Raw genomic sequence first — 55,274 nt, forward strand, 5'->3', positions numbered from 1 at the left:
ACCACGGCGGTGACGGCGCGGGGGACGCGCCGGCGGGCGGTGGGCATGCGGCCAGGATAGGCGGCCGCGGCGCCCCTCCCCGAACCGGGGCGGGCGCGTCGTCAGAGCTCGAGCGTGCCCCGCACGAGGCTCGCCCCGGAGTGCGTGGGGACGCCGTCCGGCGGCTCGCTCGACACGTCGACGAGGCTGAAGCGGCCGACGTCGAGCCCCGGCGGCACGAACAGGTCGGCGGTCGCGGACCCGGCCGTCGCCAGCGGCACCGGCCCGAGCGACACCATGGCGCCGGAGTCGGCGTCGATGAGCCACGCCTCGAGGAAGTCCTGGCCCGTGTCGGGCAGCCCGTCCAGCTGCACCTGCAGGAGCGTCCGCTCGCCCAGGCCCGCGCCGTCGTCGACCGCGGGCGCCGCCGCGGCGACGAGGACGGCGGAGCCGTTCGCCCCCGTGCCCTCGCCCGACCCGAACTCGACGAGGTCGGCGGCCGCGAGCTGGGCGGTCTCGGGCTCGGGGTCGCCCCCCGGCAGGCCGGTGACGAGCAGGGTGCCCGCCGCGCCCACGACGAGCCCGGCCGCCGCGACGGCGAGCAGGCCCCACCCGGGCCGCCGCGACCGGGCGGCCGCGAGGTCCGCCACGTCGGCGGGGCCCTCGAGCAGGCCGGCGGGCGCGGGTACGCGCGCCGACGCGGGACGCACGTCGGGGGACAGGCCCAGCCCGGCCGCGACCCCGTCCCAGACCCGGTCCGGCACCTCGACCGCGTCGAGGTCGCGCGCGCGGGGCCCGCGGACCACGTCGACCGTCCGGGAGAGCTCCTCGACGGTGCGCGTGCACTCGGCGCAGCCGCGGACGTGCTCGACATCCTCGCCGGTGAGGGCCGGCTCCCCGAGGGCGTGCAGCGCGAGGGTGCCCTCGTCAGGATGTGGCCGCACGGGCCACCTCCAGGCTGTCGCGCAGCCGCAGCAGACTCCGGCGGATGTGGCTCTTGACGGTCCCGAGCGGCATACCGAGCCGCTCGGCGATCTGCTTGTGGGTGAGGTCGTGGAAGAACGCGAGCTCGACGACGCCCCGCGCGGGCTGCTCGACCTCGGCGAGGGCGTCGAGCACGGCGAGGCGCTCGACCGCCTGCTCCGGCAGGGCGGCGGCCGGCACGGTCGCGGGTCCGACGACGGCGCGGGCGGCCTCGGCCTGGCGGGCGAGCCGGGCGCGCTGGTGCCACACGTCGGCGGTGACGTGGCGGGAGATGCCGATCAGCCAGCCCGCGAGGGTGCCGCGGCGCGGGTCGTAGGTGTCGCGGCCGCGCCACGCGCGCACGAAGACCTGCTGGGTCGCGTCCTCGGCGTCCTGGCGGTCCGCGAGCGCACGCAGGCTGATGCCGTGCACGAGGCCCGCCCAGCGCGTGTACGCCTCGGCGAGCGCCTGCTCGTGGCCGGCCGCGAAGGCGTTCCCGAGCTCGTCGTCGCCCATGGCGGCGACGTCGTCGGCGCGCAGCCGGGTGCCGTTCGGGGCGGCGGGGTCGCGGTGCGGGTCGCCCCCGTCCCCGACGTCGGGCCGGCCGTGCCGTGGTGTCGCAGGCTCCACGAGGACGAGGCTAGGGCGGGTCGGGCGCGGCGACATCTCGGCCGGACCGGCGTGGTGCCCCGGGGCGGGCCCGGCCGGCCCGCGTCCCGCGTGGCGCAGCGCCCTCACGCGCCGGCCCCGACCGGGACGGCCGTCACGACGACGTTGTCGCGGTAGCGGCGGGTGTCGGGCAGGTACGGGCCACCGCACGTCACGACGACGAGGGCGTGCTCGCCGTCGCGCGCGAAGATCTCGTCGACCGGCAGGACGTCCTTCGTGATGGTCTCGCGTCCCACGACCTCGTAGTCGTGGGCGGTGCCGGAGGCGTCGGTGACGGTGACCCGCGCGCCGACGGCCACCTCGCGCAGCGGGAACAGCGCCCCCTCGCCCTGCGCGATGGTGTCGACGTGACCGGCGAGGACGGCGTGCCCGGCCTCGGCGCCCGGGGCAGGGCCGTACCGGTACCAGCCCACCGAGGCGACCTCGGCGGGGACGACCATCGCCCCGTCGTCCTGCACGCCCACCGGCTCGACGGCGGCGTCGATGCCGAGGTCCGGCACCTGCAGGCGGACCGGCGCGGGCGGCGCGTCGACCGTGAGCGACCCGACGGCGGCGTCGCGGACCGCGACCGGGCCGTACCGGGGGACCGCGCCGGGCCGGGGGTCCTCCGCCGCGCCGTCGGGCCGTCCGGGCGCTGGCACCGTCGGGTCGGCGGGCTCCTCGGCGGGCTCCTCGGCGGGCTCCTCGGCGGGGCCGGCGGTCGCGGGCCGGGTCGGCGCGGGCGCGTCGGCGCCCTGGGCTCCGGCCGCGCGCAGCTCGGCGAGGGAGGTCCCCGCGTCGGGGGCAGGGCGGGTGACCCACCAGGCCACCGGGCCGGCCAGGCCGACCGCGAGCGCCGCCGCCACGACCACGAGCCAGCCGCGCAGGGCGCGGCGGCGGGAGGTGGGGGCAGGGGTGGTCACGGGGCGCTCCGGGGGCATCACGGTTCGGCCGGGGGACCCGCTCGGGGCAGCGGGCGTGGAGAAGGGTAGGTGCCGGCGGGGGCCGCGGGTCGACGGCCCCCACCGGCGGGACGGTCAGTCGCGCGAGGCGCGCACCGCGCGACCACCGAGGACGAGCACGGTCCCGGCGCCGAGGACGCCGACGAGCGCGAGCTGCCACGGCAGGGCGTCGGACACGAGACCGCCGGTCCCGGACGGGACGCCGGACGGGCTGCTCTCCAGGCCGTCGATGGTCTGGACGGCGAGCGCGAGGTTCTCGTCCTCGGCCGAGCCCCACGCGTACACGATCGTGCTCACGCCCTCGGCCAGGTCGAGGTCCGCGGGGCCGATCGCCACCGTGTCGGTGCCCGCGAGCACGACGTCGGCGCTCACCGAGCCGGCGGGCAGCTCGAGGGTCTCCTCGTTCGGGTTGGTCAGCCCCTCGATGACGGGGTCGCCGCCGGCGCGCACGTCGACGGCGGGCGCCGCGGCCGTGTGCCGGACCGTGAGGCGCGCGTCGCCGGCGTCGAGGCCCGAGACGTCGTTGACGAACGGCGTGAGCGTCGGCGTGCCGCCCTCGTCGAGGTGCGCGGCGACCGTGATGTTCGCGCCCGCGGGCACGTCGGCGGTCGCGGAGATGGCCGGGTCCTCCGCCTCCGCGTCGGCGCCGGCCGGGAACACCTCCAGCTCGTAGGAGCCGGCGGGCAGCTCGACGGGGTCGGTGATGGTGCCGGGCTCGAAGTCCTCGAGCAGCACGTCGCCGTTGGCGTACACGTCGACGGTGAGGCCCGGCACGCCGTGGAAGACGGCGACCTGGGCGTCGTCGGAGCCCGACGCGGCCGCCGGGGCGGCGAAGGCGAGGGGCAGGAGCGCTGCACCGGAGGCAGCGAGGACAGTCCGCATGGGTGGTCCCTTCGGTCGGTGTCGGCCGGCCACGGCGCCCCCGAGGGCGTCGACCGGTGACCTCGTGGTCACTGACACCCCTGCTACCGCGGCGGCACGCGCTCCGGATGCACCCGCCCGGCCCCGACGTGGCGCGGTCAGTCCCAGCGCAGCGAGCGGCGGGCGAGCCACCCGAGCAGCACCGCCCACCCGAGCAGCGCGAGGACCGGGTACGCGGCCACGGTCCCGTCGGTCGCCGCCGTCCGCAGCGCCGTGCCGAGCGCGCCCGTCGGCGACCAGGCGACCGCCGCCCCGGCCGTCGCCCCGAGCACCCGCTCGGCGGGCAGCACGAGCCCGCCCGCGACGAGGACCGCCACCCACAGCAGGTTCGCGAGGGCGAGGACCCCCTCGGGCCGGACGAGGGAGGCGAGCAGCAGCCCCGCGGCGAGCGCCGCGGCGGTGCCGGCCACGAGGGCCGGCAGGGCGGCCGCGACCGACGCGGGCGGCAGCGGCACCCCGACCGCCACCGCGGTGAGGGACAGCAGGACGACCTGCAGCGCGACGACCGCCAGCACGGCGAGCGCACGCCCCGCCAGCAGGCCGCCCCGCCCGAGCGGGCTCGCCGCGAGGAGGCGGAGCACCCCGCCCCGGCGGTCGAAGCCGTAGGCGATGGCCTGGCCGGTGAAGGCGGACGACACCACCGCGACGCCGAGGGCGCCGGCCCACGCGGCCTGCGCCTGGGGCAGCGGCGACAGGTCCGGCACCCCCGAGCGGGCCACGCCGAGGAGCACCCCGAGCGGGAGGACGAAGGTGACGAGCAGCTGCTCGCCGTTGCGCAGCACCGCCCGCAGCTCCCACGCCGCCTGGGCGAGGACGCGACGGTGCAGCGGGGCCGGGCCGGCGCCCCGGTGCCCGGCGGCGCCACCCGTCGCGTCCTGGTGGTGCGCGACGGTCACGACGCGCGCCTCACGGCGGCGGGCCCGCCCGCGCGGCGCCGCTCGTCGCCGAGGCGCAGCACGAGCTCCTCCAGAGACGGCCGGCCGACGGCGATCCCGCCGCGGGCGCCGTGACCGGCCTGCCAGGAGGCGATGCTCACGAGGTCGGCGGGGTCGACCGCGCCGCGCAGCTCGAAGCAGCCCGGCCGGGGCTCCGCCAGGACCGCCCCGGGCCCGAGGGCTGCGAGCAGCGCGTCGGTCGCGGCGCCCGGGGGCGCCTCGAAGCGGACGACCTCCTCGCCCGTCACCTCCCCGGGGGCGCCGTCGGCGAGCACCCGCCCCTCGTGGAGGACCACGACCCGGTCGGCGGCGCGCTCGACGTCGGCGAGGGTGTGCGACGACCACAGGACGGCCGTGCCGCCCGCCGCGGCCGCCGCGACGAGGTCGAGAACCGCACGCCGGCCCTCGGGGTCCAGCGCCGCGGTCGGCTCGTCCATGACGAGGACGTCGGGTCGTCCCACGAGCGCGCACGCCACGGCGAGACGCTGGCGCTCCCCGCTGGACAGCCGACGCAGGCCGCGCCCGGCGAGGCCGCCGAGGCCGAGCGCGTCCAGCAGCGCGCCGGTCGGGCGCGGGTCGCGGTGCAGCGCGGCGTGGTGGCGCAGCACCTCGCCCGCCCGGGCCGCGAGCGGAAGCCCGAGGTCCGCGAGCACGACGCCCGTGCGCGCCCGCACGTCGGGACCGGCGCGGTGGGGGTCGGCCCCGAGCACCCGCACGGTGCCCCCGTCCGGCCGGCGTGCGCCGGTCACGCAGTCCAGCAGCGACGTCTTGCCCGCGCCGTTCGGGCCGCACAGGGCGACGACCTCGCCCGCGCGCACCGTGACGTCGACCCCGTCCAGGGCGACGACGGGGCCGGTCGCGCGGGGGCGCCGCAGCCCGCCGCGGCGGACGGGGTGGACCCGTCGGAGCGCCTGCACGACGACGGCGGCCGGGGAGCCAGGGGTCGTCGGCTCGGCGCGCACGGCCCCGATCGTACGGTGGCGTGCCCGGGCCGCGGACGATTGGAGATCGGGCCCGAATTACGTCATGCTGGGTGTGTGCAAATCACGGACGAGGTCGCGCCGCGCGCGGCCGGCGAGACGCCGCGGGAGGGGACCGACGCCCCTCGCGACCGGGTGTTCGCCGCCGTCCTCGAGCACGGTCCCGTCTCCGCGGCCGCGCTGGCCGCCCGGCTCGGCGTGACGCCGGCCGCCGTGCGGCGCCACCTCGAGGCGCTGAGCGACGACGGCCTCATCGAGGCGCGCTCCGCGCGTGCCACGGGTCGGCGCGGCCGGCCGGCTCGCGTGTACGTCGCCACCGAGCGGGGGCAGGCGCAGGCGCCCGGGCTGTACGACGAGCTCGCGGTGGCCGCGCTGGAGTACCTCGCCGACGAGCTCGGCGAGCCCGCGGTCCGCGCCTTCGCCGAGCGCCGCTTCGGCGAGCTCGCCGAGCGCTACCGCCCGGTGATCGAGGCCGCGGGTCCCGACCCGCGGGAGCGGGCCCGCGCCCTGGCGCGCCAGCTGTCCGCGGACGGGTTCGCGGCCAGCGCCCGGACCGTCGCCGTGTCGCCGCTGGCCCGTCCCGACGGGGCGAGCCCGGTCGGCGGGGTGCAGCTGTGTCAGGGACACTGTCCCGTGCACGCGGTCGCCGCCCGCTTCCCGCAGCTGTGCGAGGCCGAGACCCGCACCTTCTCCGAGCTCCTCGGGGTCCACGTCCAGCGCCTGGCGACCATCGCCCACGGCGAGCACGTCTGCACGACCTTCGTCCCCACGCCTGCTGTCAGGAAGGACACCCCATGACCACGCACCCCGAGACCACACAGCCCGTGCAGCCCACCACGGGCTCGCCGGTCCCGGAGGCCACCCAGGCCGAGCTCGAGTCCATCGGGCGCTACCAGTTCGGCTGGTCGGACTCCGACGTCGCCGGCTCCAGCGCGCGCCGCGGCCTGTCCGAGGACGTCGTCCGCGACATCTCCGCGCGCAAGGGCGAGCCGGAGTGGATGCTCAGGCTGCGGCTCAAGGGCCTGGCGATGTTCGGCCGCAAGCCGATGCCCGCGTGGGGCTCCGACCTCACCGGCATCGACTTCGACAACATCAAGTACTTCGTGAAGTCGACGGAGCAGCAGGCGCAGACCTGGGACGACCTGCCCGAGGACATCCGCGCGACCTACGACCGGCTCGGCATCCCCGAGGCGGAGAAGCAGCGCCTCGTCGCCGGCGTCGCCGCGCAGTACGAGTCCGAGGTCGTCTACCACAAGATCAACGAGGAGCTCGAGAAGCAGGGTGTCGTCTTCCTCGACACCGACACCGCGCTCAAGGAGCACCCGGAGCTGTTCAAGGAGTACTTCGGCTCCGTGATCCCGGTCGGCGACAACAAGTTCGCCGCGCTGAACTCCGCCGTGTGGTCGGGCGGGTCGTTCATCTACGTGCCGCCCGGGGTGCACGTCGAGATCCCGCTCCAGGCGTACTTCCGCATCAACACCGAGAACATGGGCCAGTTCGAGCGGACGCTGATCATCGCGGACGAGGGCTCGTACGTGCACTACGTCGAGGGCTGCACCGCCCCGATCTACCAGTCCGACTCGCTGCACTCCGCGGTCGTCGAGATCGTCGTGAAGAAGGGCGCCCGCGTCCGCTACACGACGATCCAGAACTGGTCGAACAACGTGTACAACCTCGTGACCAAGCGCGCGGTGGCCGAGGCCGGCGCGACCATGGAGTGGATCGACGGCAACATCGGCTCCAAGGTCACGATGAAGTACCCGGCGGTCTTCCTCATGGGCGAGCACGCCCGCGGCGAGACGCTGTCGATCGCGATGGCCGGCGAGGGCCAGCACCAGGACGCGGGCGCCAAGATGGTGCACGCGGCGCCGCACACGTCGAGCTCGATCGTGTCGAAGTCGATCGCGCGCGGCGGCGGGCGCACGTCCTACCGCGGTCTCGTGCAGGTGCTCGAGGGCGCCCACCACAGCGCGAGCACCGTGCTGTGCGACGCGCTGCTGGTCGACCAGATCAGCCGCTCCGACACCTACCCCTACGTCGACGTCCGTGAGGACGACGTGCGGATGGGCCACGAGGCGACCGTCTCGAAGGTCTCCGAGGACCAGCTCTTCTACCTCATGTCGCGCGGCATGCCGGAGAGCGAGGCCATGGCGATGATCGTCCGTGGCTTCATCGAGCCCGTCGCGCGCGAGCTGCCCATGGAGTACGCCCTCGAGCTGAACAAGCTCATCGAGCTGCAGATGGAAGGGGCCGTCGGGTGACGACGGAGGTCATGTCAGGAGCGCCCGAGGTCGTCGCCGGCACGCCGGCGCCCGGCGCGAAGGGGGACGCGGGCGCCGACAGCGTGCGCTCCGTCCTCGACACCACGGTGCCGGAGGTCAGCCGCGCCGACCGCGTCCGCTCGCGCGACGTCGAGGACTTCGCGGTCCCGACCGGTCGCGAGGAGGAGTGGCGCTTCACGCCGCTGCACCGCGTGCGCGCGCTGTTCGACGTCGTGCCCGCCGCCGAGGCGGGCGGGGTCGGCGTCGAGGTCCGCACCGACGACGAGGCCGTGTCCGTGCGCGAGCACGGGCCCGAGGAGACCGTCGCCCGGCCGGGCGACCGGGCGGCCGTCGTGGCCGCGGCCTCGGCCGCGGTGCGGCGCACGGTCTCCGTGCCGGCCGAGACGTCGCTCGCCGAGCCCGTGCACGTCGACCTGCGCGGCACGGGCGGTCGCGGCGCCGTCGACCTCGTGGTCGACGTCGGCGCGTTCTCGAAGGCGACCGTCGTGCTCGACCACACCGGCGACGCGGCCTTCGCCGGGACCGTCGGCATCCGGGTCGGCGACTCCGCCGACGTCATCCTCGTGTCCCTGCAGTCGTGGGACGACACGGCCGTGCACGTGGGCCAGCACGACGCCGTCCTCGGCCGCGACGCCACGTTCCGCCACATCGCGGTCTCCCTGGGCGGCGACCTCGTGCGCCTCGACGTGAACGTCGACTTCACCGGCCCTGGGGCCACCTCGCAGTGCCTCGGCCTGTACTTCGCCGACGCCGGCCAGCACCTCGAGCACCGGCTGTTCGTCGACCACAGCCAGCCCTCGTGCACCTCCGACGTCCGGTACAAGGGCGCCCTGCAGGGCGAGGGCGCGCACACCGTGTGGGTGGGCGACGTGCTCATCCGCAAGGAGGCCGAGGGCATCGACACCTACGAGCTCAACCGCAACCTCGTCCTCACCGACGGGGCGCGCGCGGACTCGGTGCCGAACCTCGAGATCGAGACCGGGCAGATCGAGGGCGCCGGGCACGCCTCGGCCACGGGACGCTTCGACGACGAGCAGCTGTTCTACCTGCAGGCGCGCGGCATCACGCCCGTGCAGGCGCGCCGCCTCGTCGTGCGCGGCTTCTTCGCCGAGATCCTCCAGAAGATCGGCATCGAGGAGGTCGAGACGCGGCTGCTCGAGGTCGTCGAGCGCCGGCTGTCCGACGAGGCCCTCGCCGAGGTGCCCGAGCCCACCCCCGCCCCCGCCAGCTGAGAACGAGGAACCCCACACGATGACCACTCTCGAGATCCGCGACCTGCACGTCAGCATCACCGCCGACGGCGAGGCCAAGGAGATCCTCAAGGGCGTCGACCTCACGGTCCGCTCGGGGGAGACCCACGCGATCATGGGCCCCAACGGCTCCGGCAAGTCGACGCTCGCGTACTCCATCGCCGGGCACCCGAAGTACGAGGTGACGAGCGGGTCCGTCCTGCTCGACGGCGAGGACGTCCTGGGGATGTCCGTCGACGAGCGCGCCCGCGCCGGCCTCTTCCTCGCCATGCAGTACCCCGTCGAGGTCCCCGGGGTGTCGGTGTCGAACTTCCTCCGCACCGCCAAGACCGAGGTCTCCGGCGAGGCGCCGGTGCTGCGGCACTGGGTCAAGGAGGTCCGCGAGGCGATGGAGGGGCTCAAGATCGACCCGGCCTTCGCCTCCCGCAACGTCAACGAGGGCTTCTCCGGCGGCGAGAAGAAGCGTCACGAGATCCTCCAGATGAAGCTGCTCAAGCCGCAGATCGCCGTGCTCGACGAGACCGACTCCGGCCTCGACGTCGACGCGCTGCGCATCGTGAGCGAGGGCGTCAACGACGTCCGCTCCGAGCTCGGTCTCGGCGTGCTGCTCATCACGCACTACACGCGGATCCTCCGCTACATCAAGCCCGACTTCGTTCACGTGTTCGTCGACGGCCGGATCGCCGAGCAGGGCGGTCCGGAGCTCGCCGAGCGCCTGGAGAACGAGGGCTACGACCGCTTCGTCACCGCGAACGCCTGAGGAGCCAGCCATGACCGAGACCCCGCAGACGCCCGTCGACGTCGCCGACATCGAGGAGGCCATGCGCGACGTGGTCGACCCCGAGCTCGGCATCAACGTCGTCGACCTCGGGCTCGTCTACGGCATCCACGTGGACCCGCAGCGCAACGTCGTGCTCGACATGACGCTCACGAGCGCGGCCTGCCCGCTCACCGACGTCATCGAGGACCAGACCCGCAACGCCCTCGCCCCGCTGGCCGCCTCGGCGACCATCAACTGGGTGTGGATGCCGCCGTGGGGCCCGGAGAAGATCACCGACGACGGTCGCGAGCAGCTGCGCGCGCTGTCGTTCAACGTCTGAGCCCTTCCTGACGCCCACCGAGCGCCCGGCCCCGGCCCGGTGCCGCCCGTGACCGCCTCGCCCGCCGCGAGCCGGTTCCTCGAGGTGGCACCGGGCCGAGTCGTCGGCTGGGTCGGGCGCTACGTCGCCGCGCGCGACGGCGCCGTGACGGCGCGGGCGGTCGAGGACGGCCTGCTGCTCACGCCCGCCGAGGGCGGCTCGGCGCTCCTGCGGCTGCTCCGGCCCGACGGCTGGGCGTCGTCGTCCGGTGCCGTCGACGCCTCCGCCGTCGCCGCGCACCTGGCCTCGGCCGCCTCGGTGTCCGTCCCGCTGCTCGTGGTCGCCGCCCGCCGCGGCGGCTACGGCGTGGCGGTGGTGCGGGACGGCCGGGTGCTCGCGGCCAAGGTCGGCCGCCGCTACGTGCAGGGCTCCACCGCCGCGGGCGGGTGGTCGCAGCAGCGCTTCGCCCGCCGCCGCGGCAACCAGGCCGACAAGCTCGCGCGCGACGCCGGCGACGTGCTGCGCGGCGTCCTCGCCGCGGCGCTGCCCGTCGCACCCGTCGGGGTGGCGGTCGCCGGCGACCGCGGTCTCGTCGACGGCGTCCTCGACGCCTCGCCCGCCGCGGACCTGCCCCGCCTCGGCCCGCTCGAGGTCGGCGAGCCGCGCCGCGCCGACCTCGACGAGCTGGCCCTGCGGGTCCTCGCCGTCCGGGTCACCGTCCACGACGCCTGAGCCGCGCGCGACCGGGACCCCTCCCGCGCGGCTGGGACCTTCTCGGCACGCCTGGGACCTCTCCCGCCCGACTGGGACGTCATCGGGCTCGCAGCGGCCAAGCCACCCCGAGGACGTCCTACTCGCTGCGCGGACGTCCCACACCGGCGGCCACCTGCTGACGCATGAGTGCCGTGAGGGCGTCGACGACACGTTCCGGCCGCCGCATCATCGTCCGGTCCACCTGGAGCACGAGCCAGCCGGCCAGTCGGATGTCGTTGTGCCGGGCGCGGTCCACCACGTACTGACGCGGGTCGTCGTGCACGGCGCCGTCGTACTCGCAGCCGACCCGGAGCTCCTCCCACCCGAGGTCCAGGCGGGCGACGCGCCTGCCGTGCAGGTGCACCGGGCACTGGGTACGCGGGCGGGGCAGCCCCGCGCGCACGACGAGCAGGCGCAGACGCGTCTCGCGGAACGAGTCGACGCCGTCCTCGACCTCGGCGAGCACCTCCCGGGCGGAGCGCACGTCGCGGAGCCCGCGCCAGCGGTGCTGGTCGGCGCGAGCCGTCTCGGCGGGCAGCCCGGTGGCGCGCAGGAGGGCGTCGACGCGCGCGACCCTCGTGTCCGCCGGCAGGGCGCGCGTGCCGGTCCCGCGGGCGAGGTCGAACGCCGTCCGCGACGGAGCGGTGGCGCGACCGAGCGGCGTGTCGACCACCTCGTCGGGACGCAGGGTCGCGAGATGGGGGACGACCTCGGCCCGACGTCGGATGCGGTGGGGGCGGTCGATGCCCACCACGACTGCCTCCGCCGGTTCCGCGAAGCGTGCGCCGAGCGCCCAGGCCGCGCTCGGCCCCAGCAGCACGTGGTCGTCGCCGTCGACGGCGCGGAACGCCCTGATGCGGCTGCCGTGCGTCATCGGCAGGGCGGCCGACTGCACGGCGCCGTGGAGCACGCGGCGGTAGCGAGGGCCGCGCAGCGCGTCCGGTGTCTCGAGCCCGAGTGCCTCGCTGGTGCGGAAAGGCGTGGAGAAGAGGTCGCGGCGGTCCATCCTTCGAGCCTCGTCCGCCTGCCCGCGCATCCCTGGCCGCGGCCGCGCAGGCTGTGCACGACGCGCCCGTCAGGCGCCTGTGCGCACGGCGCGAGTGCCTCCCGCCCCCGCCCTGTCGCCGTGCAACGTCCCAGCCACAGCCCCGGCCCCTCGACGAGTGGGACGTCTTCTGGGTCGCAGGCGCTGCTGGACCCCGACGGCGTCCCAGCCGGTAGGAGAAGGCCCCAGGCGCGGGGAGAAGGTCCCAGTCGGGGCCGATGTGGGTGCGGGGGGGTCCCACAACCCGGATGGGGTCAGTCGACGAGGCCGCGGGCGGCGAGGGCGTCGCCGGTGGCGCGGGCGTGGCCGACCGCGCGGACGACGGTCGGGGTGACGAGCGCGCGCACGTCGCGGCCGCGACCGCGTGCGCGGGCGGCGTCGCGGGCCTGGACCGCGACGTCCCACAGCACGTCGACGCTGCGGACCGCGAGGGCGAGGGTCAGCGCGACCCGGTCCGGGTGCAGGTGCGCGCGCAGGCCGGGCACGCGTCGCAGTGGCGCGACGAGCGAGGCCACGCTGTCGAGCAGCCGGTCCGTCGGGGTGGTCACCGACACCAGCCCGGCGAGCAGCACGAGCCCGAGCAGGTCGAGGACCACCTCGAGCCCGCGCGCGGGCGCCCCGACGAGCACCTGGTAGACCCCGAGCACCACGAGGACGGGCGCGAGACGCAGCACGAGCCCGCGCCACACCCGCGGCGGCGTCCGCACCCACGCGTGGCCGGCGACCGCGAGCGCGAGCACCGCGGCCCCGAGCGGCAGGGCGGCCGCGGGCAGCAGGCCGTCGACCCGCACCGCCACCACCACGACGGCGGCGACCGCGAGCGCTCCGAGCGCCACCGCCGCCGGCAGCCGGTGCAGCGGCGTGCCCCCGGGCCGGTACGCCGGGACGAGCGCCGGGCGCCGCATGCTCACGCGCCCTCGGGCGGGTCGGCGTCCATGAGCGCCCGGTAGCGCTCGAGGGTCGGGCCGGGCGGCCCGTCCGCCACGACGCGGCCGCCGTCGACGACCACCACGCGCTCGGCCGTCGCCGCGAGCTCGAGGTCGTGGGTCGCCATGACGACGGGGACGTCGAGGGCGTCGACGGTCCGCCGCACGAGACGCGTGTTGCGCCGGTCGAGCAGCGTCGTCGGCTCGTCGAGCACGAGCAGCCGGGGGCCCGTCGCGAGGACGGCGGCGACGGCGAGCAGCTGCCGCTGCCCGCTCGACAGCTCACCGACGGCGACGTCGGCGCGCCCACCGAGCCCGACGGCGTCGAGCGCGGCCCGGACCCGGGCGTCGCGCTGGGCGCGGGGCAGCCGCAGCCGGCGCAGCGACAGCGCGACGTCCTCCGCGGGGGTCGGCATCACGACCTGGGCGTCGGGGTCGGTGAAGACGAACCCCACGGCGGTGCGGGCGGCGGCGGGGGAGCGGGCCGGGTCCAGCCCCGCGACCCCGGGAAGGTCGAGCACCACCCGGCCGGACGACGGTACGACGAGGGCGTTGAGGCAGCGCAGCAGCGTCGACTTGCCCGAGCCGTTCGCCCCGACGAGCGCGACCCGCTGCTCGCGGAGGTCGAGGTCGACGCCGTCGAGCACCACGTGGCCGTCCACGACGAGGCGGACCGCCTCGAAGCGGGCGAAGGCCCTCGCGGTCGCCTCAGGAGGAGCCGAGTGCCCCTGGGGCGACCCCACCGACGGCTGCGCCAGGTCGCCCGCCCGGTCGCCCGTGAGAGTCAGGACGCCTCCGCCCCGAGGGTCCCCGGCGTCCGGCGGGCGAGCACGTCGGGGAACGCCCGGTGCACGCTCGCGGCGACGAAGGCCGCGACGACGAGCTTGAGCCCGTCGCCCGGCAGGTACGGCAGGACGCCACCCACGAAGGCAGCACCCGGACCGAGGCCGAGGTTCACCTGCAGCCCGATCCACCCGCCGAGGTACGTGATGGCCACCCCACCGACGGCGCCGGCGGCGATGAGACCGGGCAGGCGGCCGCGGCTGCGGCGCAGTACGAGCGCGGCGCCGAGGCCCGTCACGAACGTCGCGGGCAGCCACGCGAGGACGTAGCCCGCCGTCGGGCCGACGAGGACGCCGAGCCCGGCCACGCCGCCCGCGAAGACCGGCAGCCCGGAGAGGCCGAGGGCGACGTAGACGGCGACCGCGGCAACGCCCCGCCACGGCCCGAGCACGAGGCCGGCGAGCAGCACCCCGAGGCTCTGCAGGGTGATGGGCACCCCGGCGGAGCCGACCGGTACCGCGGGCACGAGGGCGAGCACGGTGAGCAGCGCCGCGAACACCGCGACGAGCGCGACGTCGCGGCCCGCGGTCCTCGACGACGGAGGGGCGTGCGGGTCGGCCGGGGCGGGGGAGGTCACGGCGGCGAAGGTACCCGCCGCCCGCCGCTACGATGAAGCAGCCGTGGCCACGCTGACTCCTTCCTCGCCGGGCGCCCCCTCGTGATCTCCGTCGACGACGTCGAGCTCAGGGCGGGCGCGCGCCTGCTCGTGTCCGGCGCCAGCTTCCGTGTGGGCGCCGGCGACCGGGTCGGGCTGGTCGGGCGCAACGGCGCCGGCAAGACGACCCTCACGAAGGTCATCGCGGGGGAGGCCGCACCCGCCGCCGGCAGCGTCACCCGCAGCGGGAGCATCGGCTACCTGCCGCAGGACCCCCGCACCGGCGATCTCGAGCAGACCGGGCGTGCCCGCATCCTGTCCGCGCGCGGCCTCGACGCCCTCGTCGGCCGGCTCCGCAAGGCGGAGCGGGAGATGGCCGAGGGCGACGACGCGACCCGCCAGCGCGCGATGGACCGCTACGCGCGCGCCGACGCCGAGTTCGAGGCGGCGGGCGGCTGGGCGGCGGAGAGCGAGGCCGAGCGCATCGCGAGCAACCTCGGGCTGCAGCCGCGCCAGCTCGACCAGGCGATCGGCACGCTGTCCGGCGGGCAGCGGCGCCGCGTCGAGCTCGCCCGCATCCTGTTCTCCGGCGCCGACACGCTCCTGCTCGACGAGCCGACCAACCACCTCGACGCCGACAGCATCGTGTGGCTGCGGGACCGGCTGTCGACGTGGCCCGGCGGCTTCGTCGTCATCAGCCACGACACCGGCCTGCTCGAGCAGACCGTCACCCAGGTCGTGCACCTCGACGCGCAGCGCTCGGTCCTCGACGTGTACTCGATGGGCTGGACGGCCTACCTCAAGCAGCGCGAGCTCGACGAGCGCCGCCGCCGGCGTGAGCGCGCGAACGCCGAGAAGAAGGCGTCGGCGCTGCAGCTGCAGGCGGCGAAGATGGGGGCGAAGGCGACCAAGGCCGTGGCCGCGCAGAACATGGTGCGCCGGGCCGAGCGGCTGCTGGAGGGGCTGGAGGAGACCCGCCGGGCCGACAAGGTCGCGGCGCTCCGCTTCCCCGACCCCGTGCCGTGCGGGCGCGTGCCGCTGACGGCGGAGGGCCTCAGCCGCTCCTACGGCTCCCTCGAGGTCTTCACCGACGTCTCCCTCGCGATCGACCGGGGCAGCCGCGTCGTGGTCCTCGGCCTCAACGGCGCCGGCAAGACGACGCTGCTGCGACTGCTGTCGGGCACCGAGACCCCCGACACCGGCGAGGTCGTGCCCGGGCACGGCCTGCGGCTCGGCTACTACGCGCAGGAGCACGACACCCTCGACCCGTCGCGCACGGTGCTGGAGAACATGCGGTCCGCGGCACCCGACCTCGACGACACCCGTGTGCGGACCGTCCTCGGCTCGTTCCTCTTCAGCGGGGACGACGTCGACAAGCCCGCGTCGGTGCTGTCCGGCGGGGAGAAGACACGCCTCGCCCTCGCCACGCTCGTCGTGTCCGGGGCCAACGTGCTGCTGCTCGACGAGCCCACGAACAACCTCGACCCCGCCAGCCGCGAGGAGGTCCTCGGGGCGCTGCGCGGGTACGCGGGGGCCGTCGTGCTCGTCACCCACGACGAGGGCGCCGTCGACGCGCTGGAGCCCGAGCGCGTCCTGCTCCTGCCGGACGGCGACGAGGACCTGTGGAGCACCGACTACCGCGAGCTGGTCGCGCTGGCCTAGCAGCCCGCGGGCGCGGGCTCCTCTCGGGTGGCGGGTGAGCAGGCCGGACACCACGATGAGGACGGACCCGAGCCTGGGAGGGGACGTGGCCGACATCAAGAAGGGCGCCCGTGTCACGGGAGCCGATCGCGAGAAGCTGGCCCGGCGGCTGGTCGAGGAGTACGAGCAGGGCGCCAGCATCCGCGCGCTCGCCGAGAGCACGGGCCGGTCGTACGGCTTCGTGCACCGTGTCCTCAGCGAGTCCGACGTCCGGCTGCGCGGCCGGGGCGGGGCCACCCGGGGGGCCGCCCGCTCGTGACCCCCGGCCCGTGACGGGCCGCGCGTGAGCGGCGTCGTCCTCGAGCGCCCGCGCCCGGAGGTGCTGCGGGTCGTGCTCGACCGCCCCCAGCGGCGCAACGCCCAGACCCCCTCGACGTGGTCGGCGCTGGCCGAGGCGGCGCACACCCTGCCGCCGGAGGTGCGGGTGGTCGTGGTCGCCGGCCGCGGCGAGTCGTTCAGCAGCGGGCTGGACCGGGCGGTGTGGCCGGAGCTCACGGCCCTCGCGGCCCTGCCCGACGCCGAGCTCGACGCGCGGATCGAGGGCTACCAGCGCGGCTTCACCGGCTGGCGGCGCCCGGGCGTGCTGAGCGTGGCGGCCGTGCAGGGTCACGCGGTCGGGGCGGGCTTCCAGCTGGCGCTCGCGTGCGACGTGAGGGTCGCGGCCGACGACGCCCGCTTCCGCATGGCCGAGACCTCGCTCGGGCTCGTCCCCGACCTCGCCGGCACCGCCCCGCTCGTGCGGGCGGTCGGCGAGGCGGCCGCGCTCGAGCTGTGCCTGACCGGGCGCGAGGTGGGGGCGGCCGAGGCGCGCGCCCTCGGCCTCGTCCAGCTCGTCGTGCCGCGCGACGACCTCGACGCCGCCGTCGACGACCTCGTCGAGGCGGTCCTCGCCGCCCCCGCGGGCGCCTCGCGTGAGACGCTCGACCTGCTTCGCGGGGCCGCGGACCGTGCCGCGCCGGAGCAGCTCCGGCTCGAGCGCGCCGCGCAGGCCCGGCGGCTGCGTTCGCTCGTGGCGAGACCCGAGGCCGCCGGGGAAGCGGGCGCCGGGCGCGACGGTTGACGCCGAAGATGTCAGGCCTGGGCGCGCACAGCGCCATCCGCAGCTTCAGCCGCGACCCGTCGGTCGCCGGCCGCCGCGTCGGCGCGGGCACGTGGCGGCGCATCGCCGGCTACGCGGACCGCTACCGCTGGCGGATCGTCGTCTTCGTCGCCCTCACCGTGGCCTCCGCGGTCCTCGTCGTCGTCACGCCGCTGCTGCTGCAGCGCCTCGTCGACGACGGGGTCACCGAGGGCGACCGCCGGGTCGTTCTCGTCCTCGCGGGGCTCACGGTCGTCGTCGCGCTCGTGGAGGCGCTCGTCACCCTCGTGACGCGGTGGCTGTCGGCCCGCATCGGCGAGGGGCTCATCTACGACCTGCGCACCGAGGTCTTCGACCACGTCCAGCGGCAGCCCGTCGCGTTCTTCACACGCACGCAGACCGGCTCGCTCGTCACGCGGCTGAACAACGACGTCATCGGCGCGCAGCGGGCCTTCACGACGGTGCTGTCCGGCGTCCTCAGCAACGTCGTGAGCGTCGTGGTGGTCGTGGTCGCGATGTTCGCGCTGTCGTGGCAGATCACGCTCGCCTCGCTCGCGCTCGTGCCGGTGTTCCTCGTGCCCGCCCGGTACGTGGGTCGCCGCCTGCAGCTGCTGACGCGCGAGTCCTTCCAGCTCAACGCCGACCTCGGCAACCGCATGACGGAGCGCTTCAACGTCGGCGGCGCCCTGCTCGTGCGCCTGCTCGGCGACCCCCGCACGGAGAGCCGCCAGTACGGCGAGCGCGCCGGCCGGGTCCGCGACATCGGCATCCGCATCGCCATGGCGAACCGCTTCTTCGTCGCGGCCCTCGCGCTCGTCGCCGCGCTCGCCACCGCCCTCACCTACGGCATCGGCGGCCTGCTCGCGATCTCCGGCGGCCTGACGATCGGGACGCTGCTCGCGCTCGCCGCGCTCCTGGGGCGGCTGTACGGCCCGCTGACCGGCCTGTCGAACGTCCGCATCGACGTCATGACGACGGTCGTGTCGTTCGAGCGCGTCTTCGAGGTCCTCGACCTGCCGCCGCTCGTGCGGGAGACCGACGACGCCCGGGACCTGCCGACCGGACCGCTCGAGGTCACCTTCGACGACGTCACCTTCGCCTACCCCGGCGCCGACACGGTGTCGCTCGCGAGCCTCGAGCAGGCCGGCGCGCCGCAGACCGCGGCCGGGCGGCCGGTGCTGAGCGGCGTCTCCTTCACCGCGCGCCCGGGTGACAAGGTCGCCCTCGTCGGGCCGTCCGGTGCGGGCAAGACGACGATGACGGCGCTGGCGTCCAGGCTGTACGACGTCGACTCCGGGGCCGTCCGGCTCGGCGGGGTGGACGTCCGCGACGCGACGTTCGCCTCGCTGCGGTCCTCGGTCGGGGTCGTGACCCAGGACGCGCACCTGTTCCACGACACGATCCGCGAGAACCTCCTGTACGCCGCGCCCGGTGCCGGCGAGGAGGACCTGTGGCGCGCGCTCGGCGACGCGCAGGTCGCGCCGCTCGTGCGCGGCCTGCCCGAGGGGCTGGACACCGTGGTCGGCGACCGCGGCCACCGGCTGTCCGGTGGGGAGAAGCAGCGCCTCGCCATCGCCCGGCTGCTGCTGCGCGACCCCGGCGTCGTCGTGCTCGACGAGGCGACCGCCCACCTGGACTCCGGCTCGGAGGCGGCGGTGCAGACCGCGCTGGACCGGACGCTGGCCGGGCGGACCGCGCTCGTCGTCGCCCACCGGCTGTCGACGGTCCGCGACGCCGACCTCGTCCTCGTGGTGGAGGACGGCCGGATCGTCGAGCGGGGGACGCACAGCGCGCTCGCCGCCGCGGACGGGCTGTACGCGCGCCTGTACCGGACCCAGCTGCTGGCCGACCTCGAGGGCGAGGCCGCGGCCGAGGAGGAGCTGACCGCCGGTCAGGCCTGAGGGCCGTCCTCCTGCGCGGCGTACCACTGCGCGTAGGGACCGGTGCGCGCGAGGTGGCGCGTGAGGTCGGGTGCGCCGTCGTCCCACCACACCGGCCCGCGCTCGCCGAGGGCGTGCTTGGCGGCGTCGACACGTCGTCGCGCGGCCTCACGGGCGGCGTCGTCCCCCGCACGTACGGCGGCGCCCTTGTCGCGGCGTGCCGCCATGAGCTCGCGGGTGAGCCGGTCGCGCTCACCGGCCGGCAGCCGGGGGTCGGCGGCCCGCCACAGCCGTCCCCGCACGACGAGGTAGCGCCCGTCCGGCGTGCGGAGCGGACCCCCGGCCGCGGCGGTCACGGGGAGCGGGTGAGCCCGCCGTCGACCGCGACCGCGGTGCCCGTCACGTACGACGCCGCGGGTGACAGCAGGAAGGTCGCGACGCGGGCGAACTCCTCGGGCTGCCCGACCCGCCGCAGCGGCACCGACTCCTCGTAGGCCTCGCGGGCGGCGGCGGCGTCGCCGCTGGTCTCCTCGATCTCCCGCACGCGGGCGGTGTCGAAGCGGCCGGGCAGCAGCGCGTTGACGCGGACGCCGCTCGGGCCGAGCTCGTCGGACAGCTCCTTGGCGACCATGGCGAGCCCGGGCCGCAGCCCGTTGCTTATGCCGAGGCCGGAGATGGGCTGGCGGGCGGACGTCGACAGCACGAGCACGACCGACGCGCCCTCGAAGCCCGCGCCGCGCGCCACCGCCGTCGTGAGACGCAGCGCGCCGAGGAACACCGACTCGAAGGCAGAGCGCCACTGCTCGTCGCTCGCCTCGTAGGAGCGGCCGGGCGGCGGTCCGCCGACGCTGACCAGCGCCCCGTCGAGGCGGCCGAAGCGCGCGTGGGCACTCGCGACGAGGCGCCCGGACGTCGAGGCGTCGGCGAGGTCGCCCGGCATGGCGAGCACGCGGTCCCCGCCGCCGAGCTCGGCGACCGCCGAGTCCAGGCGCGCCTCGTCCCGCGCGCACAGCACGACCTTGGCGCCCTCGGCGAGCAGCGCGTGCGCCGTCGCCAGGCCCAGGCCGGAGGACCCTCCGGTCACCAGGTAGACCCGTCCGTCCAGTCCCACGTCCATCCGGCCATGGTGGCGCACCGGCCCGCACCGGGGCACGTGGGCGCGACGGGAACCACCCGGTGGCCGGAGCCCGTCACCGGCCCGGTTCGTACACCCAGTCCCCGGCGGGGGCGCCGGCCGTCTCCTGCTCCTCGTCCCGGCCGGCCCGGCGCGCGAGCACGACCCAGATGGCGAGGCCCGCCACCGCGAACAGGTACCACTGGACCCCGTAGGCGAGGTGCGGGCCGGGGTCGACGTCGGGACGCGGCACGGTGCGCAGCCCCGCCGGTGGCGCCCCGTCCTCGGTGGCGAGGACCCCGTACCCCTCGGTGAGCGAGCCGCGTCCCGGCAGCAGGGCAGGCACGTCGAGGCGGTACGTCTGCCCGGGCGGCGCGCCGCGGGTCGCGGGCGACTCGGTGGCCCGCAGCCGCACGACGAGCCCGACCTCGCCCGGCGGCGGCGCCGGTACGGACTCCGGACGCGCCGCGTCGGAGCCGGAGGGGACCCAGCCACGCACGACGAGCAGGCCTCGAGGCAGCCCGTCGTCCGGGGCCGACACGTCGAAGGGGACCGCGACGAGGTAGCCGTTGGCCCGCTCCTGCGGCCGGTTCCGGACCAGGACGGTGTCCTCGGGCCGGTAGCGGCCGGACACGCGGGCGGGCACCCACTCCTCCTCCGGCTCCACGCCGGCCGCGGCGACGTCCGCGAGCCCGCGGAGGTCGGTCGGTGCGGCGTCGTAGTTCGCGAGCACGGCGGCGTTGCGCTCGGCGCGCTGCACCCGGCGGTCCAGCTGCCACTGCGCGAGCCACACGCACACGAGGGCGAACACGACGGCGACGGCGAGCCCGGCGAGCCAGCGCGGCTGGCGCAGGGCGCGCCTCACCGCGCTCCCGGGACCCCGGTGAGCGGCTCGACGTCGCGCAGGAACCCGCGCGCGCCGAGGAAGTCGGACAGGTGGGCGCGGTGCCCGTCGCAGGCCGCCCACGTCTTGCGCCGCTCGGGGGTGTGCAGGCGCGGGTTGTTCCAGCGCAGCGCCCACACCGCGGTCGCCCGGCACCCCTTCGCGCTGCAGACGGGCGCGTCCTCGGCGCCCGCGGGGACCTCAGGCGGCGTCGTCACGGCGTGGCCCCAGCGCGGGCCGCGGCTGCTGCACCGGGCCGAGCCCCGTCGGGCGCACCGGCGTCTTCTCGCGGCCGGCGTTGGCCATGAGCACGGCGAGGTAGGGCAGCACGACCGCGCCGGGCACGAACAGCCACGCCGCCCAGTGGTGGGTCAGCGGGAACACGATGGCGAAACCCGCGACGCACGCGGTGCGGATCGCCATCGAGATCGCGTACCGGCGCATGCGACGGGTCATGTCCTCGGTGTGCGAGGCGCGGGCCGTCGTGATGCGCACGACGGGGTCCACGGCCACGACACGCGGGTCGGGGCGCACGGGTCCACGGTCGCTGTCGCTCACCGCACCACGGTACGTCAGCGTCCCCGAGCGTTCCCGACGAGGCCCCCGCAGGGCCACGGGTCAGGACGCCTCCGACACCGACGACATGTGCAGGTCGGCGACGCGGAGGGCGGGCGCGGCGGCGCGCGGCAGCCAGTCGCCGAGCTCGCGGGGCAGGCACACCCCGGTGCCCCCGGCCCCGAGCACCCGCGAGAGGAGGGAGTGGGGGGAGTCGTTGAAGCGGAAGTTCGTCGTCGAGCCGACGACCTCGCCGCCCTCGACGACGTACACCCCGTCCCGGGTGAGGCCCGTCACGAGGAGCGTCTGCTCGTCGACGACGCGCACGTACCACAGGCACGTGACGAGCAGCCCCCGGTCGACGCCGGCCACGACGTCGGCGGTGGCGCCCGTCGCGCCGTCGACCTCGACGACGACGTTGTCCGCGAACGGCGTGTGCGCGAGGCCGGCCAGGCCCGCGGTGTGCCGGCTGGAGGGCAGCGCCGCGAGCAGGCCCGCGTCGAGGTAGCGCGTGCCGGGCACGGCGAGGCCGGTGTCGAAGACCGAGGTGAAGGCGTCGCTGCTCGTGGCCGACACGACGTCGGAGGTGCCGAGGACGGGGTGGTGCGGGTCGTCCCGGACCGTCAGGGGCACGTCGGTGAGCCGCTCGCCGACGCGCGTGCCGCCGCCGGGCCGCGAGAAGGCCGTGCGGCCCTCGGCCGCGCTGCGGGCGTCGCCGGACAGCAGCCAGTACGCGAGGAGGTCCGCGGCCGCCGACGGCGACAGCACGGTCTCGTGCCGGCCGGGCAGCACCTCGACCCGGCGCGCCTGCCACTCGAGGCCCTGGGCCACCTCGGCGGCCAGCGCCCGCAGGTCCACGTCGCGGCCGAGGTCCCGCGCGCCCGTGCCGGCCCACGCCGAGCGGGAGCGGGCGTGGCTCTTGCCGTTGAGCTCGACCGTGCCGTACGGCTCGACGGAGCGGTGCCGGGTGCCGGCGCTCGTCGCCGTCCACGTCGTCGTCACCGTGTGCTCGGCGAAGCCGAAGAGCTCCCGGCCCTCGCCGTCGGCCTCGGCGAACAGCTCGCCGAGGACGGCCGCGGTTCCGGTGAGCGCCTCGGGCGGCACCGGCGTCGCCGGCTCCGCGAAGCCGCTGCCCGCCGGCCCGGGCACGAGCGCCGCGCCGTCCTCGGCCGGGCGGGCGCCGGCGGTCTCCGCGAGCGCGTCCGCGACGAGCCGCTCGACGTCGGCGGCGTCGGTGACGGCCCGGGTGAGGCTGCCGAGCGCCCGGCCGCCCGGGACGTCCCGGACGACCGCGACGGACAGGCTGCTCTCGGCGGTCGTGCCGCCCGTCGTCAGCTGGTTGGCGGCCCAGCGCAGGTTCGTGGAGCCCTCGTGCTCCACGACGGCGACGGCGTCGTCGCTGCCGAGGCGGCGGGCGGCGGCCAGGGCGACCTCGACGGCCTGCTCGGGGGTGAGGCTCACGCGCCCTCCTCCTCGGTGTTGAGGACCGCGACGTCGGTGACGACCACCGCCGGGCAGCCGTGGCTGACGGGCGCGGCCTGGCCGGGCTGGCCCTTGCCGCAGTTGAGCGCACCCTGCAGCGACCAGGTGCCGGGGCCGCCGACCGCGGCCAGCCGCGCCCAGAACTCCGGCGTGCTCGCCTGGTAGGCGACGTCGCGGAGCATGCCGTCGAGGCGCCCGGAGCGGATCCGGTAGAACCGCTGGCCCGTGAACTGGAAGTTGTACCGCTGCATGTCGATCGACCACGACCGGTCGCCGACGACGAGCACGCCGTCCTCGACGCCCGCGACGAGGCCGTCGAGGTCCGCACCGGCCGGGTCGGCGGCCAGGCTCACGTTGGGCATGCGCTGCAGCGGGGCGTGCAGGGGCCCGTCGGCGTACGCGCAGCCGTTGGACGCGGTGCCGCGCTCGGCGGCCATGGCCCGGTCGAGCTGGTAGCCGACGTGCACCCCGTCACGCACGACGTCCCAGCGCGTCGCGGGCACGCCCTCGTCGTCCCAGCCGAGGCTCGAGAGCCCGTGCGGCTCGGTGCGGTCGCCGGTCACGTTCATGAGGGGGCTGCCGTAGCGGCGCGAGCCGAGCCCGTCCGGGGTCGCGAAGGACGTCCCGGCGTACGCGGCCTCGTAGCCGAGGGCCCGGTCGAGCTCGGTCGCGTGCGCGACGGACTCGTGGATCGTCAGCCACAGCTGGGTGGGGTCGATGACGAGGTCGTAGCGCCCCGGGTCGACCGACGGGGCGGCGAGCTTCTCGGCCGCCAGCGGCGCGAGGGTGGCCGCCTCGGCCCCGCAGCCGGCGGGGTCCAGCGCGTGCTCCCAGCCGCGGGCCGCGGGCGGCACGAGGCTGCGCATGGTGTCGGCACGGCCGTCGTCGGCGACGACGAGCGCCGTGAGCTCCGGCTGCAGCCGGACCCGCTGCTGCACGGTCCGGGTGCCGGCGAGGTCGGCGTACAGCTTCTGCTCCTTGACGCAGTGCAGCCACGCGTCGGCGTGGGTGCCCCCCGTCGCGAGGACCTCCCCGCACCAGGACAGCAGGAGCTCGGCCTGCTCGGCCGCCGGCACCGCGAAGGGGTCGACGTCGTAGCCGGAGACCCACGTGCCCTGCTGGACGGGTGCGTCGGCGAGCTCGACGGGCCGGCGGACGAGGGGGCGCGCGACCCGCGCGCCCCGCAGCGCGAGGCGGGCCGCGTCCCGCGCGGCCGCGCCGGTGAGGTCCCCCGTGGCCGCGAAGCCCCACGCGCCGTCGAGCACGACCCGCACCGACACCCCCGCGCGGACGACGTCGGAGACGCCCTCGACGGCCCGGTCGCGGACCCGGACGACGCGGTCGCGGACCCGGTGCACCCGCACGGCGCCGTAGGAGGCGCCGGCCGCGCGGACCTCGTCGAGCGCCGCCCCCACGACGTCGTCGAGCGGGAGGGCGAGGAAGTCGGCGTCGACGCCGCGGCTGGCCGGCACGGGGGCGAGGCTAGGGGACGCGGTCAGGGGACCAGGACGACCTTCCCCGTCGTGCGTCGCGCCCGCATGTCCGCGTGCGCCTGCGCGGCCTCCGCCAGGGGGTAGGAGCCGCCGACGACGGCCCGCAGCAGGCCGGCCGACGTCATCGACAGCAGCTCCTCCATGATCGGGGCGAGCCCGCCGCGGGCCAGCGCCGCCTGCAGCCAGAACCCGCCGACCGTCCGCGAGCTCGCCATGAGGTCGACGGGGGCGACGCTGCGACCGGCGCGGCGCGAGGCGAGGCCGAACACGACGAGGCGCCCGAGCGGGGCGAGGGCGAGGTACGAGCCGTTGAACACGTCGCCGCCGGTCATCTCCAGGACGACGTCGACGCCCCGGCCGTCGTTGGCGGAGAGGAGGAGGTCGCGGACCGCGCCGGCGCCGCCCGCCGCGGCGGCGCTGACGTCGACGACGACGTCCGCGCCGAGCTCGTGGGCGAGCTCGCGCTTCGCGACCGTGGACGCGGAGGCGATCACGCGGCCGGCCTGCCACTGCCGGGCGAGCTGGACCGCGACCGTGCCGACGCCGCCGGCGGCGGAGTGCACGACGACGCTCTCGCCGGGGGCCATGCGGGTGCTCGTGCGCAGCAGGTGCCACGCGGTCACGCCCTGCAGGACGAGCGCGCAGGCGTCGGCGGCCGGCAGCGCCTCGTCGATGACGACGCTCGTGGCCTGGGGGACCACGGCGACCTCGGCGTAGCCGCCGTGGGGCACGAGCCCGACGACGCGGCGGCCGACGAGCGCGGCGTCGGCGCCCTCGCCTACCTCCCGCACGCGGCCGACCACCTCGGCACCCGGGACGAGCGGCAGCTGCTGCGGGGCGAGGTACGTGTTCTCCGTCGCGTGCGTGTCGGCGTAGTTGACGCCGCACACCTCGACGTCGACGAGCAGCTCGCCCGCCGCCGGGCGGGGGACGGGGACCTCGTCGAGGACGAGGACCTCGGGGCCGCCGAAGGACCTGACGACGACCGCGCGCACGGCGGTGACCCTACCGACGCCCCACCCGGCGGCCGACGCGGGCGGTCCGTCCGGTGGACGCCGTGGGCGCAGGGCGAGCGGGCGTGACGGCGGGTGAGCGGCCGGCTCAGCCGAGACCGCGGGCGTAGGAGGCCTGGCCGAGGTGCTGCAGGTCGTCCTCGACGACGCTCACGAGCCGTGCGCCGAGGGTCACCGGCGGGTCCCACGCGTCGTCGACGACGTCGTCCAGTCGGTCGGGACCGAGGCCCCGCAGCACCTCGGTCGTGCGGTCGCACACGGCCTCGAGGTAGCCGGCGAGGTCCTCGCCGCTCACGCCGCGCACCGCCGCGACCTGCTCGGGGGCGTGGCCGTAGCCGGTGTCGGCGTCCTCGAGCGCGAGCCCGAAGCGGCGCGCCCAGCCGCCGGCCAGCCACACCTGCTGCCCGCCCGTCGCGTCCGCCACGTGGTCGTCCTGCACGCGCGCCGCGTGCCACACGAGCCAGACGACGGGGTTCCCGCCGCCGGGACGGCGCGTGAGCGCCGCCTCGTCCAGGCCGTCCACCACCGGGCGGGCGAGACCACGCACCCGACCGACCGCCTCCACCAGCACCTCGACACCGTCCACGGGTGCCAGCCTCGCGCACCGCGGCGGCGGGTGCGCGTCCCGGCGCATCGGCTAGGTTCGCCCCCATGCCCGACGCGCACGTCCTCGTGACCGGAGGCAACCGCGGCATCGGCCTCGGCATCGCCCGCCGGCTGCTGGTCGACGGGTTCGCCGTGACCGCGACCTCGCGCAGCGGCACGCTGCCGGACGACGCCCCCGAGGGCCTCCGGGTCGTGGCGTGCGACGTGACGGACGCGGCCTCCGTCGACGCCGCGGTCACCGCCGCCGAGCAGGAGCAGGGCCCCGTCACCCGGGTGGTGGCCAACGCCGGCGTCACCGCCGACCAGCTGCTCCTGCGGATGAGCGAGGAGGAGTTCTCCGGCGTCCTCGACACGAACCTCGGTGGCGCGTGGCGGGTCCTCAAGCGCACGAGCAAGTCCATGATCCGCGCCCGCACGGGCCGGGTCGTGCTCGTCGGCTCGGTCGTGGGGCTCTACGGCTCGCCCGGGCAGACGAACTACGCCGCGAGCAAGGCGGGCCTCGTCGGGCTCGCCCGGTCGGTGACGCGCGAGCTCGGCGGCCGCGGCATCACGTGCAACGTCGTGGCGCCCGGCTTCGTCGACACCGACATGACGGCCGCGCTGGACGAGGGGCGCCGGGACGCCTACCTCGCCGCGATCCCGGCCGGGCGGTTCGGGGCCGTCGACGACGTCGCCGCCGCCGTGTCCTTCCTGCTGCACGACGCGGCGGGGTACATCAGCGGCGCCGTCGTCCCCGTCGACGGCGGCCTCGGCATGGGCCACTGAGCCCCGAGCCCCCTGGAGGAACCCATGGCCCTGCTCTCCGGCAAGCGCCTGCTCGTCACCGGCGTGCTCAAGGACAGCTCGATCGCCTTCCACGTCGCGCGGCTCGCGCAGCAGGAGGGCGCGACGGTCGTGCTGTCGTCCTTCGGGCGCACCATGAAGATCACGCAGGCGATCGCGCGTCGCCTGCCGGAGACCGCACCGGTCGTCGAGCTCGACGTCACCGACACCTCCCACCTCGAGGCGCTGCCCGGCCTGCTGCGCGAGCAGCTCGGGGAGGACGCGGCGCTCGACGGCCTCGTGCACTCCATCGGCTTCGCCCCGCAGGGCGCCTTCGACTTCCTCGCCGCGCCGTGGGAGGACGTCGCGACCGCGCTGCACGTGTCGGCGTACTCGCTGAAGTCGCTGTCGGTCGCGTGCCGCGAGCTGCTGCACCCGGGCTCCTCGGTCGTCGGGCTCACGTTCGACGCCTCCTTCGCGTGGCCGGTGTACGACTGGATGGGCGTGGCCAAGGCCGCCTTCGAGTCCACGGCGCGCTACCTCGCCCGTGACCTCGGCCCCGAGGGCGTGCGGGTCAACCTCGTCTCCGCGGGACCGGTCCGCACGACGGCGGCCGGGTCCATCCCCGGCTTCTCGCAGTTCGAGGACACGTGGGAGCAGCGCGCCCCGCTCGGCTGGGACGTCGGCGACCCCGAGCCGACGGCCCGCGCGGTGTGCGCGCTGCTGTCGGACTGGTTCCCCGCCACGACGGGCGAGATCGTCCACGTCGACGGCGGCGTCCACGCGATGGGCGCCTGAGGTGACGGCCGCCACCGCCCCCGGGGAGTCGCAGACGACCCGACGCGGCTCGCGCCGCCTGCTCGTCGTGCGCCACGCGAAGGCCGGCTACCCCGAGGGGGTCACGGACCACGACAGGCCGCTCACCGAGCGCGGCGAGCGCGACGCGGCCGCCGTCGGCCGCTGGATGGCGACCGAGCGGTTCGTGCCCGACGTCGTCCTCGTCTCCGACGCGGTCCGCGCCCACCGCACGTGGGAGCTCGCGGCGCCCGAGCTCGGCGGGGCCCAGCCCGAGGTCCACGTGGACCGGCGGCTGTACAACGCCGACGCCGACACCGTGCTGGAGCTCGTCCGCACGCACGGCGGCGACGCGCACACCGTCGCCGTGGTCGGCCACGAGCCGGGGCTGTCGACGCTCGCGCGCGAGCTCGCCGACCCCGAGACGTCCGACCCGCAGGAGATCGCCGGGCTCAGCGACCGGTTCCCGACGGCCGGTGTCGTCGTGCTGCGGACGCGGGCGGCGTGGGTCGACACCCCGCTGGGCGGGCTCGTGCTCGCCCGGGTGGTCGTGCCCCGGAACTGACGGGGACGCGAGCCGTCACGCGCGCGTCGCGTCGGCGATCTCCTCGGCGTCCAGGCCCAGCAGGAACAGCACCGCGTCGAGGTACGGCCCGGTGAGCGCGGCGTCGGCCTGCTCGCGCACGAGCGGCTTGGCGTTGAAGGCGACCCCGAGCCCGGCGGCGGCGAGCATGTCGAGGTCGTTGGCGCCGTCGCCGATGGCGACGGTCCGCTCCAGGGGCAGTCCCTCCTCGCGCGCGAACGCCCGCAGCGCCTCGGCCTTGCCCGCGCGGTCGACGACGCCGCCGAGCACGCGGCCGGTGAGGCGCCCGTCGGCGACCTCGAGGCGGTTCGCGCGGACCCGGCGGATGCCGAGCGAGCGGGCGAGGGGGCTCACGACCTCCATGAAGCCGCCCGAGACGAGCGCGACGGTGAAGCCGAGCTCGTGCAGCGTCGCCACGAGGGTGCGCGCGCCGGGGGTCAGCCGCAGCGCCCGGCGCACCTCGTCGAACACCGACACCGGCAGTCCGGCGAGCGCGGCGACCCGCTCGTGCAGCGACGCGGCGAAGTCGAGCTCCCCCCGCATCGCCCGCTCGGTGACGGCCGCGACCTCCGCCTCGCGCCCCGCGTGGGCCGCGAGCAGCTCGATGACCTCGTCCTGCACGAGGGTGGAGTCGACGTCCATCACCACGAGACGGCGGCCGTGGCGCACGAGCCCGGCGGGGGAGACGGCGACGTCGACGGCCCGCTCGGCGGCGGTACGGGCCAGCGCCGCGCGCAGCGCGGGGGCGTCGTCGACGCCGGAGACGTCGAGCTCCAGCGCGGTGACGGGCTGCGAGGCGAGCCGGCGCAGCCGGTCGACGTTGGCGCCCGCCTCGGCGAGGACCCCCGAGACGGCGGCGACGGCCTCGGGCAGCAGCGGGTGGCCGAGCATCGTGACGTGCAGGTGCCCGCCACGACGCTCCGCGGTGTCGCCGCGGCCGGGACTGGTCGCGCAGTCCAGGCCCAGGTCGGCGGCCGTGGCGGTGACGGCGTCCTGCAGCGGCTCGAGCGCGGCCTCCGACGGCACACCGAGCAGGACGCCGAGGGTGAGGCGCCCGCGCAGCACGACCTGCTCCACGTCGACGACCTCCACGCCGGGGCGGGCGGCGGCGCGCAGGAGCGCGGCGGTGAGGCCGGGTCGGTCCTCGCCGGTGACCGTGACGAGCAGGGTGGTGGGCGCGCTCACCCGGCGGAGGCGGTGGCGCCGGGCGTGCCGTGCGCGTCGTTCATGCGGTCGCGCCACGCGACCCAGCGCTCGACGAGCGTGAGGTCGAAGTCGGGACCGTCGGTGCCGATGGTGAACAGCCGGGTGCCGAGCGCGTGCAGCCGGTCGCCCACGTCCTCGGGCGCGGCCTCGACCCCGGCCGAGCGCTCGATGGCGCTCGGCTCGCGCTCCTCCGCCGCGCACCACTCGTCGAGCACCCGGTGCTTGCGGTCGAGCACGTCGGCGTCGCCGAAGCCGTGCCAGATGTCGGCGTGCCGGGCGGTCAGGCGCAGCGTCTTGCGCTCGCCGCCGCCGCCGACCATGACGGGGATGCGCCGCGTCGGCTCCGGGTTCAGCACCGACCAGCGCGCCTCGATGCGGGGGAGGGCGTCGGCGAGGTCGGCGAGGCGGGTGCCGGGCGTGCCGAAGCGGTAGCCGTACTCGTCGTAGTCGCGCTCGAACCAGCCGGCCCCGATGCCGAGCAGCAGCCGGCCGCCGCTGATGTGGTCGACGGTGCGGGCCATGTCGGCGAGCAGGTCGGGGTTGCGGTAGCCGACGCACGTGACCAGCGCGCCGATCTCGACGCGCTCGGTCTGCTCCGCCCACGCGCCGAGCATCGTCCAGCACTCGAAGTGGGCGCCGTCGGCGTCGCCGTACAGCGGGAAGAAGTGGTCCCAGTTGAAGACGACGTCCACGCCGGCGGCCTCGGCCCGGTCGACCGCGCGGCGGATCGCGTCGTACGTCGCGTGCTGCGGCTGCAGCTGCACGCCGATCCGGACCGGACGACCCTCCGCGACGGCCGTCCCGTCGTAGGCGGCCGCCGCCGTGCCGGACGTGCCGGAGTCCTCGCTCATCGCAGCTCGGTGCCCTTCGGGATGATCGTGATGCCGGACGGCGTGACGTGCAGGCCGCGCTCGCGGTCCTCCTCCGGCTCGATGCCGATCCGGACCCCCTCACCGACGACGCAGTTCTTGTCGAGGATCGCCCGGCGCACCACAGCGTGCCGGTGGATCTGCACGTTGTCCATGACGACGGAGTCGCTGACGGTCGCCCAGGAGTGCACGTACACGTTGGGGCTGAGGACGCTGTTCTCCACGAACGCGCCGGAGACCACCGAGCCGGGGGAGACGATCGAGTTGACCGCGTGCCCGATGCGGCCCTGCCAGCCGTGGACGAACTTCGCCGGCGGGTAGTACGTCTGCGCCGTGATGATCGGCCACTCGTAGTTGTAGAGGTTGAAGACGGGGTAGACGGAGATGAGGTCCATGTGGGCCTCGTAGTAGGCGTCGATCGAGCCCACGTCGCGCCAGTAGTCGCGGTCGCGCTCGGTGGACCCGGCGACGTCGTTGCGGATGAAGTCGTAGACGCCGCAGTCGTCGGCGTCGACGAAGCGCGGCACGATGTCGCCGCCCATGTCGTGCTTGCTGCCCTCGGTGTCGGCGTCGGCGGTGACGGCCTCGACGAGGGCCTCGGTGGTGAACACGTAGTTGCCCATGGAGGCGAGCACCTGGTCGGGCGCGTCGGGCAGGCCCTGGGCGTCGGTCGGCTTCTCGCGCCAGCGCGCGATGCGGTCCGGCCGGGACCCCTCGATCTCGATGACGCCGAACTGGTCGGCCAGCTGCAGCGGCTGCCGGATGGCCGCGACCGTGCAGCCGACGCCGCTCTCGATGTGCGCGTCCACCATCTGGGAGAAGTCCATGCGGTACACGTGGTCCGCGCCGACCACGACGACGTAGTCGGGCTTCTCGTCGTGGACGAGGTTGAGGCTCTGCAGGATCGCGTCGGCGCTGCCGAGGTACCAGTGCTTGCCGAGGCGCTGCTGCGCCGGCACCGGGGCGACGTAGTTGCCGAAGAGGGTCGTGAGGCGCCACGTCTGGGCGATGTGCCGGTCGAGGGAGTGCGACTTGTACTGCGTGAGCACGACCACCTTGCGGTAGCCGGAGTTCACGACGTTCGACAGCGCGAAGTCGATGAGCCGGTAGTTGCCGGCGAAGGGCACCGCCGGCTTGGCCCGGTCCGCGGTCAGCGGCATGAGCCGCTTGCCCTCCCCACCGGCCAGGACGATCGCCAGGACCTTGGTGCCGCTCCGACGCGCCATGGCCCGACCCTAGCCGCCTGCCCTAGCGTTGGCGCGGTGCACACAGGTGTGATCACGAAGGAGTGGCCGCCCGCCGTCTACGGCGGCGCCGGTGTCCACGTCGTCGAGCTCGTGCGGGCGCTGCGGGCGGCCGGTCACGAGGTCGACGTCCACGCGTTCGGCGACCCGGAGCCGGGGCCGGGGGTGCACGGGCACCCCGAGCCGGCCGCGCTGGCGGGGGCCAACGCCGCCCTGCGCACCCTCGGCACCGACCTGCAGGTCGCGGCGGCCGTCGACGCCGCCGCCGCGGCGGCCGGCCCGGGCCGTGGCCTCGAGCTCGTGCACTCCCACACCTGGTACGCGAACCTCGCCGGGCACCTCGCCGCCGGCCTCACGGGGGTGCCGCACGTCGTCACCGCGCACAGCCTCGAGCCGATGCGGCCGTGGAAGGCCGAGCAGCTGGGCGGCGGGTACCGCGTGAGCTCGTGGGCGGAGGAGACGGCCTACCGCCACGCCGCGGCGGTCATCGCCGTGAGCGCGGGCATGCGCGCCGACATCCTGCGCAGCTACCCGTTCCTGGACCCCGAGCGCGTGCCGGTCGTCCACAACGGCATCGACTCCGACGACTGGCGGCGCGACGAGGACACCGACGTCGTCGAGCGGCTCGGGGTGGAGCCCGGCCGCCCGGCCGTCGTCTTCGTCGGCCGCATCACCCGGCAGAAGGGCCTGCCGTACCTGCTGCGGGCGTGCGCGGAGCTGCCGCCGGAGGTGCAGCTCGTCCTGCTCGCGGGCGCGCCGGACACGCCCGAGATCGCCGCGGAGGTGCGCGGGCTCGTCGAGGGCCTGCGCGAGCGGCGCGACGGGGTGGTGTGGGTGGAGCAGATGCTGCCGCGCCCGGAGGTGTGCCAGGTGCTGAGCCACGCGACGGTGTTCGTCTGCCCGTCGGTGTACGAGCCGCTCGGCATCGTCAACCTCGAGGCCATGGCGTGCGGCGCCGCGGTCGTCGGCACCGCCACGGGCGGCATCCCCGAGGTCGTCGACGACGGGCGCACCGGGTGGCTGGTGCCGATCGAGCAGGTCGGCGACGGCACGGGCACCCCCGTGGACCCCGACCGGTTCGTCGCCGACCTCGCCCGGACGCTCGGCGAGGCCGTCGCCGACCCCGCCGAGGCGCGCCGGCGCGGCGAGGCGGGCCGGGCCCGCGCGGTCGAGGAGTTCTCGTGGCGCACCGTCGCGGAGCGGACGGTCGCGGTGTACGAGCGGGCGCTCAGCCGGGCAGGCTGACCGCCGCCGCGACGGCGTCGCGCGCCGCTCGGGCGAGCCCCGCGAGGGCCTGCTCCCGCTGGGCCGCCTCCCAGCCGTTGACGGTGCCGCCGGGGGTGCCCTCGGCGACGTCGGCGATGGCGAGCACGTGCTCCGCGCGCGTGAGCAGGCGCAGCGAGCGCGGCCCGACCGTCGGCGGGAGCGGGGCGCCCCCGTCGCGGCGGGCGCTCACGGCCGAGGCCGCCTGCACCGCCTCGTCCGGGCGCCACGAGGCGGCGTCGAGGCGCTCGAGGGCGTCGGCGGCGTCGGCGAGCGCGAGCCGGAACGCCTGGTCGGCCTCGGGCAGGCTCGTCGGCAGGGCCGAGGCCACGACGGGGCCGGCCCGCCACAGCCGCCACGTCGCGAGCCGGCCGACGTCACCCGCCGGGCCGAACTCCTCGATCTCCGGCACGCACCACACGACCAGGGGGTCCCCGCCCGCGGCGCCGAGGTCGACCGCGACGCACTCGCCCGCGTCGACCGCCGCCCCGTGCAGGCTGCCGGGCCCGGGCAGGCCCCGGAGGTCGCCCGGGCGTGGCAGCAGGCACCGGACGGTGACCGGCGCGCGCTCGCCCGCGGCGGCGAGCAGCACGAGCAGGTCCGACAGCCAGCCGTCGTCGGGCACGGGCAGCTCCGGCGGCGGCAGGGAGTCGGTCGCCCACGCCACCCGGTGCGGCTCGTCGTCGCCCGCGACCGCGGCCAGCGCCTCCGACGCCCCGGCCCGACCGGCCGCCACCGCGCCGGCCCACGCGGCCAGCAACGCCGATCGGGGGAGGGTCACCGGAGCAGCGTAGGCACCCCGCTACCGTGGCCCGCATGCCGGACGCCGTGGTCGACCTCGACGGCGTCGCCGTCACCAGGTCGGGGTCCACCCTGCTCAGCGACGTGACGTGGACCGTCCGGGAGGGCGAGCGCTGGGTGGTGCTCGGGCCCAACGGGGCGGGCAAGACGACGCTGTTCGACCTGCTCGCCGCACGGTCGTTCCCCTCGCGCGGGCGCGTGAGCGTGCTGGGCGAGACCCTCGGCGAGGTGGACGTCTTCGAGCTGCGGCCCCGCATCGGGCACAGCAGCGCCTCCCTGGCCGAGGGCGTCCCCGGGCGCGAGCGCGTCCGCGACGTCGTGCTCACCGCCGCCCACGGGGTCGTGGGCCGCTGGCGCGAGGACTACGACGACGTCGACCTGCAGCGCGCGGACGCCCTGCTCGAGGCCTTCGGGGTCGCGGGCCTCGGCGACCGCACCTTCGGCACCCTGTCGGAGGGCGAGCGCAAGCGCGTGCTCGTCGCGCGCGCGGTCATGACCGACCCCGAGCTGCTCCTGCTCGACGAGCCGGCCGCGGGGCTCGACCTGCGCGGGCGGGAGGACCTCGTGACGGGCCTGTCCCGGCTCGCGCACGACCCGGCCGCCCCGACGACCGTCCTCGTCACCCACCACGTGGAGGAGATCCCGCCCGGCTTCGACCACGTCCTGCTGCTGCGCAAGGGGCAGGTGGTCGCCGCGGGGCCGGTGGAGACCGTGCTGACGGCGCGGGCGCTGTCGGATACGTTCGGCCTGGCGCTGCACGTCACGGTCGACGAGGGGCGCTGGAGCGCCCGGGCCGCACGGGCCACCGGGTAGCCGCGGCGGGCGGCGCGCGAGAGGGGAGCTGGGGTGGACTTCCTCCGGGAGACGCAGTGGGTGCTGTGGGTGGCGGGCGCGCTCGTGCTCGGCCTGCTCGAGCTCACGAGCCTCGACTTCGTCTTCGCCATGCTCGTGGCGGGGGCGCTGGCCGCGGGCCTCGTGGCGGTGCTCGGCCTCTCCTTCGCGTGGCAGGTCGCGGCCTTCAGCGTCGTGAGCCTCGTCGGCCTCGTGCTGGTGCGGCCCGCGATCAAGCGCTGGGCGGTCCGGTCGAACCCGGACAGCCCCACAAACGCCGACGCGCTGCCGGGCCGGCGCGCGCTCACCCTCACCGCCGTCGACGACCGCTCGGGCCAGGTGAAGCTCGCGGGCGAGACGTGGTCGGCGCGCTCCGCGGACCGCAGCGCGACGATCCCCGCCGACAGCGACGTCGTCGTGGTCCGCATCGACGGCGCGACGGCGGTCGTCCAGCCCGACCCCGACGGGAGCCCCGTCACGCCGCCGCCCCCGCAGTGACCTGACCCGACCACAGCCGGACCCCGCGCCACCCTCAGAACGGAGCCCCCGTGTCCTTCGGACAGATCCTCACCACCATCGTGCTCATCCTGGTGGTGGTCGTGGTGGCCACCACGATCATCCGGGCCGTCCGCATCGTCCAGCAGGCGACGGCCGTCATCATCGAGCGGCTCGGCAAGTACCAGAAGACGCTCAACGCCGGTCTGCACTTCCTGGTGCCGTTCATCGACCGGCCGCGCGCGACGGTCGACCTCCGCGAGCAGGTCGTCAGCTTCCCGCCGCAGCCGGTCATCACGAGCGACAACCTCGTCGTCAGCATCGACACCGTCATCTACTTCCAGGTCAACGACCCCAAGGCCGCGACGTACGAGATCGCCAACTTCATCCAGGGCATCGAGCAGCTGACCGTCACCACGCTGCGCAACGTCATCGGCTCCCTCGACCTCGAGCAGACCCTCACCAGCCGCGACCAGATCAACGGCCAGCTGCGGGGCGTGCTCGACGAGGCCACGGGCAAGTGGGGGATCCGCGTCAACCGCGTCGAGCTCAAGGCCATCGACCCGCCGCACAGCGTCCAGGACTCGATGGAGAAGCAGATGCGGGCCGAGCGCGACCGCCGCGCCGCGATCCTCACCGCCGAGGGCGTCAAGCAGTCGGCCATCCTCACCGCCGAGGGCGAGAAGCAGTCGGCCATCCTCACCGCCGAGGGCCAGGCGCAGTCGGCCATCCTCAAGGCGCAGGGCGAGTCGCGCGCCATCCAGCAGGTCTTCGAGGCCATCCACAAGGGCAACCCCGACGACAAGCTCCTCGCCTACCAGTACCTGCAGGTGCTGCCCCAGATCGCGCGCGGGCAGAGCAACAAGATGTGGATCGTCCCGAGCGAGCTCACCGAGGCGCTGTCCGGCATCGGCCGCGCGCTCGGCGGCCAGGGCCGCGACACCGGCGGGTACAAGGGCGAGCCCATGGGCGACGACGCGTTCGGCGGGGTCGGCGCGCCCGTGCTCGAGGACCCGGCCGAGGCGCTGGAGCGGGCCAAGGCCGAGGCCGCCGGGGCCACGCGCGACGCCGAGCGCGCCGAGCAGGGAAGCCGACGCGGCCCCGGGGGCGGCGGCATGCCGCCGGCCCGTCCCGACGGGCCCGCCGGGCCGTCGTCGGCTCCGGGCGGGCAGGGTCCCGCGCAGGGTCCCGACGCCGCGGACCCTGCGGGCCCGTCCGCCGACGGTCCGCACGCCTGAGCGGGCGACACCGCTGAGCACGCTGCCGCCGCTCGTCGACCCGGACCTGCCGGAGCAGGACCCCACCTCGACGCGCTGGTGCTTCGCCGACCAGCTCGGGCCGCACTTCCTCGACGGGCCGGCCGCGGACGGTCGCGACGGGGGCGACGTCGTGCTCGTCGAGGCGCTGTCGGTGTTCCGGCGCCGCGCGTTCCACCGCAAGAAGGCGCACCTCGTGCTGTCGGCGCTGCGGCACCGCGCCGCCGAGCTGGGCGAGCGGGCCCGCTACGTGCGCGCCGGCACGTACACCGAGGGCCTCGCCGCGGCCGGCGTCTCGCCGGCGGACCCGGTGTCGGTGTGCGACCCGACCACGTGGGGTGCCCGCCGCCTCGTGCGCCGCCTGGCCGCGGGGGACGTGGGGCCCGGTGCGGGCAGCGTCCGGGTGCTCGCACCGCGCGGCTTCGCCTCCGGCCACGCCGACTTCGCGCGCTGGGTCGACGGGCGGGGCCGGCGCCGGCTGCTGCAGGACGACTGGTACCGCGGGCAGCGCCGCCGCCTCGGCCTGCTCGTCGAGGGCGACGGCGCGCCGTTCGGCGGGCAGTGGTCCTTCGACGAGGACAACCGCGAGCCGCCGCCGCGCGCGGCCGCCACGCTCGTCGGCTCCGACGCGCCGCTCACCGAGCGCCTCGAGGAGCCGTGGTGGCCCGAGGAGGACGACGTGGACGCCGAGGTCCGCGACGAGCTCGACCGGATGGCGCGCGAGGAGGGCGTGACGTTCCTCGGGGAGGACGGCCCGCGCCGTTTCGCCGTGACCCACGACGAGGCGCGGCAGGCGCTGCGGCACTTCCTCGAGCACCGCCTCGACGCGTTCGGGCCGTACGAGGACGCCATGCTCGCCGGCGACCGGTGGATGGCGCACTCGCTGCTGTCCGCCCCCCTCAACCTCGGCCTGCTCGACCCGGTGCGGGTCGCCCGCGACGCCGCGGGCCGGCTACGGCACGGCGCCCGGCTCGCGAGCGTCGAGGGCTTCGTGCGCCAGCTCGTCGGCTGGCGCGACTACGTGTGGCACCTGTACTGGCAGCAGGGCGAGGACTACCGCACCCGAAACGCGCTGCAGGCGCGGCGCGGGCTGCCGGAGTGGTTCGCCGACCTCGACGCCGCGGGCGAGGTGCGCGCCGCGTGCCTGTCCGACGTGCTCGGCAGCGTCCGCGAGGAGGGCTGGGCGCACCACATCCCGCGCCTCATGGTGCTGGGCAACTGGGCGCTGCAGCACCGCTACGACCCGCAGGCGGTCACCGACTGGTTCCACCGGGCCTTCGTCGACGGCTACGACTGGGTCATGGTGCCGAACGTCGTCGGCATGAGCCTGCACGGCGACGGCGGTGTCATGGCGACCAAGCCCTACGCGGCCGGCGGCGCCTACGTCGACCGGATGAGCGACTACTGCGGCCGCTGCCCCTACGACCCCAAGGTGCGCGTCGGCGAGAACGCGTGCCCCTTCACCGCGGGGTACTGGGCCTTCGTCGACGCCAACCGCGACCGCATGGCCACCAACCCCCGCACGTCCCGCGCGGTCTCGGGCCTGGACCGGCTCAAGGACAAGGACGAGCTGCTCGAGCAGGAGCGCCGCCGGGGCCGATCCGCGCCCTGAAGGACACCGGCGGCGCTCCTGTCCGGGTCAGACCTCGAGGGCGCCCCGTACCCCGTCGAGGACCACGTACGAGGCCTGCCGGCGTACCGCCGAGGCGCGGTCGAGCACGTCGTCGGCGAACCAGAGGTCGCCCCGCAGGGCGTCCGGGGTCACCTCGCACGTGAGGTACCCGCGCTGGCGGCCGTTGTAGAACAGCATCTCCGGGTTCTCGGGCAGCGCGGCCTCGAACAGGGCGTTGTTGCCCTTGCCGGAGGTCACCGAGCTGCCCAGGAGCTCCGAGGCGACCACCGGACGGTCGCCGTAGGACAACGTCACGTCGTTCACCATCGCCGCGTGCACGTCGCCCGCGAGGACGACCGGGTTCGGTACCGCGGCCCCGTGCAGGAAGCGGGTGAGCCGCTCCCGAGCGACCGGGTACCCGTCCCACTTGTCGGTGTTGTAGGCCTCGACCGGACCCGGCTCCATGTCGAGCGCCGCCAGGTACACCTGCTGGGCGAGCAGGTTCCACGACGCGCCGGAGCCCGACAGCCGGTCGAACAGCCACTGCTCCTGCTCGGCGCCGAGGATCGTCCGGGTCGGGTCGAACGCCTCCGGCGGCAGGGCCTGGAACGTGGGGCCGGGCAGCTGGACGCTGCGGTACTGACGCGTGTCGAGCATGTCGAACGTCGCGAGCCGGCCGTAGTCCAGAGAGCGGAAGAGCGGGATGGAGGAGCCGCTGGGGCGGGCGGACGCCCGCAGCGGCATGTGCTCCCAGTAGGCCTGGTACGCGGCGGCCCGCCGCGCCGCACGCGTGCTCTCGTTCTGGTTGTTGACGACCTCGTGGTCGTCCGGGACCACCACGAAGGGGAAGGCCGCGTGGGCGTCCTGCAGGTCCGGGTCGGTCCGGTACTGGGCGTGACGGATGCGGTAGCCCTCCAGGGTGTCGACGGTCTCGAAGGGGGCGTGCCGGCGGTCCGGCCCCGCAGGAGGAGAGGCGGGTCCGGCGGCCTCGTAGATGTAGTCACCGAGGTGGAGCACCACGTCGAGGTCCTGCTGGGCGGCGTGCCGGTAGGCGACGAAGTGGCCGACCGGCAGGTTCTGGCACGAGAACGTCGCGAAGCGCAGCGAACGGACCGCGGCGCCCGGGGCGGGGAAGGTCCTCGTGCGCCCGGTCCGGCTCAGGTAGCGGCCCGCCCGGAAGCGGTAGAAGTAGACGCGGTCGGGGTCCAGGCCGGTGACGTCCACGTGCACGGAGTGCGCCTCCCCGGCGGTCGCACGCACCGAGCCCGAGCGCACGGGGTCGGCGAAGGACTCGTCCTCCGCCACCTGCCACACGACGAGCACGTCCCGCGGGGCCATGCCCCCGTCGGCCGCGAGGGGATCCGGAGCCAGTCGCGTCCACAGCGTGACCCCGTCGGGTCGGGGGTCCCCGGACGCCACCCCGAGCGTGAAGGGGTCGTCCGGTGGCGGGGCGGCGAAGGCGGGTCGGGCCGCGACGCCCGTGACAGCGGCGCTCCCGACGGCGGCGACGCCACCTGCGAGCACGGTGCGGCGGGAGGGCCCGGCCGGTGCGGGGGATGTCATCACCGTGCGATCCTGGGCACCCGGTGTGAACGGCGGGAGAACCGGGCGTTGCTCCCGCCCGACGACCGCGTGAACGGGTGCCCCGAGGGCGACGGGGGCCTTCGCCTGCCGTCCGGTACCGTCGCCGCTCGTGCTCGACCTGCTGCTCGCCGCCCTCGCGGGCGCGGGGGCCGGCTTCATCAACGCCGTGGTGGGCAGCGGGACCCTCATCTCCTTCCCGCTGCTGCTCGCGATCGGGCTCCCGCCGGTCAGCGCCAACGTCACGAACAACATCGGCCTGGTCCCGGGGTCCTTCGCCGGGGCCTACGGCTACCGCCGCGAGCTGCGCGGGCAGCGCCGGCGCGTCGCGTGGCTCGTCCCGGCGAGCCTCGCCGGTGGGATCACCGGGGCGCTGCTGCTGCTCGTCCTGCCGCCAGAGGTCTTCTCGACCGTCGTGCCGGTGCTCATCGGCGTCGCGCTCGTCATGGTGCTCGTGCAGCCGCGCGTGCAGTCGGCGCTGCGCCGGCGCCGGCAGCGGATCGCGACGCAGCGCGGCGTCGAGCACGCGGTGCACGACCGCTTCGCGGCCGCGGTGCCCGTGACCGCCTTCACCGGCGTGTACGGCGGCTACTTCGGCGCCGCGCAGGGCGTGCTGCTGCTCGGCTCGCTCGGGGTCGTGCTCGACGAGGACCTGCAGCGCCTCAACGCCCTCAAGAACGTGCTGACGGGTGTGGTCAACCTCGTCGCCGCCGTCGTCTTCGTCGTCGTCGCGCCGGGGGAGATCGTGTGGGCGGTCACGGGCGCCGTCGCGGTCGGGGCGCTGCTGGGCGGGCTGCTGGGCGGCCGGGTGGGACGCCGGCTGCCTGCCACGGTGCTGCGCGCCGTCATCGTCGTCGTCGGCGTCGTCGCGATCGTCGCTCTGCTGCGGTGAGCGACGTGCCCCCGCCCGAGGCGGTCACCGAGCGCGTCGACGACGTCGCCGACCCCCGGCTCCGCGACTACACGTCGCTGACCGACGTGCGGCTGCGCACGGTGCGCGAGCCGGCGGAGGGCCTGTTCATGGCCGAGAGCACGCAGGTGATCCGGCGGGCGCTGCGAGCGGGGCACCGGCTGCGCTCGGTGCTGGTCGCGCCGCGCTGGCTGCCGGACATCCCCGACGTGCTCGAGGCGGCCGCGGCGCAGCGCGCGCCGGTCCTCGTGGCCGAGGAGCCCCTGCTCGAGCAGATCACCGGCTTCCACCTGCACCGCGGCGCGCTCGCGTCGGTGCACCGCCCGGCCCTGCGGCCGGTCGAGGAGGTCGTCGCCGGGGCCCGGCGCGTGGCGGTGGTGGAGGACGTCGTGGACCACACGAACGTGGGCGCCGTCTTCCGCAGCGCCGCCGCGCTCGCGGTCGACGCCGTCCTCGTGACCCCCCGCTGCGCGGACCCGCTCTACCGCCGCAGCGTCCGCGTGTCCATGGGGACGGTGTTCCAGGTGCCGTGGACGCGGGTCGAGCCGTGGCCCGGGTCGCTGCAGCGGCTGCGCGACCTGGGGTTCACCACGGCCGCCCTCGCGCTCGACGAGCGCGCCGAGGACCTCGACGCGCTCGCCGCCGAGCCGCCGGAGCGGCTCGCGTGGGTGCTGGGGACCGAGGGCGACGGGCTGCGGCCGGCGACCGTCGCGGCGGTCGAGCGGGTGGTGCGCATCCCCATGGCGGGCGGGGTGGACTCCCTCAACGTCGCGGCGGCCGCCGCGGTCGCGTTCTGGGCGACCCGCCCGCGCTGAGGCTCAGGCCGCGGAGCGCTCGAAGGCGGCGAGCGTGCGCTCGACCTCGACGGGGTCGACGCCCGTCGCGTGGGCGCGGCCGATCATCGCGAGCACCTCGGCCCGCTCCGCGGGGGTGCGGTAGGCGGCGAGCTCGCGCTCGAGCCGGCGCTGCTCCGCCAGACGCGCGCGGAAGGCGGTCCAGCGCTCGCGCGCGGCGGGACGGTGGGCGGTGCGGTGGGTGGCGCGGGGGTGGGTCGTGGTCAGGGACACCATGGCGATCTCCTCGAGCGGTCGGCGTTCCGGGACGACTCAAGAGTGCGCTCAGCAGGCCGTATGCGTCCAATGACGTCTACAGGGGCAACCCATGCGCTAGCGTCATGCCGTGGACGTCGACGCGCTGCGCTGGTTCCAGCAGGTCGCCGACGGGGCCACCGTCACCGACGTCGCCGCGGTCGAGCACGTGTCGCAGCCGGGCGTGTCCCGGGCGCTCGCCCGGCTCGAGCGGGAGGTCGGCGCCCCGCTGCTCGTGCGGCAGGGTCGGCTGCTGCGGATGACCCGGGCGGGGACGCTGTTCAAGCGCCACGTGGACGCCGCCCTGCACACCCTCGACGACGGCGTCGCCGCGGTGGAGCAGCTGAGCGACCCGGAGAGCGGCACCGTCCACGTCCGCTTCGAGCGGTCGCTCGGCGCCTGGCTCGTGCCCCAGCTGGTCCGTGACTTCCAGCGCGAGCACCCGCGGGTGCGGCTCGTGCTGGAACCGGCGCCGCCCGGGGCGGAGCCCGACGACCCGCAGGTCGACGTCGCCCTCACGAGCAGGCGGCCGACGGGCGGCACGCACCGCTGGCGGCGCCTGCTCACCGAGCCGGTGCTGCTCGCCGTTCCCGCGCGGCACGCCCTCGTGGGGCGCGAGCGCGTCGCCCTCACGGAGGTGCGTCACGAGCCGCTCGTCCTGCTCGCCGCGCCCGCGCCGTTCCGCGGCCTCGTGGACGGCCTGCTGCGTGCGGCCGATGCCGCGGCCACGGACGGCCCGACGACGGCCGAGCCGGGCGGCGGCTGGGACGTGCGGTTCGAGGTGAGCGACCTCGCGACCGTCCAGGGGCTCGTGGCGGCCGGTCTCGGGCTGGCGCTCGTGCCGGCCTCGGCCGTGGACGGGCGCACCGAGGTGCTGCCGCTGTCGGACGTGGGCGCCACCCGCGACGTCGGCGTGGTGTGGCCGTCGGGAGGGGCGCTGCTGCCGTCGGCGCGCCTGTTCCTCTCCCACGTCGCCGACGTCGTCGGTCGCGGCCACGTGGCCGTCGCGTACGGCTGAGCGGCTAGTGCACGAGGCGGTGCAGCGCGACCGTCGCGGGTACCCGGTACAGGCGAGTGACCGGCCACGGGCCGTGGATGAGCACCTCCGCGAGGGTCCCGCCGCCGGGCTCGCGGTGCAGGAAGTGCTCGAGCACCAGCCCGAGCGGACCCACCCGCACGCGCCACGACCACGACAGCGCACGCGCGTCGACGTCGAGCACGACGAAGCGGACCTCCGCGCCGAACAGGCTCCGGACGGTGCCGGAGGCGCCCGCGACGATGACGTCGCTGTCGGCGTCGACCTCGCGCACCTGCGGCGACCACTCGCACCAGCGCTCCGGGCGCGCGTAGCGCTGCCACGCCTCCTCGGGGCTGACCGGACCGCGCGCCCGGGCACGGGCGGGCCTCACGCGGTCCTCACCGCGACGAGCACGTCGGCGAGGTAGCCGAGGCCGGTGCGCCGCCGCGACACGACCCGGAGCCCGTGGTCGGCGAGCACGCGCGGCAGGTCCCGTGGCACCCGGTAGGCGCCGAGGCCCGCCGTGGCCCGCTGCGCGAGGCCCCGCACCGCGCGCTGCACCCCGGTGCGGGGCTCGGCCGGCACGACGACGCCGATGCGGCCGCCCGGCCGCAGCACCCGCGCCACCTCGGCGACGGCGGCGCGCCGCTCCTCGGGGTCGAGCAGGTGCAGCAGCCACGCGGCGGTGACGACGTCGACCGTGCCGTCGCGCAGCGGCAGCCGGGTCGCCTCGGCCCGCACCCGGCAGGCGGCGTCGGTGGGCACGAGCGCGAGCATCGCCGCGCTGCGGTCTGCGGCCACGGTCGGGGCCCCGGGACCACGACCCTCGCGCCCCAGCAGCCGCGGCACCAGGGCGGTGCCGGTACCGACGTCGAGCAGCACCTCGTCGGGCCGCACGCCGAGGGCGTCGAGGAGGGCGCCGAGGCTGCGGCGCTCGAGCGGCTCCGACCAGCGGTAGCGGGAGGCGAGCAGGTCCCAGGGATCGTCTCCCGCTCCCTCGCTCCCGGCCGGCACCGGCTCATGGTGGCACGGCCCCGCTCCGGCGCCGCGCGCCGCAGGAGTGGTCCGGGGGCGGACGGGTACTCCTGACCGGTGACCGTGTCCGCGCCCGTTGCCCGGACGGCGGAGGGGGACCGGTCAGGCGGGTCCCTGACCGCCGTCGCACGGCCGCGTGCGTCCCTGCTCGCCGTCGTCGTCGTCCCCCTCGCCCTCGTCGGGGTGCTGCTCGTCCTGTCGGGGCGCTACGGCTACCACCGCGACGAGCTGTACTTCCGCCTGCTCGCCGACCAGCCGGCATGGGGGTACGTCGACCAGCCCCCGCTCACCCCGCTGGTCGCGCGGGCGGCTGTCGCGCTCCTCGGCGACGGCGCCTGGGCGCTGCGGGTGCCGGCCGCCCTCGCGGCGGGCCTCCTCGCCGCGCTGCTCGCCCTGCTCGCGCGCGAGCTGGGCGGCTCGCCGAGGGCGCAGGTCGTCGCCGCGCTCGGCGCCGCGTCGGCCTCGCCGCTCATCAGCGGGCACCTGCTGCTCACCTCGTCGCTGGACTGGCCGCTGTGGGTGCTCGTCGGCCTCCTCGTCACCCGGGCGCTCCTGCGCGAGCAGCCCGCCTGCTGGGTGTGGGCGGGGGCGGTGGCGGGGGTCGCGCTCGCCAACAAGCTGCTCGTCGTGCTGCTGCTCGTCTCGCTGCTCGCCGCGCTCGTCGCGGTCGGGCCCCGCGACGCCCTGCGCACGCGGTGGCCGTGGCTCGGCGCGCTCGCCGCGCTCGTGGTCGGGGCGCCGACGGTCGTCTACCAGCTGGCGAACGGCCTGCCGCAGCTCGACATGGCGGGCTCGCTCACGGGGTCCACCGCGCGCTGGCTGTTCCTGCCCGGCCAGCTGCTGGTCCTGGGTCCGCCCGGCGCGCTCGTGTGGGGCGCGGGTCTGGTGGCGCTGTGGCGGGGCGCGCGCTGGCGGCCGGTCCGCGTGCTCGGCGCCGCGGCCGTCGCCGGTCTCGGCCTGCTGTTCGCCGTGGCCGGGCAGTTCTACTACTCGACGGGCTTCCTGCTCCTGCTGTGGGCCGTGGGCTCGGTCGCGCTCGCCGACGACGTCGTGCCGGGGCTGCTGCCGTGGCTGCGCGGAGCGCGGCTCGGGCGCTTCGTCGCGGTCAACGTCGTGACCTCCGCCGTCGTCGCGCTGCCGCTGCTGCCGCTGCCGTGGCTCGCGGCGTCCCCCGTGCCGCTGGTCAACCCGGCGGTGGGGGACCAGGTCGGCTGGCAGCGCTACAGCGAGCAGGTGGCCGACGTCGTGCTCGCGCTGCCGCCCGCGGAGCAGCGGCGCACGGTGCTGCTCGCGGAGAACTACGGCGAGGCGGGCGCGCTCGACCGCTACGGGCCGGCGCTGGGCCTCCCGCCCGTCTACTCCGGGCACAACGCGCTGCACGAGGCCGGGCCCCCGCCCGTCGACGCGACCACGACCGTCGCCCTCGTGCAGGACCCCGACCGTCCCGGCGCGGAGGACGCGGTCATGCTGTGGACGCTGCGCTCGACCTTCGAGCGCTGCGAGGTGGCCGGGCGCCTGGACTCCGGCACCGGGGTCCCCAACGAGGAGGAGGGGACGACGATCGTCGTCTGCCGGGGGATGCTGCGGCCGTGGAGCGAGGCGTGGCCGGACCTCGGCTACGTCGGGCTGTCGACGTTCTGCCAGCCCTGCCGACGCCTCGACGGCTGAGGGGGCGCGTGGCCCCGGAGACACGAGAACCCCAGGCCACGGGCCTGGGGCGTGTGTGTCCGAGGGGGGACTTGAACCCCCACCCCCTTTCGGGGACTAGCACCTCAAGCTAGCGCGTCTGCCAATTCCGCCACCCGGACGAGGTGGTGCGACTCCGACCTGCCGGTCGCCGTGATCGCGGTCGGAACCATAGCAGGGGCGGAAACCGCCGAGCACACCCGCAGGTCGTTCCCGGTTGCACGGGCGCGGGGTGGGAGGGTGGGGTGGGAACGGTCTCGTCCACCCGGCCGCGGCACCGCGGCCGTGGCTCCCGAGGAGGGGTAATGCTCGCCAGCCGCGTCGGGCTCGTCGTCGCCGCCACCGTGCTCGCCGCCAGCGGCGGCTGCAACGGTCTGCCCGGGGGTGTCGAGGTCCCGACGTCCCTGCCGACCGGGATCGACGTCCCCACCGGGCTGCCGACGGAGCTGCCGGACCTGCCGGAGCTGCCCGGCGGTGACGACGGGGAGACGGCCGCACCCGCGCCCGTGGACCCGACCGTCGACGGCGAGGCGGCCCCCGCCCCGACCGCCGCGCCGCCGGCGGAGACCGCGGACCCGGCGGACACCGCGGACACCGCGCCGGCGACGGAGCCGGCGCCGGTCGCGTCCGGGACGGAGGAGGCGACCCTCGTCGGGGACGTGGTCGACGGCATCCCCTGGTGGGCGTGGCTCCTGCTCGCGCTCGTCGTCGTCGGGCTCGTCGCGGCGGTCGTCGCCCTGCGCCGCGCCAAGGCGGAGGAGCTGCGCTGGTCGGCCCTGTGGCACGAGCTGACCGGAGAGGCGCGCTGGCTCGACGAACGCGTCGTCCCCGCCGTCCAGGACCGCTCGCTCGACCCGCAGACCGTCGTGACGCGCTGGCAGGACGGCCAGCGCCGCTTCGACGACCTCGACCGCCGGGTCTGGGCGGCGGCCAACGAGGAGCGCAGACCGGCCCGCGTCGCCGACCTCAACGCCATCAGCGAGGCGCTGCTGCGCCTGCGCGACGCCGTCGACACCGAGGTGTCGCTGCGCGCGAGCGGGGTCGAGCAGCCCGGTCTGCCCGACGCGGCCCAGACGGTCGCCGACGCGCGCGACGAGCTGCGGCGGACGGTGAACGCCCGCACCGCCTGAGCCGGGTCGGTGGGTCCGCGCGGCCGCCACCGGGAGCCGTCGCGCCACCGCGGCCGGTCCCGGCGGCGTGCGTAGGGTGGCCGGATGCCGACCGCCGAGGACCTCGTCACCGGGCTGTGCGCCGACCTGCTCCGGATCGACACGTCGAACTACGGCGACGGCTCGGGGCCGGGGGAGCGGGCCGCCGCGGAGCACGTCGCGGGCCTGCTCACCGACGCGGGCCTGAGCCCCGAGGTCGTCGAGAGCGAGCCGGGCCGCGCGAGCGTCGTCGCCCGCTGGTCCGGCGCCGACCCCTCCCGCCCTGCGCTGCTGCTGCACGGGCACCTCGACGTCGTGCCGGCCGTCGCGGGGGACTGGCGGGTGCCACCGTTCAGCGGCGAGGTCGTCGACGGCGAGCTGTGGGGCCGTGGCGCCGTCGACATGAAGGACATGGACGCGATGATCCTCGCGAACGTCCTGGCGATGAGCGCGGCCGGCGAGCGGCCGGCCCGCGACGTCGTCCTCGCGTTCCTCGCCGACGAGGAGGCCGGCGGCATGAAGGGCGCGCGGCACCTCGTCGACACCCGGCGCGAGTGGTTCGAGGACTGCACCGAGGCCGTCAGCGAGGTCGGCGGGTTCTCCCTCGACGTCGACGGCACGCGCGCCTACCTGCTGCAGACGGCGGAGAAGGGGCTGCTGTGGCTGCGGCTCACCGCGACCGGGCGCCCCGGGCACGGCTCGCAGGTGCACGACAGCAACGCCGTGACCCGGCTCGCGGCCGCCGTCGCCCGGATCGGGGCCCACGAGTGGGCGTTCGAGCCGCCGGAGGCCGTCCGCGCCTTCGCCGACGGCTGGTCGCGCCTGAGCGGCCGGGCGCTGCCGCTGCACGACCCCGAGGCGCTCGAGCGCGAGCTCGGCACCACCGCGCGGTGGGTGCGCGCCACCACGCAGAACACGGCCACGCCGACCGTCCTCGACGCGGGCTACAAGCACAACGTCGTGCCGGGGACCGCGAGCGCCCTCGTCGACTGCCGGTTCCTGCCCGGGCAGGAGGACGCCGTCCTCGACACGGTCCGCCGGCTCGCGGGCGACGACGTCTCCGTCGAGGTCGTGCACTCCGACCGGGCCCTGGAGACGAGCGCCGACGGCGCCCTCGTCGAGGCGATGACGGCCGCGCTGCAGGCGGAGGACCCCGGCAGCACCGTCCTGCCGTACTGCCTGTCGGGCGGGACCGACAACAAGCACTTCGACCGGCTCGGCATCCGCGGCTTCGGCTTCGCGCCGCTGCGCCTGCCGGACGGCTTCGACTTCGCCAGCCTCTTCCACGGCACCGACGAGCGCGTGCCCGTCGACGCGCTGCGCTTCGGCGCCCGGACGCTCGGGCGGTTCCTCACGACCTGCTGAGGCGTCCCTCGGGGACGTCAGAGGGTCTTCGCGACCCGCATGACCTTGCGGCGCAGCCACACCTTGCGGGCGCCGCCGACGTAGACCCGGGTCCGCGCCAGCTCCCACTTGCCGTACTCGGCCTCGTCGGCCAGCTGCTGGCGGAGCCGGCCCCGGTCGGCGCCGCGGCCCACGACGAGGACGCGGTACTCGAACTGGGCGGGTGTGCGTGCGAGCGTCGACATCGGGACCGATTGTGCACACGTCCCCCGGCCGTGCCGCCACGGCACACCGAATGCGGTGGGGCAGCGGCGGAGCGCGGCGCTACGGTCTGCACATGTCCGTCGACGCTCGCGCAGCCCTCGACCAGTTCGTCGCTGCCCTGCAGCGCCACTTCGAGGCCGCCGCCGCCCGGCGCTCCGAGCTCGACCCGGTCGTCGTGGCCGCCTACGACGAGCTCGCCGCCGCCTTCGTCGCCTACGACGACGCCCTGTTCGACGCCTTCGACGAGGTCACGCCCTTCGACCTCAGCGACGACGACCGCGACGAGGACGACGACGACGACGACGACGGGTACGACGACGACGACGAGGACGACGACGACGAGGAGGACGACGACGACGACCTCGACGACGACGAGGACGACGAGGACGACGACGAGGACGACGACGAGGACGACGACGCCGCCGAGGGCGCGCGCCGCCTCTGACGGGCCGGCCGGGCGGCGGGTCCCGCCGACCCGGCCCACGGGGGCTCAGCCCGCGGACACCTCGTCGAGCACGGCGACGATCTCGTCGGGCACGACGACGTCGAGACCCCCGAGCGAGCCGCGCAGCTGCGCGGCGGTCCGCGGCCCGGTGACGGCGCTCGCGACGACGTCCCGGCCGAGCAGCCACGCCAGCGCCAGCTCCTGCGGCGCGCAGCCGAGGCCGTCCGCGGCCGTCACGAGGCCGTCGACCACGCGCCGCGCGCGGGAGGTGAGGTGCGGGGCGACGAAGCCGCTGAGGTGCGCGGCCGCGGCCCGGGAGTCCGCAGGCGTGCCGCCGCGGTACTTGCCCGTGAGCACGCCCCGCCCGAGCGGGCCCCACGCGAGGACGCCGAGGCCGAGCGACGCGGCGGCGGGCGCCACCTCCCGCTCGGGCCCCCGGGCGACGAGCGACCACTCGACGCTCGTGGCGACGAGGTCCGGGGCGAGCGTGGCCGCACGCGCGGTCTGCCAGCCGGAGTAGTTGCTCACGCCGGTGTAGCGGGCCCGCCCGGTCGACTGCGCCCACGCGAGCGCCGACAGGGTCTCCTCCAGCGGCACGTGCGGGCTCCACGCCTGCACGAGCCACAGGTCGACGTGGTCGGTGTCGAGGCGCCGCAGCGTGCGGTCGAGCGCCGCCATGAGCCGGCCGCGCGACACGTCGACCCGCGGCGAGGCGAGCTCCCCGTCGACGCCGGCCTTCGCGACGAGGCGTACCTGCTCGCGCGGGACGACCTCGCCGAGCAGCCGACCGAGCACCTCCTCGCCCACCCCGATGCCGGCCGTCGTGTCGAGGGTGGTCCCGCCCGCGTCGAGGTACACCTCGAGCAGGTCCCGGGCCTCGTGCTCGTCGGTGTCGGCGCCCCAGTGCAGCGTGCCCACCGACAGCGCGGACACCACGAGCCCGCTCGACCCGACCGCCCGCTGCTCCACGGGTGGCACCCTATGGCGGCCCCCGGTCCCGGCACCCCGACGGGGCGGGAGCGGTCCCCTAGGGTGCCCGCGTGCGACTCGGTGTGAACCTCGGCTACTGGGGCGCCGGCAACGACGCCGACAACCTCGCCCTCGCCCGCGAGGCCGACCGCCTCGGGTGCAGCGTCGTGTGGGTCGCCGAGGCCTACGGCTCCGACGCGCCGACCGTCATGGCGTGGGTCGCGGCGCAGACCGAGCACATCGACGTCGGCAGCGCCGTCATGCAGGTGCCGGCCCGCACCCCCGCCATGACGGCCATGACCGCCGCGACGCTCGACACCCTGTCCGGGGGCCGCTTCCGGCTCGGTCTCGGGGTGTCGGGCCCGCAGGTGTCCGAGGGCTGGCACGGCGTGCGGTTCGACGACCCGCTGGGCCGCACCCGCGAGTACGTCGACGTCGTCCGGCTCGCGCTGTCGCGCGCGCCCGTCGCCTACGAGGGCCGTCACGTCACGCTCCCGCTGCCCGACGGCCCGGGCAAGGCGCTGCGCCTCACCGTCACGCCGGTGCGCGAGCACGTGCCGCTGTACCTCGCGAGCCTCGGGCCGCGGAACCTGCGGCTCACCGGCGAGGTCGCCGACGGCTGGCTCGGGCTCTTCGTCTCGCCGGAGCACGTGGGCGACTCCCTCGCCCGCATCGAGGAGGGGCGCCGGGCCGCGGGCCACGACGGCCTCGCGGGCTTCGACGTGTGCGCCACCGCCCCGCTCGTCGTGACTCCCGACGGTGGGGGCGCCGGAGCGGTCGCGGCCGCCGCGGACCCCGTGCGGGACTACGTCGCCCTCTACGTCGGCGGCATGGGCAGCCGGCGGCAGAACTTCTACAACGCACTCGCCCGTCGCATGGGCTACGAGGAGGCGGCCGAGGAGGTGCAGCGGCTGTACCTCGAGCGCCGCCCCCGCGACGCCGCCGCGGCCGTGCCCACCGACCTCGTCGACGCCACGAGCCTGCTCGGCCCGCCCGCCCGCGTCGCGGAGCGGATGGCCGCGCTCGCCGACGCGGGCGTGACGACGCTCAACGTCGTCCCCTTCGCGCGCGACCTCGAGGGCCGGCTCGCCATGCTGCGCGCCGCGGTGGAGGCGCTGGAGGCGTCCGGACGCGCCGGGTGACGTGCGCGGCCGCCGTCCGGCGCCGGGGCGGGCGCGCAGGCCGCTAGCGTGACCGCCCGATGACCGGTTACGGCGAGGCGCTCCTGCTGGGACTCGTGCAGGGACTGACGGAGTTCCTCCCCGTCTCCTCCAGCGCGCACCTGCGCGTGGTGGGCGGGCTGCTCGGCGACGACCCGGGGGCCTCCTTCACCGCGGTCACGCAGCTCGGCACGGAGACCGCGGTGCTCCTGTACTTCGCCCGCGACATCGGGCGCATCGTGCGCGCGTGGTGTCTCGCCCTCGTCGGGCGGGTGCCCCGCAGCGACCCGGACGCCCGCATGGGGTGGCTCATCATCGTCGGCTCGGTGCCGATCGGGGTGCTCGGCTACGTGTTCCAGGACCTCATCCGCGACGAGCTGCGGAGCCTGTGGCTCGTCGCGACCACGCTGTGGGTGTTCGCGCTCGTGCTGTGGTGGGCCGACCGCCGTGCCCGGGACGCGCGGCCGCTCACGGAGCTCACGTGGCGCGACGGCCTGCTGTTCGGCCTCGCGCAGTCCCTCGCGCTCGTGCCGGGGGTGTCCCGCTCCGGCGGCACCATCACCGCGGGGCTGCTGCTCGGCTACACCCGCGCCGCCGCCGCGCGGTACTCGTTCCTCCTCGCGATCCCCGCCGTCTTCGGCGCCGGCCTGTTCGAGCTGCGCGAGATCGGTGAGGACACCTCACCGGTCGCCTGGGGGCCGACCCTGCTCGCGACCGGCGTCGCCTTCCTCGTGGCGCTCGCCGCGATCCACTGGTTCCTGCGCTACGTGTCCTCCCACTCCTTCGGCGTCTTCGTCGCGTACCGGATCGGGCTGGCCGGCCTCATCTACGTCCTGCTGCTCACCGGCGCCCTGCCGGCCTGAGGGCGGCGGGGCGCCGGTGAGCGCGAGGACCGCCCGCAGGCCGTCCTCCCGCCCGGGCCAGTGACGACGCAGGGCCGGCTCGCCCGCGGCGCGCAGCACCGCACCGAGCACGAGCACGACCGCCACGAGGTCGTCGAGCAGACCGACGACCGGTACCACGTCGGGCACCAGGTCGACCGGCGAGGCGAGGTAGGCCAGCAGCAGCCACAGCAGCAGCCGGACACGGCACGGCAGGTCCCGGTCGCGAGCCAGACGCGCCACGAGCCGGAGCAGGTCCGGCAGCAGCCGCGCCACCGACGCCAGCCCCGGTCGGCGGGACCCCGCCCGCCACAGCACCGCGACCAGCGCCGCCCACGCCAGGAGGAGGCCGGCCGCGAGGGCGAGGACGACCTGCCACCACTCCGGCCACGCCACCCGCCGAATACTGCCCCCGCCGGCCACGTACGCTGCCGGGCGTGCCCACGCTCCTGCTCGTGCGCCACGGCCGCAGCAGCGCCAACACCTCCGGCGTCCTCGCCGGCCGCACGCCCGGCGTCCAGCTCGACGACACCGGCCGGTCGCAGGTCGCCGCCCTCGCCGAGCGCCTCGCGCCCGTCCCGCTCGTCGCCGTCGTGTCCAGCCCGCTCGAGCGCTGCGTCGCGACCGCCGAGGCCGTCCGCGCCGTCGCCGGGCCGCGCGGGAAGTGGCGGCACCGCCCGGACCTCGAGCTCGACGAGCGGCTCAGCGAGTGCGACTACGGCGAGTGGACGAACCGGCCGCTGCGCGACCTGGCGAAGGAGCCGGCGTGGGCGGTCGTGCAGCAGCACCCGTCCGCGGCCGCGTTCCCGGGCGGGGAGACGCTGCGGGGCGTGCAGGCGCGGGCGCTGGAGGCCGTCCGCGAGACCGACGAGCGGGTGCGCCGCGAGCACGGCGAGGCCGCGGTGTGGTGCGCGGTGTCGCACGGCGACGTCATCAAGGCGGTCCTCGCCGACGCCCTCGGCATGCACCTCGACGCCTTCCAGCGGGTCGTCGTGGACCCCGCCAGCCTCAGCGTCGTCCGCTACACGCCGACCCGGCCCTTCGTGCTGCGCACCAACGACACGGCCGGCAGCACCGACGCGCTCGTCCCGGCGCGCCGCCGACGCGGCCGTCGCGACGCCGTGAGCAGCGGCGACGCCGTCGTCGGCGGGGGAGCGGGAGCCGACCCGGCTCCCCGTGGATAGGGTCGGGGCGTGCCTGTCTACGACTACGAGCGGCCCCGACGGTTCGTCGTGGGCACGGTCGGCGAGCCCGGCCAGCGCACGTTCTTCCTGCAGGCGGTCGACACCGGGCGCGTGACGTCCGTCGCCGTGGAGAAGGCGCAGGTGCAGGTCCTCGCCCAGCGCATCGACGAGCTGCTCGACCTCGTCGTGTCCCGCAGCGGCGGCTCCGCGTCGGTGCCCGCCCTCGCCCCGGACGGCAGCGTCGACACCGAGCCGCTCGAGGCGCCGATCGAGGAAGACTTCCGCGTCGGCGTCATGAGCCTGGCGTGGGACTCCGACCGCGAGCGCGTCGTCATCGAGGCGCTGCAGGTCACCGAGGCCGAGGGCGTCAACGACCCGAGCGAGGCCGTGGAGGCCGACCCGAGCCTCGGCATGCTCCGCGTCGCCCTCGACGGCGCCGCGGCGCGCGCCTTCGTGGTCCGCGCCGAGGCCGTCGTGCAGGCCGGCAGGCCCGCCTGCCCGTTCTGCGGGGACCCGCTCGACCCGGCCGGGCACGTCTGCCCCCGCGCCAACGGGTACCGGCGCTGACGACCGCTCCCGGGCCCGAGCCCGCCGAGGACCGGCCGGGGGAGCCCGGGTACGGCACCCTCCTGCGCACCGGGGACATCAGCGTCCTCGGCCGGCTCGTGTCGGCGTCCAACGCCACGCTGCTCGTCGAGGTGACGCTGGGCTACGGCCCCGGCCCGCGCTCGGCCCGCGCCGTGTACAAGCCCGTGCGCGGCGAGCGGCCGCTGTGGGACTTCCCGCACGGCACCCTCGCGGACCGGGAGGTCGCGACGTACCTCGTGTCGGAGGAGCTCGGGTGGGGCACCGTCCCGCTCACGGTCATGCGCGAGGAGGGCCCCTTCGGTCGGGGCAGCCTCCAGCTGTGGATCGAGGAGCGGCAGGACGACGGCCTCGTCGACGTCGTCGACCCGGACCACGTGCCCGACGGCTGGTGGACGGTCCTGGAGGCGGAGGGCGCGGCCGGGGAGCCGGTCGTGCTGTGCCACGCCGACGTCGCCGCGCTGCGCCGGATGGCCGTCCTCGACGTCGTGGCGAACAACGCCGACCGCAAGGGCGGTCACGTCCTGCACGCCCTCGACGGGTCCGTGCGCGGCGTCGACCACGGCCTCACCTTCCACACCGAGGACAAGCTGCGCACCGTGCTGTGGGGCTGGGCGGGTGAGCCGCTGGCGGCCGATGACCGCGCCGACCTCGAGCGGCTCGTGGCCGCCCTCGGCCGCGACGGGGCCCTCGGGGACCGGCTCCTGGAGCACCTGCTGCCCGAGGAGGTCGAGGTCGCCCACGAGCGTGCGTGCGAGCTGCTCGGCCGCGGCGAGATGCCCGGCCCGGGCGGTCGCTGGCCGGCGATCCCCTGGCCCGCGTTCTGACGGACGCCTCGTAGGCTGGCCCGTCGTGAGGTCCTGGCCCGCACCGTCCGTGCCCGCCCTGCCCGGCGAGGGCCGTCCCGTCCGGCTCCACGACACCGCCACCGGTGCCGCGCGGGAGGTGGTGGCCGGCGGGGCGGCGGGACTGTACGTGTGCGGCATCACCCCCTACGACGCCGCGCACCTCGGCCACGCCGCCACCTACGTCGCCTTCGACCTCCTCGTGCGGGCGTGGCGCGACGCGGGGCTCGACGTCACGTACGTGCAGAACGTCACCGACGTCGACGACCCGCTCCTGGAACGTGCCGCGCGCGACGGCGTCGACTGGCGCGAGCTCGCCGAGAGCCAGCTCGACGTCTTCCGCGACGACATGACGGCGCTCGCGGTCCTGCCCCCGGACGCCCTGGTCGGGGTCACCGAGGTCGTCGACGAGGTCGGCGCGCTCGTGCTGCGCCTGGAGCGGGCCGGCGCCGCGTACCGGCTCGCGCAGCCCGACGACGCGGGCGCGCCGGACGACGTGTACTTCGACGTCGGTGCCGACGACGCCTTCGGGGCGGTGTCGCACCTGGACCGCGCCACGATGCTCGAGCTGTCCGCCGAGCGCGGCGGGGACCCCGGCCGCGAGGGCAAGAAGGACCCGCTGGACCCGCTGCTGTGGCGCGGCGCGCGGCCGGGCGAGCCGTCGTGGGCCGTGTCCGGGCTGCCCGAGGGCCGCCCCGGCTGGCACGTGGAGTGCGTCGCCATCGCCACGGGCCGGCTGCACCCCGTCCACGTGCAGGGCGGCGGGTCCGACCTCGTCTTCCCCCACCACGAGATGGGCGCCTCCCACGGCGCCGCGGCGGGCGTGCGGCCCTACGCCGAGGCCTACGCCCACGCCGGGATGGTGGCGCTGGACGGGGAGAAGATGAGCAAGTCGAAGGGCAATCTCGAGTTCGTCCACCGGCTCACCGCCGCGGGCGTCCCCGCCGCCGCCGTCCGGCTCGCCCTGCTCGCCCACCACTACCGCAGCGACTGGTCGTGGGACGCCGGGGAGGTCGACGGCGCCGTGGCGCGCCTGGCCCGCTGGCGCGCCGCGGTGTCCCACGAGGGCGGTCCCGAGGCCGCCTCGACGCTGCAGGCGCTGCGCGACGCGCTCGCCGACGACCTCGACGCGCCCGCGGCGCTGCGGACGGTCGACGCGTGGTGCGCCCGGCAGGAGGCCGGCACCGAGGTCACCGAGCTCGGCGCGCCGGGCCTGGTGGCCCGGGCCGCGGACGCGCTGCTCGGCGTGCGGCTGTAGCCGCTGCGACCGGCGCCGCCGCCCGCGGGACTCAGCGGTCGCGGCGGCGCAGGTAGCGCTCGAACTCCCGCGCGATCGCCTCGCCGCTGGCCTCCGGGAGCTCGGCGGTGTCACGGGCCTGCTCCAGCTGCGCGACGTACTCCGCGATCTCCTCGTCCTCCTGCGCGAGGTCGTCGACGCCGCGCTGCCA

At 76.3% G+C, this 55,274-nt stretch carries 62 protein-coding genes, 1 tRNA gene and 1 pseudogene (2 of these 64 cut by a window edge); 31 read left to right on the forward strand and 33 right to left on the reverse strand.

Going from position 1 to position 55,274, the window contains the following annotated elements:
* The 7 genes from WAA21_RS02405 to WAA21_RS02435 form a co-directional block, all read right to left on the reverse strand.
* Positions 1-47: the 5' end (the start) of a COX15/CtaA family protein gene (locus tag WAA21_RS02405; protein ID WP_336921144.1), read on the reverse strand. The gene continues 898 nt to the left of window position 1, outside the view; only the first 47 of its 945 coding nucleotides appear in the window; the start codon lies at positions 45-47; the stop codon falls past the left edge of the window.
* A 54-nt stretch (positions 48-101) separates the two neighbouring features.
* On the reverse strand, positions 102-923 hold the full coding sequence (locus tag WAA21_RS02410; protein ID WP_336921145.1) for an anti-sigma factor: 822 nt from the start codon (positions 921-923) through the stop codon (positions 102-104).
* Positions 907-1,572: a sigma-70 family RNA polymerase sigma factor gene (locus WAA21_RS02415; protein ID WP_336921146.1), complete on the reverse strand. Its 666-nt coding sequence runs from the start codon at positions 1,570-1,572 to the stop codon at positions 907-909. The genes WAA21_RS02410 and WAA21_RS02415 overlap by 17 nt, the downstream gene beginning before the upstream one ends.
* A 104-nt stretch (positions 1,573-1,676) precedes the next feature.
* Positions 1,677-2,513 (reverse strand): class F sortase, encoded by an 837-nt coding sequence (locus WAA21_RS02420; protein WP_336921147.1) that lies wholly within the window; start codon positions 2,511-2,513, stop codon positions 1,677-1,679.
* A gap of 114 nt (positions 2,514-2,627) precedes the next feature.
* A complete protein-coding gene (locus WAA21_RS02425; protein ID WP_336921148.1) occupies positions 2,628-3,434 on the reverse strand; it encodes a DUF4397 domain-containing protein in 807 nt (268 codons plus the stop codon).
* Positions 3,435-3,571: 137 nt separating this feature from the next.
* Positions 3,572-4,369 (reverse strand): ABC transporter permease, encoded by a 798-nt coding sequence (locus WAA21_RS02430; RefSeq protein ID WP_336921149.1) that lies wholly within the window; start codon positions 4,367-4,369, stop codon positions 3,572-3,574.
* Positions 4,366-5,370 carry an ABC transporter ATP-binding protein gene (locus WAA21_RS02435; protein ID WP_336921150.1) on the reverse strand — a complete coding sequence of 335 codons (1,005 nt, stop codon included), beginning with the start codon at positions 5,368-5,370 and terminating at the stop codon, positions 4,366-4,368. The genes WAA21_RS02430 and WAA21_RS02435 overlap by 4 nt, the downstream gene beginning before the upstream one ends.
* A gap of 75 nt (positions 5,371-5,445) precedes the next feature.
* Here WAA21_RS02435 and WAA21_RS02440 point away from each other — a divergent pair, with 75 nt between their 5' ends.
* Genes WAA21_RS02440 through WAA21_RS02465 form a run of 6 tightly spaced genes read left to right on the forward strand, consistent with a single transcriptional unit; the run spans position 5,446 to position 10,731 of the window.
* Entirely contained in the window at positions 5,446-6,186 is a 741-nt protein-coding gene (locus tag WAA21_RS02440; protein WP_336921151.1) for a helix-turn-helix transcriptional regulator, read from the forward strand.
* Entirely contained in the window at positions 6,183-7,649 is a 1,467-nt protein-coding gene (sufB, locus tag WAA21_RS02445) for a Fe-S cluster assembly protein SufB (protein WP_336921152.1), read from the forward strand. Before WAA21_RS02440 ends, sufB begins: the two co-directional genes overlap by 4 nt.
* Entirely contained in the window at positions 7,646-8,902 is a 1,257-nt protein-coding gene (sufD, locus tag WAA21_RS02450; RefSeq protein WP_336921153.1) for a Fe-S cluster assembly protein SufD, read from the forward strand. The genes sufB and sufD overlap by 4 nt, the downstream gene beginning before the upstream one ends.
* A 19-nt stretch (positions 8,903-8,921) precedes the next feature.
* On the forward strand, positions 8,922-9,680 hold the full coding sequence (sufC, locus tag WAA21_RS02455) for a Fe-S cluster assembly ATPase SufC (protein WP_336921154.1): 759 nt from the start codon (positions 8,922-8,924) through the stop codon (positions 9,678-9,680).
* Positions 9,681-9,690: 10 nt separating this feature from the next.
* On the forward strand, positions 9,691-10,020 hold the full coding sequence (locus WAA21_RS02460; protein WP_336921155.1) for a metal-sulfur cluster assembly factor: 330 nt from the start codon (positions 9,691-9,693) through the stop codon (positions 10,018-10,020).
* 48 nt (positions 10,021-10,068) lie between these two features.
* Positions 10,069-10,731, forward strand: coding sequence for an acVLRF1 family peptidyl-tRNA hydrolase (locus WAA21_RS02465; protein WP_336921156.1), 663 nt, complete (start codon positions 10,069-10,071; stop codon positions 10,729-10,731).
* Between the two features lie 118 nt (positions 10,732-10,849).
* Here the strand turns inward: WAA21_RS02465 and WAA21_RS02470 are convergent, their stop codons facing one another.
* The 4 genes from WAA21_RS02470 to WAA21_RS02485 all read right to left on the reverse strand — a co-directional run bounded on the left by WAA21_RS02470 (position 10,850) and on the right by WAA21_RS02485 (position 14,143).
* On the reverse strand, positions 10,850-11,758 hold the full coding sequence (locus WAA21_RS02470; RefSeq protein ID WP_336921157.1) for a hypothetical protein: 909 nt from the start codon (positions 11,756-11,758) through the stop codon (positions 10,850-10,852).
* Between the two features lie 293 nt (positions 11,759-12,051).
* Positions 12,052-12,702, reverse strand: coding sequence for a CbiQ family ECF transporter T component (locus WAA21_RS02475; RefSeq protein ID WP_336921272.1), 651 nt, complete (start codon positions 12,700-12,702; stop codon positions 12,052-12,054).
* Positions 12,703-12,704: 2 nt separating this feature from the next.
* Positions 12,705-13,466 carry an energy-coupling factor ABC transporter ATP-binding protein gene (locus WAA21_RS02480; protein WP_336921158.1) on the reverse strand — a complete coding sequence of 254 codons (762 nt, stop codon included), beginning with the start codon at positions 13,464-13,466 and terminating at the stop codon, positions 12,705-12,707.
* Positions 13,467-13,507: 41 nt separating this feature from the next.
* A complete protein-coding gene (locus WAA21_RS02485) occupies positions 13,508-14,143 on the reverse strand; it encodes a biotin transporter BioY (protein ID WP_336921159.1) in 636 nt (211 codons plus the stop codon).
* Positions 14,144-14,224: 81 nt separating this feature from the next.
* Here WAA21_RS02485 and WAA21_RS02490 point away from each other — a divergent pair, with 81 nt between their 5' ends.
* The 4 genes from WAA21_RS02490 to WAA21_RS02505 are packed head-to-tail and all read left to right on the forward strand — an operon-like array spanning position 14,225 to position 18,841.
* A complete protein-coding gene (locus tag WAA21_RS02490) occupies positions 14,225-15,823 on the forward strand; it encodes an ABC-F family ATP-binding cassette domain-containing protein (RefSeq protein ID WP_336921160.1) in 1,599 nt (532 codons plus the stop codon).
* Positions 15,824-15,878: 55 nt separating this feature from the next.
* Positions 15,879-16,121 carry a helix-turn-helix domain-containing protein gene (locus tag WAA21_RS02495; RefSeq protein ID WP_442893215.1) on the forward strand — a complete coding sequence of 81 codons (243 nt, stop codon included), beginning with the start codon at positions 15,879-15,881 and terminating at the stop codon, positions 16,119-16,121.
* A gap of 24 nt (positions 16,122-16,145) precedes the next feature.
* Positions 16,146-16,922 carry an enoyl-CoA hydratase/isomerase family protein gene (locus WAA21_RS02500; RefSeq protein WP_336921161.1) on the forward strand — a complete coding sequence of 259 codons (777 nt, stop codon included), beginning with the start codon at positions 16,146-16,148 and terminating at the stop codon, positions 16,920-16,922.
* Positions 16,923-16,930: 8 nt separating this feature from the next.
* On the forward strand, positions 16,931-18,841 hold the full coding sequence (locus tag WAA21_RS02505) for an ABC transporter ATP-binding protein (RefSeq protein WP_336921162.1): 1,911 nt from the start codon (positions 16,931-16,933) through the stop codon (positions 18,839-18,841).
* On the opposite strand, the gene WAA21_RS02510 is transcribed toward WAA21_RS02505, so the two are convergent.
* The 9 genes from WAA21_RS02510 to WAA21_RS02550 form a co-directional block, all read right to left on the reverse strand.
* On the reverse strand, positions 18,832-19,176 hold the full coding sequence (locus WAA21_RS02510) for a biopolymer transporter Tol (RefSeq protein ID WP_336921163.1): 345 nt from the start codon (positions 19,174-19,176) through the stop codon (positions 18,832-18,834). The genes WAA21_RS02505 and WAA21_RS02510 overlap by 10 nt on opposite strands.
* Complete coding sequence (locus WAA21_RS02515; RefSeq protein WP_336921164.1) at positions 19,173-19,937, reverse strand: SDR family oxidoreductase; 765 nt, start codon at positions 19,935-19,937, stop codon at positions 19,173-19,175. The genes WAA21_RS02510 and WAA21_RS02515 overlap by 4 nt, the downstream gene beginning before the upstream one ends.
* Before the next feature lie 73 nt (positions 19,938-20,010).
* Positions 20,011-20,799: an SURF1 family cytochrome oxidase biogenesis protein gene (locus WAA21_RS02520; RefSeq protein ID WP_336921165.1), complete on the reverse strand. Its 789-nt coding sequence runs from the start codon at positions 20,797-20,799 to the stop codon at positions 20,011-20,013.
* Positions 20,796-21,035, reverse strand: coding sequence for a hypothetical protein (locus tag WAA21_RS02525; RefSeq protein ID WP_336921166.1), 240 nt, complete (start codon positions 21,033-21,035; stop codon positions 20,796-20,798). Before WAA21_RS02525 ends, WAA21_RS02520 begins: the two co-directional genes overlap by 4 nt.
* On the reverse strand, positions 21,019-21,375 hold the full coding sequence (locus tag WAA21_RS02530; protein WP_336921167.1) for a DUF3099 domain-containing protein: 357 nt from the start codon (positions 21,373-21,375) through the stop codon (positions 21,019-21,021). The genes WAA21_RS02525 and WAA21_RS02530 overlap by 17 nt, the downstream gene beginning before the upstream one ends.
* Positions 21,376-21,435: 60 nt before the next feature.
* Entirely contained in the window at positions 21,436-22,833 is a 1,398-nt protein-coding gene (locus WAA21_RS02535; protein ID WP_336921168.1) for a metallopeptidase TldD-related protein, read from the reverse strand.
* Positions 22,830-24,326, reverse strand: a complete 1,497-nt coding sequence (locus WAA21_RS02540; RefSeq protein WP_336921169.1) for a TldD/PmbA family protein — start codon at positions 24,324-24,326, stop codon at positions 22,830-22,832. Before WAA21_RS02540 ends, WAA21_RS02535 begins: the two co-directional genes overlap by 4 nt.
* Before the next feature lie 23 nt (positions 24,327-24,349).
* Positions 24,350-25,342, reverse strand: a complete 993-nt coding sequence (locus tag WAA21_RS02545) for a quinone oxidoreductase family protein (protein WP_336921170.1) — start codon at positions 25,340-25,342, stop codon at positions 24,350-24,352.
* 106 nt (positions 25,343-25,448) lie between these two features.
* Positions 25,449-25,946, reverse strand: a complete 498-nt coding sequence (locus tag WAA21_RS02550) for a mycothiol transferase (protein WP_336921171.1) — start codon at positions 25,944-25,946, stop codon at positions 25,449-25,451.
* 65 nt (positions 25,947-26,011) lie between these two features.
* Between WAA21_RS02550 and fabG the strand changes: the two genes are divergently transcribed.
* Genes fabG through WAA21_RS02565 form a run of 3 tightly spaced genes read left to right on the forward strand, consistent with a single transcriptional unit; the run spans position 26,012 to position 28,088 of the window.
* Positions 26,012-26,731 (forward strand): 3-oxoacyl-ACP reductase FabG, encoded by a 720-nt coding sequence (fabG, locus tag WAA21_RS02555; RefSeq protein ID WP_336921172.1) that lies wholly within the window; start codon positions 26,012-26,014, stop codon positions 26,729-26,731.
* Positions 26,732-26,755: 24 nt separating this feature from the next.
* Positions 26,756-27,526: an enoyl-ACP reductase FabI gene (gene fabI / locus WAA21_RS02560; RefSeq protein WP_336921173.1), complete on the forward strand. Its 771-nt coding sequence runs from the start codon at positions 26,756-26,758 to the stop codon at positions 27,524-27,526.
* Position 27,527: 1 nt separating this feature from the next.
* Entirely contained in the window at positions 27,528-28,088 is a 561-nt protein-coding gene (locus tag WAA21_RS02565; RefSeq protein ID WP_336921174.1) for a SixA phosphatase family protein, read from the forward strand.
* 15 nt (positions 28,089-28,103) lie between these two features.
* On the opposite strand, the gene serB is transcribed toward WAA21_RS02565, so the two are convergent.
* From serB to glgC, 3 genes are read right to left on the reverse strand one after another with little or no spacing between them, the layout of a single operon-like run.
* Positions 28,104-29,291, reverse strand: coding sequence for a phosphoserine phosphatase SerB (serB, locus tag WAA21_RS02570; RefSeq protein WP_336921175.1), 1,188 nt, complete (start codon positions 29,289-29,291; stop codon positions 28,104-28,106).
* Positions 29,288-30,163, reverse strand: a complete 876-nt coding sequence (locus tag WAA21_RS02575) for an LLM class F420-dependent oxidoreductase (RefSeq protein ID WP_336921176.1) — start codon at positions 30,161-30,163, stop codon at positions 29,288-29,290. The genes serB and WAA21_RS02575 overlap by 4 nt, the downstream gene beginning before the upstream one ends.
* Positions 30,160-31,407 (reverse strand): glucose-1-phosphate adenylyltransferase, encoded by a 1,248-nt coding sequence (gene glgC / locus WAA21_RS02580; RefSeq protein WP_336921177.1) that lies wholly within the window; start codon positions 31,405-31,407, stop codon positions 30,160-30,162. The genes WAA21_RS02575 and glgC overlap by 4 nt, the downstream gene beginning before the upstream one ends.
* A gap of 36 nt (positions 31,408-31,443) precedes the next feature.
* On the opposite strand from glgC, the gene glgA reads away from it, so the two are divergent.
* The gene (gene glgA, locus WAA21_RS02585) at positions 31,444-32,670 is read left to right on the forward strand and encodes a glycogen synthase (protein ID WP_336921178.1); all 1,227 of its coding nucleotides are present in this window, start codon (positions 31,444-31,446) and stop codon (positions 32,668-32,670) included.
* Here glgA and WAA21_RS02590 read toward each other — a convergent pair.
* Complete coding sequence (locus tag WAA21_RS02590) at positions 32,654-33,469, reverse strand: hypothetical protein (RefSeq protein ID WP_336921179.1); 816 nt, start codon at positions 33,467-33,469, stop codon at positions 32,654-32,656. The two genes, glgA and WAA21_RS02590, sit on opposite strands and share 17 nt — an antisense overlap.
* A gap of 35 nt (positions 33,470-33,504) precedes the next feature.
* Here WAA21_RS02590 and WAA21_RS02595 point away from each other — a divergent pair, with 35 nt between their 5' ends.
* From WAA21_RS02595 to WAA21_RS02610, 4 genes are all read left to right on the forward strand, one after another.
* Entirely contained in the window at positions 33,505-34,302 is a 798-nt protein-coding gene (locus WAA21_RS02595; protein WP_336921180.1) for an ABC transporter ATP-binding protein, read from the forward strand.
* 33 nt (positions 34,303-34,335) lie between these two features.
* A complete protein-coding gene (locus WAA21_RS02600) occupies positions 34,336-34,818 on the forward strand; it encodes an NfeD family protein (RefSeq protein WP_336921181.1) in 483 nt (160 codons plus the stop codon).
* A 65-nt stretch (positions 34,819-34,883) separates the two neighbouring features.
* The gene (locus tag WAA21_RS02605) at positions 34,884-36,053 is read left to right on the forward strand and encodes an SPFH domain-containing protein (RefSeq protein WP_442893220.1); all 1,170 of its coding nucleotides are present in this window, start codon (positions 34,884-34,886) and stop codon (positions 36,051-36,053) included.
* Between the two features lie 46 nt (positions 36,054-36,099).
* A complete protein-coding gene (locus tag WAA21_RS02610; protein WP_336921274.1) occupies positions 36,100-37,683 on the forward strand; it encodes a cryptochrome/photolyase family protein in 1,584 nt (527 codons plus the stop codon).
* Positions 37,684-37,710: 27 nt separating this feature from the next.
* Here WAA21_RS02610 and WAA21_RS02615 read toward each other — a convergent pair whose 3' ends face one another.
* Positions 37,711-39,246 carry an alkaline phosphatase D family protein gene (locus tag WAA21_RS02615; RefSeq protein WP_336921275.1) on the reverse strand — a complete coding sequence of 512 codons (1,536 nt, stop codon included), beginning with the start codon at positions 39,244-39,246 and terminating at the stop codon, positions 37,711-37,713.
* Positions 39,247-39,376: 130 nt separating this feature from the next.
* On the opposite strand from WAA21_RS02615, the gene WAA21_RS02620 reads away from it, so the two are divergent.
* Positions 39,377-40,156, forward strand: a complete 780-nt coding sequence (locus WAA21_RS02620) for a sulfite exporter TauE/SafE family protein (protein WP_336921183.1) — start codon at positions 39,377-39,379, stop codon at positions 40,154-40,156.
* Positions 40,157-40,161: 5 nt separating this feature from the next.
* Entirely contained in the window at positions 40,162-40,989 is an 828-nt protein-coding gene (locus WAA21_RS02625; RefSeq protein WP_336921276.1) for a TrmH family RNA methyltransferase, read from the forward strand.
* 3 nt (positions 40,990-40,992) lie between these two features.
* On the opposite strand, the gene WAA21_RS02630 is transcribed toward WAA21_RS02625, so the two are convergent.
* Complete coding sequence (locus tag WAA21_RS02630; RefSeq protein WP_336921184.1) at positions 40,993-41,244, reverse strand: hypothetical protein; 252 nt, start codon at positions 41,242-41,244, stop codon at positions 40,993-40,995.
* A gap of 109 nt (positions 41,245-41,353) precedes the next feature.
* On the opposite strand from WAA21_RS02630, the gene WAA21_RS02635 reads away from it, so the two are divergent.
* Positions 41,354-42,280 carry a LysR substrate-binding domain-containing protein gene (locus tag WAA21_RS02635; RefSeq protein ID WP_336921185.1) on the forward strand — a complete coding sequence of 309 codons (927 nt, stop codon included), beginning with the start codon at positions 41,354-41,356 and terminating at the stop codon, positions 42,278-42,280.
* A gap of 4 nt (positions 42,281-42,284) precedes the next feature.
* Here the strand turns inward: WAA21_RS02635 and WAA21_RS02640 are convergent, their stop codons facing one another.
* Complete coding sequence (locus WAA21_RS02640) at positions 42,285-42,671, reverse strand: SRPBCC family protein (protein WP_336921186.1); 387 nt, start codon at positions 42,669-42,671, stop codon at positions 42,285-42,287.
* The gene (locus WAA21_RS02645; RefSeq protein ID WP_336921187.1) at positions 42,668-43,294 is read right to left on the reverse strand and encodes a class I SAM-dependent methyltransferase; all 627 of its coding nucleotides are present in this window, start codon (positions 43,292-43,294) and stop codon (positions 42,668-42,670) included. The genes WAA21_RS02640 and WAA21_RS02645 overlap by 4 nt, the downstream gene beginning before the upstream one ends.
* 78 nt (positions 43,295-43,372) lie before the next feature.
* On the opposite strand from WAA21_RS02645, the gene WAA21_RS02650 reads away from it, so the two are divergent.
* Positions 43,373-44,983: a glycosyltransferase family 39 protein gene (locus tag WAA21_RS02650; RefSeq protein ID WP_336921188.1), complete on the forward strand. Its 1,611-nt coding sequence runs from the start codon at positions 43,373-43,375 to the stop codon at positions 44,981-44,983.
* A gap of 56 nt (positions 44,984-45,039) precedes the next feature.
* Here the strand turns inward: WAA21_RS02650 and WAA21_RS02655 are convergent.
* A tRNA-Leu gene (locus tag WAA21_RS02655) sits at positions 45,040-45,123 on the reverse strand.
* Positions 45,124-45,306: 183 nt separating this feature from the next.
* On the opposite strand from WAA21_RS02655, the gene WAA21_RS02660 reads away from it, so the two are divergent.
* Positions 45,307-46,131 carry a hypothetical protein gene (locus WAA21_RS02660; protein WP_336921189.1) on the forward strand — a complete coding sequence of 275 codons (825 nt, stop codon included), beginning with the start codon at positions 45,307-45,309 and terminating at the stop codon, positions 46,129-46,131.
* An 84-nt stretch (positions 46,132-46,215) separates the two neighbouring features.
* Positions 46,216-47,514, forward strand: coding sequence for a M20/M25/M40 family metallo-hydrolase (locus tag WAA21_RS02665; RefSeq protein WP_336921190.1), 1,299 nt, complete (start codon positions 46,216-46,218; stop codon positions 47,512-47,514).
* Positions 47,515-47,531: 17 nt separating this feature from the next.
* Here WAA21_RS02665 and WAA21_RS02670 read toward each other — a convergent pair whose 3' ends face one another.
* Positions 47,532-47,738: a DUF5703 family protein gene (locus tag WAA21_RS02670; protein WP_336921191.1), complete on the reverse strand. Its 207-nt coding sequence runs from the start codon at positions 47,736-47,738 to the stop codon at positions 47,532-47,534.
* A 92-nt stretch (positions 47,739-47,830) separates the two neighbouring features.
* Between WAA21_RS02670 and WAA21_RS02675 the strand changes: the two genes are divergently transcribed.
* Positions 47,831-48,202 (forward strand): hypothetical protein, encoded by a 372-nt coding sequence (locus WAA21_RS02675; RefSeq protein WP_336921192.1) that lies wholly within the window; start codon positions 47,831-47,833, stop codon positions 48,200-48,202.
* A gap of 45 nt (positions 48,203-48,247) precedes the next feature.
* On the opposite strand, the gene WAA21_RS02680 is transcribed toward WAA21_RS02675, so the two are convergent.
* Positions 48,248-49,171, reverse strand: coding sequence for an aldo/keto reductase (locus WAA21_RS02680; RefSeq protein ID WP_336921193.1), 924 nt, complete (start codon positions 49,169-49,171; stop codon positions 48,248-48,250).
* 71 nt (positions 49,172-49,242) lie between these two features.
* On the opposite strand from WAA21_RS02680, the gene WAA21_RS02685 reads away from it, so the two are divergent.
* Both WAA21_RS02685 and WAA21_RS02690 read left to right on the forward strand, forming a co-directional pair.
* The gene (locus WAA21_RS02685; protein WP_336921194.1) at positions 49,243-50,313 is read left to right on the forward strand and encodes an LLM class F420-dependent oxidoreductase; all 1,071 of its coding nucleotides are present in this window, start codon (positions 49,243-49,245) and stop codon (positions 50,311-50,313) included.
* Between the two features lie 59 nt (positions 50,314-50,372).
* Entirely contained in the window at positions 50,373-51,194 is an 822-nt protein-coding gene (locus tag WAA21_RS02690) for an undecaprenyl-diphosphate phosphatase (RefSeq protein WP_336921195.1), read from the forward strand.
* 162 nt (positions 51,195-51,356) lie between these two features.
* On the opposite strand, the pseudogene WAA21_RS02695 reads toward WAA21_RS02690, so the two are convergent.
* Positions 51,357-51,635, reverse strand: a pseudogene (locus WAA21_RS02695) (hypothetical protein); the annotation flags it as partial.
* Between the two features lie 14 nt (positions 51,636-51,649).
* Here WAA21_RS02695 and WAA21_RS02700 point away from each other — a divergent pair.
* From WAA21_RS02700 to mshC, 4 genes are all read left to right on the forward strand, one after another.
* Positions 51,650-52,396, forward strand: a complete 747-nt coding sequence (locus WAA21_RS02700) for a histidine phosphatase family protein (RefSeq protein ID WP_336921196.1) — start codon at positions 51,650-51,652, stop codon at positions 52,394-52,396.
* Between the two features lie 9 nt (positions 52,397-52,405).
* Positions 52,406-52,963, forward strand: a complete 558-nt coding sequence (locus WAA21_RS02705; protein ID WP_336921197.1) for a DUF3090 domain-containing protein — start codon at positions 52,406-52,408, stop codon at positions 52,961-52,963.
* A gap of 62 nt (positions 52,964-53,025) precedes the next feature.
* Entirely contained in the window at positions 53,026-53,808 is a 783-nt protein-coding gene (locus tag WAA21_RS02710; protein ID WP_336921277.1) for an SCO1664 family protein, read from the forward strand.
* Positions 53,809-53,833: 25 nt separating this feature from the next.
* Complete coding sequence (gene mshC, locus WAA21_RS02715) at positions 53,834-55,084, forward strand: cysteine--1-D-myo-inosityl 2-amino-2-deoxy-alpha-D-glucopyranoside ligase (protein WP_336921198.1); 1,251 nt, start codon at positions 53,834-53,836, stop codon at positions 55,082-55,084.
* Positions 55,085-55,115: 31 nt separating this feature from the next.
* Here mshC and WAA21_RS02720 read toward each other — a convergent pair whose 3' ends face one another.
* Positions 55,116-55,274, reverse strand: the end of a protein-coding gene (locus WAA21_RS02720; protein ID WP_336921199.1) for a PAC2 family protein. 678 nt of this gene lie beyond the right edge of the window; the window shows 159 of its 837 coding nt (coding positions 679-837); the start codon falls outside the window, past its right edge — the gene reads right to left on this strand; the stop codon is at positions 55,116-55,118.

Source organism: Aquipuribacter sp. SD81 (assembly GCF_037153975.1).
Classification (GTDB): domain Bacteria; phylum Actinomycetota; class Actinomycetes; order Actinomycetales; family JBBAYJ01; genus Aquipuribacter.

What these genes read in the sequence shown, in the direction of transcription:
- WAA21_RS02615 (WP_336921275.1), bottom strand. Translation starts at nt 39,246, where the DNA reads ATGACATCCCCCGCACCGGCCGGGCCCTCCCGCCGCACCGTGCTCGCA.
- WAA21_RS02515 (WP_336921164.1), bottom strand. Translation starts at nt 19,937, where the DNA reads ATGGACGTGGGACTGGACGGACGGGTCTACCTGGTGACCGGAGGGTCC.
- WAA21_RS02575 (WP_336921176.1), bottom strand. Translation starts at nt 30,163, where the DNA reads ATGAGCGAGGACTCCGGCACGTCCGGCACGGCGGCGGCCGCCTACGAC.
- fabG (WP_336921172.1), top strand. Translation starts at nt 26,012, where the DNA reads ATGCCCGACGCGCACGTCCTCGTGACCGGAGGCAACCGCGGCATCGGC.
- WAA21_RS02675 (WP_336921192.1), top strand. Translation starts at nt 47,831, where the DNA reads ATGTCCGTCGACGCTCGCGCAGCCCTCGACCAGTTCGTCGCTGCCCTG.
- WAA21_RS02470 (WP_336921157.1), bottom strand. Translation starts at nt 11,758, where the DNA reads ATGGACCGCCGCGACCTCTTCTCCACGCCTTTCCGCACCAGCGAGGCA.
- WAA21_RS02475 (WP_336921272.1), bottom strand. Translation starts at nt 12,702, where the DNA reads ATGCGGCGCCCGGCGCTCGTCCCGGCGTACCGGCCCGGGGGCACGCCG.
- fabI (WP_336921173.1), top strand. Translation starts at nt 26,756, where the DNA reads ATGGCCCTGCTCTCCGGCAAGCGCCTGCTCGTCACCGGCGTGCTCAAG.
- WAA21_RS02460 (WP_336921155.1), top strand. Translation starts at nt 9,691, where the DNA reads ATGACCGAGACCCCGCAGACGCCCGTCGACGTCGCCGACATCGAGGAG.
- WAA21_RS02425 (WP_336921148.1), bottom strand. Translation starts at nt 3,434, where the DNA reads ATGCGGACTGTCCTCGCTGCCTCCGGTGCAGCGCTCCTGCCCCTCGCC.
- WAA21_RS02495 (WP_442893215.1), top strand. Translation starts at nt 15,879, where the DNA reads ATGAGGACGGACCCGAGCCTGGGAGGGGACGTGGCCGACATCAAGAAG.
- sufB (WP_336921152.1), top strand. Translation starts at nt 6,183, where the DNA reads ATGACCACGCACCCCGAGACCACACAGCCCGTGCAGCCCACCACGGGC.
- WAA21_RS02670 (WP_336921191.1), bottom strand. Translation starts at nt 47,738, where the DNA reads ATGTCGACGCTCGCACGCACACCCGCCCAGTTCGAGTACCGCGTCCTC.
- sufC (WP_336921154.1), top strand. Translation starts at nt 8,922, where the DNA reads ATGACCACTCTCGAGATCCGCGACCTGCACGTCAGCATCACCGCCGAC.
- WAA21_RS02665 (WP_336921190.1), top strand. Translation starts at nt 46,216, where the DNA reads ATGCCGACCGCCGAGGACCTCGTCACCGGGCTGTGCGCCGACCTGCTC.
- WAA21_RS02505 (WP_336921162.1), top strand. Translation starts at nt 16,931, where the DNA reads ATGTCAGGCCTGGGCGCGCACAGCGCCATCCGCAGCTTCAGCCGCGAC.
- WAA21_RS02595 (WP_336921180.1), top strand. Translation starts at nt 33,505, where the DNA reads ATGCCGGACGCCGTGGTCGACCTCGACGGCGTCGCCGTCACCAGGTCG.
- WAA21_RS02690 (WP_336921195.1), top strand. Translation starts at nt 50,373, where the DNA reads ATGACCGGTTACGGCGAGGCGCTCCTGCTGGGACTCGTGCAGGGACTG.
- glgC (WP_336921177.1), bottom strand. Translation starts at nt 31,407, where the DNA reads ATGGCGCGTCGGAGCGGCACCAAGGTCCTGGCGATCGTCCTGGCCGGT.
- WAA21_RS02630 (WP_336921184.1), bottom strand. Translation starts at nt 41,244, where the DNA reads ATGGTGTCCCTGACCACGACCCACCCCCGCGCCACCCACCGCACCGCC.
- WAA21_RS02660 (WP_336921189.1), top strand. Translation starts at nt 45,307, where the DNA reads ATGCTCGCCAGCCGCGTCGGGCTCGTCGTCGCCGCCACCGTGCTCGCC.